Source organism: Anabaenopsis sp. NIES-4685 (assembly GCF_059725405.1).
Genome location: NZ_AP043602.1, coordinates 3,748,451 through 3,806,121, shown reverse-complemented (window position 1 = coordinate 3,806,121; position 57,671 = coordinate 3,748,451). Strand labels below are relative to the sequence as shown.

The following is a 57,671-nucleotide window of genomic DNA, read 5'->3' as shown; positions in this document are numbered from 1 at the left end:
GGCTTTAAAACTTTCTTTTTCTACATCATCACGAAAAACAAAATACACACCTAAGGCTACTGGTACTGCATCTACATTCAGTACCTCATCTATGTAAGTTTTGAGTTCTTGTTGTTCGTAATATTTCTGAAAGGTGTTGCGGCGAGTAACTATACCATCGCTGTAAGCTAGTTGAGTTTTACTCGGGGCGTTAATTAATACTTGTGCAGCGACAATTAGAACTTTTTGGGTAATTTCCCAGGCGCGGATCAGACTTCGGCGGCGTTCCTCTTGGTCTTCAATGACGTTGAGGACATAACCTAAGTTGACTATATCGGCGACGCTAATGGTGTCTTTGGGAAAGTAGTAAGGCCCAACCGGCGCTACTATAGCCTAATTTGGCGACTCGCTGCACATCACCACCGTGGCCACAGCCATAATCAAAAAATGAAGTCTCTTGATTGAGGATTTGCCAGTCTATTGCCAAGCGGACAGGGCGAGATATATCATGACGAGCGATCGCTGCTCTGTGACGCTCGATTTCTAAAGATTCGGCCATATCAGTTAACTGTTAACTGTTGACTGTTAACTAATATCCTTTCAATGTTTGACTGCTAATTCAATTAGGTCTTCAATTTTCTTGATATTTGGGTCTCCTGCTAAGTAACCAATTCCACGATGCAAGTGCAGGCGAAATTGCGTAGCTAGGGTTTCTTTGTCTGTACCATAGCCATCATTATGGCAGCGTTGCTTCAGGGCGAGCAGAAGAATATCGGAGATTTCGCCACCAAATACCCGCCAGGTCATTTCTACGTTGCTATCTTGGGGAATTGGTACCGGTGAGGGAGGGGCAGATTCTGCTAAGGAACGACAAAAAGCCCAACGACATAAAATGTTCCATTGGTCAATTTTAGTGCTACGTTTAAGTTTAAGTAGTTGTTCTTTGGCTGTTTGAGAAAGTTTGATTCTTTCAATGGGAGATTCCATATTTACCAAAAATATTGATTTTCTATGACTGTAGTTTGACGGGTAGAGGAGTTATACTTGAGGAGGTATTCCCGGGCGATCGCTTGATTATTTCTCAGTGTTTCTACTTCATGCTTACCAATTTCTGTATCTGTTGATAACAGTATAACTTGATGGCTAGCAGAGGGGAAATACCTTTCTAGGAGGTTTCCCCGGTGGGATGAGTCTAGTCTACCCAGGGGTGTGTCTATGGCTACGGGTAAGCGACGGCCTGAGACTCGCGCTAATCCCCAGAGAAACGCGATGGCTAGTAGTTGCTTTTCTCCTGCGGAAAGTCTCTGTTTGGATACTGATTTACCATTCAGATCATACAGCGATAGGCTGAATGTGTTGGTGTCGATGGCGACCCGATGCACTAAATCTGATTTGTGTAGCAGGTAGCGAAAGCATTCCGTAACTTCAATTTCTAGTTTATTTAGTTTTCTCAGAGTTAATTTCTCACGGAACAGTTTTAATGTATCTTGAACTTTAGCGGCTGCGTTAATAATATGTTCATTATGTTTGCGGTCAATATTAGTTTCTGTATATTGTTCTAGGCTTTTTTTTGTGTTACGAATCTCACTTTCTAATTGATTTAATTGACTTTTGGCTATTTCACAAGTTGCTTTTGCTTGTGCAACTTCCTTTTGTGTTTGTTGTAAGTTATCCACTAATCTTTGATAGTCTTCTGGAGATGCAGCGGTTTGAATTTGTCTTTCTAGGGTGACGATTTGTTCTTCCTGAAAGCGCAAATCTGTTAACTTATCTTGGGTTACTTTTTTTGTATACAACAGATAATGATGAATAATATTATCTAATTGATTCAGGGTTTCTGAGTCAGTTAATAGCCAGGATTCTTGTATGGTATCTTGCTGAATCTTTTTATTTTCCGCTGAGATAAATTCTGTGATTTTCTCAACTTGCTTGTTGCTAATTTTTAATTGATTAATCAAGTCAATTAAACGCTGATCTCTTTGTAAGAGTAAATCATAGGCTACTTTAGCTTGTTGAGTCCGAAATTCTCTCTCTCCTTGAATATAAGTTTCCTGGAGTAAAGGTTCAATTAAACCTAAAGGTAGGATATCCGCTGCTAATTCACCCATAGCTAAACGTGTCTTTTCTGCGGCGCTATTTATGTCATATTTTTGTTTTTCTAACTGACTGCGATCGCCTGCTATTTTACCACCTTCACCAATGAATTTATCGAAAGCTTCTTGCTGCTTTGTCTCCGCTTCCAATAAAGTCTGATTAAATTCTTGGAATTGCCGCTCAATTTTATGATATTCCTGTAGTTGTACCTTCAGTTTTTGCTCAATTTCTTCTAAATTCACCAAGTCTTGAGTATCAGCGATTTCCTTACGCTTGCGGTTGACTATAATATCTAAATCAACTGATAACCGTTCAGCTAGTTCTAAACCTAAAAGCCCACGAATTGCATCAACCACCATGGGAGGAGGTGTTTCCTGCTCCGCCAGTTCCTTGACTTGTTCACCATCAAATAAAAACAAGTTAGAAATTCCTAATGGTAAGAGATTTTCTATATACTCATCCCAAATATTCACTAAGGCAATATCCAGCCATTCTTGAGCATCTAAAATACCTAATTGGTCTTTACCATCTTTAGGTTCTTTTGTCCAGCGTCGCACCACTCTATATTTGACTGGCTCATCATTTTCAATATGTTCAAAAACCAATTCAATGCGAGTATCTTCCAGTGGTGGAGTGTGGCTATTAACGCATTGGGTCAGAAAGTCGCTATAACTTAGGTTACCACGGGTGGAACATTGGGCGCGATGACCATATAATGCTAGGCGCATTGCATCCATCAGGGTAGTTTTTCCCCCGCCATTCATTCCCCCTAATAGGATAATGGGACAAGCATTTTCTCCATCAATTTTTGGGTTAAGATTGATTACCTGACGACCAGAGTAAGGACCAAAGTTTTGTAATACGAGTTCAAGGAATATCATTGATTTGTGGGTTTCTACAATATGGGGGAATAAGAGATTTTGATTAATTCCCTGTTATCTCTTGCTTTTTAAATTTCATGCTTCCCCAAGATGGCGATTTATCGGGTTCATCCATAGCATTACCTAAAGTCAGCTGCTTAACCTTTTCTATATCACCTGCGTCAACGGCTGTTTTTAAATCACGTTTCAAATGGGCGTTTTTAATTGCTTCTTCAGGGGAGCGGGAACTGGTAGCAAAACATTTTTCTAGGGTGTCATATATTCCTACCCGTCGTCCCTTTTTACGATACTGGCGTTCTGTGTCCAATAACTTCGCCATTAGCTCCAAATGCATAGCATCATCACCACAGATTTCTTCTAGTACCACCCATTCATCACTACCGAGTAAACTATACCCAGCACCGGGACGGGGGTCTTGGAATACCTCACCAGTCACCTCTTGATAAATGCGCGGTAAGGTGTCATCAAACTCATGTCTTTCTTCTAGCCAGATGCGGCGAATTTCACTCAGTTCTTCAGGGGTAATTAAAGTAATATCGCGCATATTTTCTGGTGCTCTAATTCGGAGTTGTTTTTGAACTGTGAGTAACTTTCTGAGCCAATCTTCACGCGCTTCTTTAATATATGGTCCAGGAATAGGCTCAACTGATACTTCACCTTCTAAGTTACGTTCATATAGTTGGACATCCCCACTTCTGCGGCGAAAGTCTCTGCGATCGCGGTTTTCTTCAATATCTAATTCCTTACGGAAATCAAGTAAAGGTTGCATCCACTCTTTTTCTTCATCATTTTGAATCATAGCTGTCAGTGATTTATCCTGACTAACTAATGTACAAACCCAGCAACCAAAACGAGAGCTACCACAACTGGGAGTAGTTGTATCCACTACTAAAGGACATTCATTATCAGCAGATGCACCTCTATAAATGGCGAATAAATCTTTATTGCTATAATTCCAAGGGTTTTCCCATTGCATCAGATAAATCCAAACCTCATCATTTTGCCAATCCTCAATGGGACTGTAAACTAGAGAGTTTGGCAAGTTCATGTTAGGACTGAGGTGAGCACGTACCCGTTTAGCTTCCCATTTTTTCATTCTATTAGCACGCGCTCTGCTTTCAGCTTTGCGAGTACCTAGTACAACAATGGCCTCCCCTTTCGTACGGATGACATCACGAATAAAGCGATTGGAGGGATTTATTTTGAGACGTTCTGTACACCAGCGAAATTTACCTCTTGGCGCTGGATACCCTTTACCAATCAAACCAACCCAAAAAGTCTGCTTAGGTTCTGGCTGTAATAAATGGGTTTCAAATGGTAATTTTTGCCTTTGGGCTTCAGTTTTCATCTGTTTGAGCGAATTACGTACCCACGCAGCTACGATAGGATTTTCTACCAGTGTATCTGTAGTAATTACGTAAATTTTTTTGTGGATTTTTTCCGGTGGTAGTCCAGCGATCGCATTCCATACCAGTTGTAAAGTTGCTGTACTGTCTTTACCACCTGAATATCCCACTACCCAAGGTACATCATCTAAACAATACAATTCTTGAATTTCAGTGGTCAAAGCTTGGATATCAGCCACTAAATTTGCTACAGTAGGCGATTGCTGACCTTTATTTTCTGGTTGTTGTGCTGTACTCATGGTCTTTCTACCTCTGAAAATATCGGCGTGACTATTTCCATCCGTGTGAATGGAAATGGCTAACATACAAAAAAATTTACTTAATATAGGTACGAAAAATTTTTAAAAACCTTACTACTAATACCCAATTTTGCGGATAATTCTACTATCCTACACTATTTAGTTTTTAAAATTTAACATGACCCACTCTGACATCGCTCAGGAATACCTGGAAAGAGAACATAAGGAACAACAGGTACTATCCTTACTACTCAAAAATTTCTTAGCCAAAAAAGACCATATTTTCGTCCAGAAAACTGAGATGGGTGGTACTGAGGCTTATGTTGGTTCTGTCACCCTAGAATGGTTTGCGGGTCGCGTTCACTTCGCCTCTGGTTTACCCTTACTTCAGAAAAAGTACAATCCACAAACTGGTAATGTAGTTGACGCAGACAGCATTGACGAGATTCAGCAACGTCCCCTTGACTGGTCACGACAAGCGCCCCTTGTACAGTACTTAGCAGCGCGGAAAAGTCACAAATTCCCACCTGTTCTCGTGGTGATTAATCAACCCTGGGTGGATAATCCCAAAGCTCCTGAGTGGGATAGTCAGGGAATAGCTTTAAAATCTACCACTGATTTTACCCCTTTGGATCAAGACGGTAAAGTGGGTCTGCTGAATATTTCTGAGGATGATGTGACTATTTATGCTTTAGATGGTCAACACCGCCTGATGGGTGTGCAGGGTTTGATGGAGTTAATCAAAACCAGCAAACTGCAGCGCTATAAGAAGGATAAAACTGCTGATGATAATTCGCTCACAGTCAGTGATTTGATAGAAAAGTACCAAGTAGACCTTGACGAGTTACAAAGTTTACCCAAAGAAAAAATTGGCATTGAGTTCATCTGTGCAGTTGCGTCTGGGGAAACTCGCACCCAGGCGCGGCGCAGAGTGAGATCGATTTTTGTTCATGTTAACTTGATGGCTGCACCTTTAACTAAAGGTCAGTTAGCACAGCTAAATGAGGATGATGGTTTTTCCATTGTGGCCAGAAAAATCGCTGTTACTCATCCGCTTCTCGAACAACGACAAGATCGCAATCCTCGCGTTAATTGGAATAGTGGGACAGTGGCATCTAATTCTACTGTTTTAACCACCCTGCAAGCTCTCCATGATATGTGTGAGCGATATTTGGGGCAAAAGTTCCCTCACTGGAAACCGGCGGAAAAAGGCTTAATTCCTATGCGACCAGAGGATGACGAACTTGAGCAGGGAATTGAGGAATTCCGCCAGCTATTTGATTATTTAGCAACCCTTCCCAGTTATAAGCTGCTGGATGAAGAAGACACCCCCACTTTGCGACGCTTTAGTTTTGAAAAGGATGGAGGTGACGGAAATATGCTTTTCCGTCCTGTAGCTCAAGTGGCCTTAGCTCAAGCTTTGGGAATTTTGGTTTTTCAAAAGGGTTTCTCACTGGAGGATATCTTTAAAAAGCTGCGGAAATTCGACCGACAAGGCGGCTTGAGTGGTATGGAGTATCCACAATCGTTATGGTATGGTGTTTTGTATGACCCCAATAAAAAGCGGGTGCAGGTTTCTGGACGGGAATTAGCAGCCAAGTTACTCATTTATATTTTGGGTGGAGTTCAGGAGCAGATGGAACGAGCTGAACTGCGCAGGGCTTTGGCTGATGCGAGAACTGTAGAAAATAAAACCATAGGCTTTGATGGTAAGTTAGTTGAACCTAAGCAAGTAGGACTACCAATTATTTTATAAGTAGCAGATTTAGCAAGGTTATGGTCATCAAAAAAGAAATTTGCTTAAATCAAATTCCTCTTCTTCTTCCCCGTAATTGCTTCTTTCATAAGTTAAAAATAATAAAATGCGCTCTGAATAATCCACTGCTCCCCTTAACTCTTGTTCTAATATCTCCAGTCCCCCATTAGCATATTCTTCAAAAATATGGTTACGTTGCTTATCATATTCTTCTTCATGGGGAGATAATACTTTAATGTGCTGAGTTTCAGTTACTCCCAATAATTTAATCACTATGTCAGTTCCCACTGAAGCAAAATATTCTAACCTAATAGGTGATGGTTCCCTTTTGGAAATTTCCCCCAAAGGGACACGCTTTTTATGCTTTGCACCCAAAGCTGCTGCAAATACGATGACATCAGCAAAAGTGGAAAACGGTCCTGTTCCGCCCTCTGAAGATGTTAAATCCTTAACTAACTGAGCCTTGTCTTTAGCAACCCTGATTCTACCAGTTTCAACCATTATCCGTAAAATCACTATTTTATACTAAAACAGCTTGCGCTCGCCTTTTTTCTCTTATCCTGCATCATTCACACCACAGTTAATTACGAACTACTTCCATAATTTCGGTATACTCAAAATCGTTGGGACTTTGCCTGATTAAAGAATATCTTTCTTTACCTAACTGAATATAATCTTGCTCACAATCTGGTTTAGAAGAATAATAATTCAGCACATATTCTCTCCCAATCATCTCCGTCATTTCCTCTTCCACCTCACCCCGCCATTGAGTCTTAGTTACTAACACAATTAACTGATTAGCTAATTCAGGAATTTTCGCTGCTATACGTCTACGTGAGGTTTCATCCAAACTACCAAAGGGCGAATCCATGACTATGGGAAAAGTACTACTATCAGGAAGCATCATCATTTTGCGCTTTTGACTCCATTCCCTCACCTTATCCATAATACTAGTAATAAAAGATAAACTGAGAATTTGGTTTTCCCCAGTGGAAGATGCAACTGGTGCTTCTATACCCGCAGTATATTCTACTAAAGTCAATTCATATTTTTCGCTAATTTTGGGAGTATATGGTTTGACTGAAAGCAGATTGAATATCTCTTGTACTCGCTTTTCCAGTTGCAGACGAAATTGTTTTTCTTGCCGATTTTTAACTTCTGTTAAGCGTTCAATAGCATCTTGAGTAGCATGAATGCGGCGCTGTGCTAATATTTGTTTTGCTTCATTTAGTTGCTGTTTAGATATTTGTTTAGCTAAAGCATCAAGTTCTGTTTTTAATTGGATAATTTGCTGCTGATTTGCACCCTGTTCTCTATTTAATTCATCAATATTAAGTTCTATTTCGTCTAAACGTTTTTGCAAGCTGCTAATTTCCTCATTAGTATCTTTTCTGAGTTTATCTTGAATATTATCTAACTCATTCTCCACTTGAGATATTGTGTCCCTTAACTGTTTAATCCTGGCTTGTTCTTTATCAACTTCTTCCCAAAAAGCCGCTGCTTGTTTATCGATTTCATCTACTTGAACAGCCATACGAATTGCTGTTTCTTCCACTACTGAAGAACCTGCTTTAACTAACCAGGTTTGAATATGTTTATGATGAGCAGTACCAATGCTTAAGTCAGCACCACAAATACAGCGTTCAGATTTTAATAAGTCATTCAGAAATTCCCGCGAAATACCCGACTTTAACTCACCTCTCTGCTTTAAATCATCAATAATTTTCCGAAATTGAGATGTAGTATCCGAAAGCATGACTGTATAACCCCGTGCTGAAATTATCTTTTTCAGGGCTTCTTTATTTTTCTTAAATGCTTCCTGGTTTTCTGCTTTCTGTAATTCTAAACTTTTCCATCTGTCTTGCAATTCTTTAGCAGCAACAAGTTCTAGCAAGCGGTTACTTGTCTCTTTCTTCAAAGTGTGTTGATATTCTAATTCTTTTTTAATTTCTGTTTGTCTGTTGGTGATGCGTTCACTCTCTTGTTCTATCTTCTCTTGCTGTCTGAGTAGCTGTTTCGTTTCTGCATTACCAATCGCTTTTAGTTCATTTTCCAAACTTTTTTTAGCTTCTCCTAGGTGTCTAATGGAACGGTTAATCACCTCCACACCCAAGAAAATTTTAGTCGCTTCGGCAATTTCGGCTTTTTTATCACATCGCACTATTTCCTCTATGCGTTCACCGTCAAAGAAAAAATACTGATGTAAACTTGCAGGTAAAATCTGATTAATGATATTATCGGGGTTTTGGTTTGGGATATACCATTGACCATCATCCTCACATACCCACATCCGTAACTCAGTTTTACTCGCTTCAAAGTCAATATCATTTTTATAAACTCGACAGGAACGTTTAACTCGATAGCGTTTACCTTCATGTTCCCAGGCCACTTCTACCCAACATTCCACAGCTTGACCTTTTTGAGCTTCGGTTATTGAGCGTTTATTAACTAGTTGTTCTGTGGAAGCAAAAGCAGCAGTAAATTTTTCATATAACACCCAAGTAAATGCATTGAGTAGACTCGTCTTTCCAGAACCATTATTTCCATGAATAATTGTGGTGTTACGATTATCTCCTACTGCAAGCAGTATTTCTGGTGTTGTGCCATAAAAGGAGCGAAAGTTGCACAGTTTAATTGAAGTCAGCTTCATCGCACCTCTTCCTTCACAATATCCAATATCTCTTCATTTATATGGCTATTGCTTTTCTTATCTAGTCTCCCTTTTTCTAACTTCCATACTCGCTCAATAATTTGTCGCACTTCTGGCGGTGCGCTGGTAATTGGTTCCTGCACATCCTCGATATTTGACTCTGAAAGCATTTGAGATTTTCAATAGGTTTTTTATATTCTATCTACCTGATTATATTTATCTTTTTGTTGTATTGCGAATTGATGGCGGAAAAAGGTTGATTTTCACAATTGTTTCTGCTAAAATTAGGTTAGATTTTCATCATAATGGGGTATTATGAAAATTTTTATTTGCAGTCACACCCGATTATAATTAACCTTATGATCATCTTCCCATATTACGCCCCATTTATTCCCCAACTTATAAAAAAAATTTACAATATACAACTAATTTTAAGTGGGTGAGATGTATCCGTAGCTGCCAAGATATTTTTTATATTACATTTGGTGTATTGTTTGTCTGGCATGGGGAAAAGGAAACCGCAGAATATCCCCCGTCAAGAAGGCACAATTTATGAAATATCTCAAGTCGCGGGAAAAAGGTTGACTTTCACAATTGTTTCTGCTAAAGTTAGGTTAGATTTTCATCATAATGGGGTATTATGAAAATTTTTATTTGCAGTCACACCCGATTATAATTAACCTTATGATCATCTTCCCATATTACGCCCCATTTATTCCCCAACTTATAAAAAAAATTTACATTTTTTTGGTTTTGTATGTAGATGTAAAAAGAAACATAGAAATATTGAGCGCCTGAGTCATGACTAAAATTCGTCAAATATCTAATAAACCATAACGCTTTTGTAAATGCAGTAACTGCATTCTGGCTTCCCCGGCGTTATCAGCTAAATCTGCAAACTCTACTAAGCGGCGTAATTCTTTCTTTAAAAGATTGCGTTCTACTTCTATGGTTTCCCGATCTAAATCAGGTGGTAAAACAATCATATCGAATATAGTGGCGCGTTCCTTGCCAATGTGAGGACGTAAAACTCGCCCCCGACGCTGAATAAACTGACGAGGATTTCCGGAACTGGATAAAATCACGGCGGTTTGAATAGCGGGAATATCAACGCCTTCATCTAAACAACGAATTGCGACTAAACCCTGTAACTCGCCAGTTTCAAATTGACGGCGTAAAACTTCTCTTTCTTTTAAGGAAGTGTGTGCAGTGTAAGTGCTTACTCTATAACCTAACTCTACACCTAGAATTTTAGCAACGGCTTTGAGTTGACGTAAGGATGAACGCTGTCCCGCTTCTTGGGAACCATCGCTACAATAAAAAAGAGTGTGAGTAGTTTCCCTGCGAGTAGTCATTAATTCTCGCAAAGCTGTTAATTTATTTGAAGCTGCACCAATTAACCTGGCGCGTTGCATTAATAATGGCTTTAAATCTTCTTGGTCTTCCAAGTTTTCCCCTTTGCCATTCTCCCGTTCTCTATATAATAGCGATCGCCCGATCTTTTTTGTCAGCTTTAAATAAGCTACGCTTTCCGCGTCAGTTAACTCGACGAGTACGGGATAATACAAATAATGTACCAAAGCTCCCTGGGCGATCGCATCCTTCAAGGTAAATTCTGGCTGAAGAACCGGTCCAAAATAATCAAATAACGATTGTGTACCATAATCGTCAAAATACCTTTCCGGTGTAGCAGATAAAGCCAGACGTAACCCCACGCGGCGGGGTAAATTTTCTTCTAACTTCGGTGCGCCTAAATTATGGGCTTCATCGCCAATAATTAAAGTTTTTGGGGGAAAATACTTGAGTTGAGATTGCAACCCATCACTGATTAATGTGGAGTTGGTAGTAATCACAGTGATAAATTTTTCCGCACCGGAACGCAGATTATACAGTTGCGTAGACAGTTGACTTTGCCAAGCGCGTAAATTCTCGAAAGCTAAAATAGGCTGTAAGTTAAACTTTTCACATTCTCTCCCCCATTGAGTGACAAGATGACGATAAGGACATACCACCAGCAACACTTGTAAATCAATCTGTTGGTATAGTTCATAGGCGATCGCTAATGCTGTAATAGTTTTCCCACTACCAGTAGCCATTTTCAGCGTACCTCTGCCATTGTTGGCAAACCAACTAGTGATAGCCTGGCGTTGATATTGCCGTAATTGCAAAGATACAGGCATGATAGGGTATCCTGGTGATGTTTGACCAGTGTGATAATTCCCCTTAGCTTCGCTAACAGATGGAACTTTTAGCTTGAAACTAGGTAGATGGTCTACTAGATAATTAGCCATTAGTCATTGGTCATTGGTAATTGGGAATCTTTTCTCCACCACCCAGTCCCCACTTAATAAACTCGCCACACCCCAACCAGTGAACCCTGGACTTCTACTTGGGTAGCGAGAACCTCAATAGGTTGATACTTAGGATTAGCAGGTTTGAGGGTAACCAGATCATCCCGGCGATAAAAACGCTTTAAAGTAGTGCCGTATCCATCAACTCTAGCAGCGACGATGATACCATTTTTTAACTGATCTGGTTCTAATACTGGATGCAGAAATACTAAATCCCCATCAGCAATTAAATCCTCAATCATACTATCACCAGCGACCCGTAAACCGTAGGTCTGGGGGGGTAAAGTAAGATGAGAAAAGTCTAAATAATCTATAGCATCAGTAAAAGGTTCTATTAAACCACCAGCAGCAATTGTACCTAAAATAGGGATACCCTGCTTCACGGGATGCAAAATCCGAATCGTCCGCGCCTTCCCCTCGTTCCAATCCAGATATCCTTTGGTACGTAAATGGTCTAAACGACTTTGAATTGGTGCTGGTGATTTCAGCTTCATTGCTGCCATCATTTGCCGAATTGAAGGAGAATACTGGTGAACTCGGATATATTCTACTAACCAGTCATATAATTCTTGTTGAGCTTCTGTGAGACGTTCCATAACCATAAATTTATGGGAAAGTAAATACAAATGTCTTGAGAACATTTGTACTACAAAATATCTGAGATAACAAGGTGTTTCCTTGGTGAGTTCAGAGTTGTTGAAAGGCAAAAGAAAGATGATGCTCTTAACTTTTGCCCTATACATAATTTTTTACTTTGCACCTAAGATACTAGCAAGCAAAGCTTTTTGGGCGTGTAAGCGATTTTCAGCTTGTTCCCACACTCGAGACTGAGAACCTTCAAGAACCGCTTCGGTGATTTCCTCACCACGATGAGCTGGTAAGCAGTGTAAAACAATTGCCTCTGGGTCAGCAAGACTTAATAACTGTTCGGAAATTTGGTAAGGTTGAAAAATAGGCAAGCGTTGATCTGCTTCTGTTTCTTGCCCCATACTTGCCCAAACATCAGTATAAAGTACAGCAGATTCCTTGGCGGCTAATTCCGGGTCATGAGTGATCAGAACTTCGGTTTTACCCCCTGCAATGGCTCTTGCTTGTTCTACAATTCCCAAATCAGGTTCATAGCCTTTAGGTGTAGCAACTCTCACATTCATACCAGCCAAAGCGCAACCCAGTATGAGAGAATTAGCTACGTTATTGCCATCGCCTACATAGGTCAAAGTTAAACCATTAACCTCACCAAAACATTCTTGAATTGTCAGTAAATCCGCTAGTATCTGACAGGGATGTTCTGAATCTGTGAGAGCGTTAATCACAGGAATTTTAGCATAACTAGCGAAAGTTTCCAAATCCTGCTGTGCAAAGGTGCGAATTGCCAAAATATCTAAATATCGATCTAATACTCGTGCGGTATCCTGTAAAGGTTCCCCGCGACTCACTTGAGTGACATTAGGGTTCAGATCAATTACCTGTCCACCTAGTTGGTACATTGCTACAGTAAAACTGACTCGCGTACGAGTTGAAGCTTTAGAGAATAACAAACCTAATACCTGATTACAATGCAACTTCAACTTTTGTGATTTCAGTTGGGTTGCTAGTTGCAGAATTTCTTGAAGTTCCTGGGGACTGAAGTCCGCTAGGTTTAATAAATCTCTTCCTATCAAGGCTGTCATGCTTCCGATTTGTAAAGAACAATAATTGATGTCTGTTCCTTTACCTAGCTGGGTAAAAAAAAGTACAGATTTAAAACTGTACCAAAAATTTTTGCATCCAGCGCAGTATTTGAATTAGTTTTTGCTATGTATATTAATTTATCAACTTTACCAGTCATTCAAATGACTATTTTTTCTAGTTACTGGCGCTGTGGTCACCCACTCCACTCATCTCCTGAGCAACGACATCAAGAAATTTTTTTGCTCTTGACTATAGACAATCTAAATATATATGCTATAATAGGTAATCGGTTGGGAAGTTAAAAACATCCCCATCCTTGCCAGCATAGCACAGCGGTAGTGCATCCGACTTGTAATCGGAAGGTCGCAGGTTCAAATCCAGCTGCTGGCTTTAAAAAAATCCCTGAGTATCAGCGCCATCACTCTTAAAAATACTGCCTAGCTAGAATGCAAGAATAACTTGGCAAGTGATCAAATAATTTAGCAATGTACACCCAGATGACAAAGTTTGACGAAACAGATACTAATAGCTTAAAGCTGAATATGTTTGTTTAAGCGATCGCCTTTTACAAAGATCAAAGCAGCAAAGCCCACCGGCTTTTAGCCCTCGGCTGAATGCGTAGCACCTCTAGACGCATTATACCCTATATGTAAAGTTTCATAACCATATTTTCAACTTTCCCTGACAAATATCCTTAATATTGAGTAATTTAATCCCTAAATCCCCCCCATGGGTGAAGTTGTCTTGCAATTACTTACAGATAATCATTAAAAGTCAAGTCAGTAATTGTTAAGATAGAAATTATTACATGGCTAATACAGATGGAAACCAAGAGCAGCAACTACTACCAGCGCTGATGTCACGGAACTATCGTCTGTTTTTTGCCGGACAAAGCATTTCCTTAATTGGATCATGGATGACACATATTGCTACAATCTGGCTAGTGTATAACTTAACCAACTCCCCAGTTATGTTAGGAGTTGTAGGATTCGCTAGTCAAATTCCCAGCTTTTTTCTAGCGCCTTTTGGTGGAGTCTTTGTAGATCGTTTTTCGCGTTACCATACCCTAATTGGTACACAAATATTTTCCATGGTTCAGTCATTAGCCTTGGCAGTGCTGGCATTAACTGGTACTATTCAAGTATGGCATATCATCGGCTTAAGTTTGTTTCAAGGATTAATCAACTCAGTCGATTCACCAGCAAGACAAGCATTTGCGCCAGAATTACTGGAACATAGAGAACACTTAGCTAACGCGATCGCCATAAATTCAACTATAATTCATGGGGCACAATTAATTGGCCCAGCCCTGGGAGGTTTACTGATAGCAACGATTGGTGCAGCTTATTGTTTCTTAATTGATGGATTCAGCTATATTGCTGTTATCATTGCATTATTGGCAATGGATATAAAACCCAGACAAATTGTAGTGACAATTGGTAATCCCTTCCAACAAGTTGCAGAAGTATTTGTTTATGCTTTTAAATTCCCAGCAATTAGATGCATACTATGGCTATCAGCTTTAGTTAGCTTAATGGGATTACAATATACAATTTTACTGCCAATTTTTGCAGAAAAAATTCTCACTGGTAGTGCCAAAACCTTGGGACTTTTAATGACAGCATCTGGAATAGGAGCTTCAGCAGGTGGTATTTATTTAGCTACCAGGGTAAATATACTATTAATTGGTAAATTAATTGTCTTAGCACCAGGAATTTTAGGAATCAGCTTGATGGCTTTTTCATTATCTCGGTATTTACCACTTTCCTTATTTATCATGTTGTTTGTTGGCTTAGGAACAATGTTACAAATTGCCGCCAGCAACACATTTTTACAGACAATTGTAGAGGATGATAAACGCGGAAGATTAATGAGTTTATATACAATGTCATTTTTAGGAATGCTACCTCTAGGAAACCTACTCGGAGGTTTCTTGGCTAATCGCATCGGCACACCCAATACATTAATGGTGGATGGAATAGTTTGTATTGTAGCTTCTGTTTGGTTTTACCACAAGCTACCACTATTAAAACAATCAATTGTCGCAGTTTATCAGCAAAAAAGAACCATACTCAGGAAACAACCTACCAGATAAATCATGAAAAAGTATGGCTTAGAACCTATTTATAAAGTAAATATAGGGTTAGGGAGGGGTCAAACAATAGTTGATACACTAATCATGACTTTCCAAACATCCTCTAACGCACCAATTAATTGATGCGTTAAGCGTTGCTATAACGCACCCGACAATTTAAGGTTTAGTTGATAAATCATCATTGAGGGGAGAAGAATCTAGTATTGTCACACAGTGAACCTCACCCCCAAGCATTTCGCCCCCTCAATGATGCAGCTAGAGACAAAAGTCCCCAGTCACCAATCTGTCTAAGCGTCTTCCCGCAACTTATCTAAAACACTGCGATCTTCTAAGGTAGAAGTATCACCAGAAACCTCCTGACCAGCTGCGAGACTGCGCAACAAGCGCCGCATAATTTTACCGGAGCGGGTTTTAGGTAAAGCGTCGGTAAAGCGAATTTCCCCCGGACGTGCGATCGCTCCAATTTCCTTGACAACGTGCTGTTTGAGTTCTTTACTCAAATCCTCACTCCCCTGATATGTTCCTTCTAAGGTGACAAAAGCTACAACTTCCTCACCCTTGACTTCATCAGGTTTACCGACTACTGCAGCTTCTGCAACTGCTGGATGAGAAACTAAAGCCGATTCTACTTCCATAGTTCCCAGGCGGTGTCCTGATACATTCAACACATCATCGACACGACCCATAACCCAGAAATAGCCGTTTTCATCTTGTCTAGCCCCATCACCAGCAAAATAGATATAATTACCATCTTTGGGGGGGATATGTTCCCAATAAGTGCGGCGAAAACGTTCTGGATCACCGTAGACTGTCCGCATCATTCCCGGCCAAGGATAACGCACCGCCAGATAACCGCCTTCGTTCTTGGGTACGGTATTACCTTCTAAATCCACTACATCTGCAATAATACCAGGAAAGGGCAGGGTTGCGGAACCGGGTTTAGTGGGAATTGCACCCGGTAGGGGTGTAATCATAATACCACCGGTTTCTGTTTGCCACCAAGTATCCACAATTGGGCAACGCTCACCGCCAATGATTTTATGATACCACATCCAGGCTTCTGGGTTAATGGGTTCCCCCACTGTTCCTAACAACCGCAAAGAAGATAAATTGCGGGTTTTGGGATGGTGTTCACCCATCTTGATAAATGCCCGAATTGCCGTAGGTGCTGTATAAAAAATGTTCACACCATATTTCTCAATTACATCCCAGAAACAACCAGGATTAGAAGCCCGAGGCGCACCTTCATACATTAAAGTAGTTGCACCATTGGAAAGCGGACCATAGACTATGTAGCTGTGACCGGTAATCCAACCCACATCAGCAGTACACCAGTATATATCTGTATCTTGTAGGTCAAATATCCATTTGGTGGTGATGTGGCTATATAAATTATAACCACCAGTTGTATGAACAACACCCTTTGGTTTGCCAGTGCTACCAGAAGTATACAAAACAAAGAGCATATCTTCACTATCCATGGGTTCGGGGGGACAGTCTGCACTGACACCTTGTTGTAAATCATGCCACCAATGGTCGCGCCCTGGTTCCATGTGGATTTGTTGACCTGTGCGTTTAACTACTAACACATCTGTCACCGAGGGAACAGTACCATCTGCTAGGGCTTTGTCTACCTGGACTTTGAGGGGAACAACTGTATCTTTACGCCAACCACCATCAGCAGTAATTACTATTTTGGCTTGTGCATCATTGAGGCGATCGCGCAAGGCCTCCGCACTGAATCCACCAAATACCACGCTGTGGGGTGCGCCAATTCTCGCACAGGCTAACATAGCGATCGCTGCTTCGGGAATCATCGGCATATAAATACCAATGCGATCGCCTTTTTTCGCCCCCAATTGTTTCAAGACATTGGCAAACTGGCACACTTCCCGATGTAATTGAGCATAAGTCAGAGTCCGGGAATCCCCCGGTTCCCCTTCCCAAATCAGCGCCGCCTTATTTTTCCGCCAGGTGGTCAAGTGTCTATCCAGACAATTATAGGAAATGTTAATTTTACCACCCACAAACCATTGCGCAAAAGGCGGCTGCCAATCCAACACTCTATCCCATCCTTGGAACCAGTGCAGCTGTGTGGCTGCTAGTTCTCCCCAAAATTCTTGTGGGTCAGCTTGGGCTTGAGCATACAGCTGCTGATAGTCTGCCAAACTTTTGATATGGGCGTTCTGAGCAAATTCCTTGGCCGGAGAGAATGAGCGCTTCTCTTGCAGGATTGATTCTATGGTCGGCTCAGACATAATTTAAATTTTGTTTCGCTAGTAGATTTATGACTTAAAACTATTGTGTACTCGAATTTATCAAAAATTGCTTTGATTTTGGTGAAGTGATACAATATTTTCACTAAAAGCACTTCTACTCTCCTGGAGTGAAGTACAAACAAAATTTAAAAATTACAAATGTAAACATATCAACACAAATCTTAAAAAATACCTATGCTCAGAGAAAGTTTAGATACTGCTAACGTCACAATTGTTTTCATATCCACAATAGAATAGAATATACAATGTATGTTTGTTGTTTTGGTAAATTAAGTTATTTGTCGATTTTTCACCGAGGGCATTAGTGATTGAAAGTAGGGTATCGTTTGCAAGCACAAGAGATTAAGGAGCAGTTAAAATCCCTTATCGAGCAAGCCTCCTCGATAGACCCTAACTTGTCCAAAAAATTAGATGAAATTAATCGCTGGGTAAAAGATATTAAACCAGGGACCCTCACCGCCAAACCATTTGTTCTCGCCTTTCTCCTAGAAGTAATTACAGATTCTAGGATTTGGCTAATGATTAAATCATCACCTTCGGAAGAGGAACAAAAAGCTAAGTTCGCTCTGATGACACCTAATGAGCGCTATTGGTATAGCTATCTTTTTCCCAAATGGATCAATGCCAATGACTCCAAATTTTACATTTGGAAACAAAAACTCATGGCAGGTGAATTTAATCAGGAAGATGATGATATCATTAAAGCTATAGCCCAAGATATTGTCCAGCGTGAAGGTGCTGTTTGGAAGCGTTATATTGCCGACCTGTCTATGGCCACAGATTTGATTGTTAGTAGTCGTCAGCACAAACCACTGTGTATTCAAATTACCAGTGTGTCAGAAGAGTTTAACAATCAAAAGTACCATTTTTGGCAAAATACACTGCACTCCTGGCAGATAGAAAGAGGAATATTTTTAAGTTACAATCCGAAACAGGCCGATTTCATTAAGCAGTTAGTCAACATAGCACTGTACAACAGTGACTATCTTTCTAGTGGCAAGTATTTAAAATTTGATTGAACCTGTCAAAAATTCAATAATTCTAGGTTTGTGTTCGTCCCCTACCTACTCATCTTATTACAGCTTCTATGGCTCACAAACAAGAAACTCAAAGCTACGAAACTACTGTGGAAGAATTTGCTCAAGCTTTGACAACCGCGAGGAAAATGCAGCACGACTGGTTAACTTATGGGGTAGATTTTGTGAATTTTTATGTTGAAGATGCACAAAGTGATTGGTTGGAAAGTTGGGGAAATGATGAAATTTTAGCCAATAAATTATTAGACGCAATTAAAGAGTTTTTAGTCAGTGATGATAGTGTAGCTATCAGAACCAGAAAACAGTTAGGTGAGCGTTCTCTGTTTGATTTAGCAGTCAATCTAGAAGTATGTTTGAGAATCGCAGCGGTAGATGACCGGTTATCTCTAGTGAGAAATCTGTTAGAGGGTGAGGAGAATAACCTTGACCACAATCATGAAGATTTATTAAACTTGGCAGGTAGTCTGTTGGAAAAATTGGTCAGTATTGGTCAGTAAATAGCTAAACCAGCGATAATTTCTGAACTCAAATAGGATGAGTATTTGACATAATCACCGATCTTGAAGCTCGGTGATTCATGACAGTTCACAGTAACTCGCTGCCGAAGCAGTCTTATAGTCAGTCCCTGTCAATTTAAAGTCGTGCCGATGCCCCATGCCGACTATTGCATTTTAGCTTTTTGTGGTTTTTTAGGCAAGTTTTTTTCCAACAATCAAGAAAAGCCGTCGTAGAACAACGGGGTTTTAAACCCTTTTTTTCGATAATGCTTAATTAACCCTATGGGTAAAGCGATCGCCCGGATAACCGTACCATGCTAATGTAGCAGCAACACGTTAAGCTGGATAAGAGTAGCACTGTGTTGCTCTGTTGAGATAATTTCAATCCTCCCAGCTTGAAAAACCCGGAATGCTAGACCAAATTTTTGATTATCTTCACTTTAATTTCAGCGTTGAAGCTCCCATAGTTCTGCTGATATTGGTGTTTTTAGAGGCGGTACTATCTGCTGACAACGCCATCGCCCTGGCGGCGATCGCCCAAGGACTAGAAGACAAGGAACTAGAACGCAAAGCCCTCAATTTTGGTTTAATTGTTGCCTATGTCCTGAGAATCAGCTTAATTCTCACTGCTACTTGGGTACAGAAATACTGGCAATTTGAATTATTAGGTGCGGCCTATCTACTGTGGTTGGTATTCCAACACTTTACCTCAGAAGAAGACAAGGACGACCATCATCACGGACCACGTTTTAAATCGTTGTTACAAGCGATACCGATAATTGCATTCACAGATTTGGCATTTTCTTTAGATAGTGTCACAACTGCGATCGCAGTTTCTCAAGAAAAGTGGCTAGTGTTGACGGGTGCAACCATTGGAATTATTACATTAAGATTCATGGCGGGATTGTTTATCCGGTGGTTAGATGAATTTAAAAATCTCGAAGATGCAGGCTATATTACCGTGGCATTTGTGGGTTTTCGCCTGTTGTTGAGAGTAGTAAATGATAACTTAGTCCCACCAGAATGGTTAGTAATTTCTGCGATCGCCCTAATTTTAGCCTGGGGATTTTCTGAGCGGAATGTGATTTCAGTTCCGGAAATAGAACCAGAAAAAAGTGAAATATCCTGAGGAAGATGGGGGAGAAAGATTTTGTTAATATCCTAAATTCTCCCCCCCTACCTCTTCTCATTTCCTAGTCTTTAATTTACTCTTTTAACCAAGGTGTTAAATGTGGTTGCCAACTGACTAGTTCTTCATCTTTAAACCATAAGGCTATTTCCCTTTGTGCTGTCTCTAAGGCATCAGAACCGTGGATAAGATTGCGGCCAATGTTAACACCAAAATCTCCCCGAATTGTCCCAGGTTCTGCTGTTAGGGGGTTGGTTGCACCAATAATTTTTCTGGCCGACGAAACAACGCCTTCACCTTCCCAAACCATAGCTACAACCGGTCCAGAAGTGATAAATTCGACCAAACTGGCGAAAAATGGACGTTCCCGGTGAACGTCATAATGCTGTTCTGCCAATTCCCGGCTAACGTTCATAAATTTTAAACCCACAAGGGTAAAACCTTTAGTTTCAAAGCGACCGATGATTTCCGCCACCAGTCCACGCTGTACACCATCAGGTTTAATTGCTAAAAATGTGCGTTCCAAAGCTATCTCCCAAAACTGAATACATGATATTAATCATTTGCCAGGGGTGTTATATTCAGTCATCAAGATTTCATCGATGACTAATTACCCATGACTACTGACCAATCAGAGTGTATCTCAGAAATTATCTGTGAGTGCATATCTGTTGCCAATGTAATGCGCTAAATTGTTAATTCGTGGGTGAAATACAGAGGTCACGGAAAATGGGTGCTGAGTTAACTGCTACATCTCAAGAGGTGGTCATGCCTTCTCATGGACACAAATCAGAGCTTAAAGGTCAAAAACCAAAAAAGCTTCTACCACCTGGAAATTTAGCTCATTCCTGGAAAATTGAGGATAGTGAAGCACTATACCGTATACAGGGTTGGGGAGAACCGTATTTTTCTATTAATGCCGCTGGTCATATTACAGTTTCTCCTAAGGGCGATCGCGGCGGTTCTTTAGATTTGTTTGAATTAGTTAACGCCTTGAAGCAGCGTAACTTGGGACTACCGATGTTAATTCGCTTCTCGGATATTTTGGAAGACCGCATCGAGCGCTTAAATGCTTGTTTTAACAAGGCGATCGCCCGCTATAACTACCCAGGGGTGTATAGGGGGGTGTTTCCGGTCAAGTGTAACCAAGAACGCCATTTAATTGAAGATTTGGTCAAGTTTGGCAAACCGCATCAATTTGGCTTAGAAGCCGGTTCTAAGCCAGAATTGATGATTGCCCTAGCCTTGTTGGATACACCAGGATCATTGCTCATTTGCAACGGGTATAAGGACAGAGAATATATCGAAACGGCCATGTTAGCCCAACGACTAGGTCAGACTTCCATTATTGTCTTAGAACAGGTGGAAGAAGTTGATTTGGTGATTACTGCTCACCGACAATTAGGGATTAAACCAATTGTGGGCGTGCGTGCCAAACTGAGTACCCAAGGGATGGGACGCTGGGGAACTTCCACCGGCGATCGCGCTAAGTTCGGTTTAACAATTCCTGAAATTGTAGCAGCTGTTAACAAACTACGTGCAGCTAATTTGCTGGATTGTTTACAGTTAATGCACTTTCACATTGGCTCACAAATTTCAGCCATTAATGTCATCAAAGATGCCATCCAAGAAGCTAGCCGTATTTACGTAGAGTTAGCCATGTTAGGGGCGGACATGAAATACCTAGATGTTGGGGGCGGATTGGGTGTAGATTACGACGGTTCCCAAACCAACTTCTACGCCTCGAAAAACTACAATATGCAAAACTATGCTAATGATATTGTAGCCGAGTTAAAAGATACTTGTGGCGAACACCAGATACCCGTACCAACACTGATTAGCGAAAGTGGGCGAGCGATCGCATCCCACCAGTCAGTACTAATTTTTGATGTTCTGAGTACTAGCGATGTACCGCTAGAATTACCAGAACCGCCCGAAGAAGAGGAATCACCCGTAATCAAATACTTGTGGGAAACCTACCAATCCATCAACCAAGAGAATTATCAGGAATTTTACCACGATGCCACCCAATTTAAAGAAGAAGCCATCAGCCGTTTCAACTTAGGAATTTTGCGCCTCCAAGAACGAGCCAAAGCCGAGCGACTTTACTGGGCTTGCTGTCAAAAAATTCTGAACATTACTAGACAGCAGGAATACGTACCCGATGAATTGGAAGACCTAGAAAAAATAATGGCTTCCATTTACTACATTAATCTTTCAGTATTTCAATCAGCACCTGATTGTTGGGCAATAGACCAACTATTCCCCATCATGCCAATACACCGCCTAGACGAAGAACCCATCCAAAGAGGAATTTTGGCAGACCTTACCTGTGACAGTGATGGCAAAATAGACCGCTTTATTGACCTACGCGACGTCAAATCAGTATTAGAACTGCATACCTTTAAGCCCGAAAACCCCTACTATCTAGGGATGTTCCTCAACGGAGCATATCAAGAAATCATGGGTAATCTACACAACTTATTTGGAGACACCAATGCCGTTCATATCCAATTGACACCCAAAGGTTACCAAATTCAACACGTTGTCAAAGGTGACACCATGAGCGAAGTGGTCAGCTATGTGCAGTATGACTCTGAAGATATGGTAGAAAATATTCGCCAGCGTTGTGAAAAAGCGTTAGAAGAAAAGCACATTACCCTAGCTGAATCTCAACGACTGCTACAAACCTACGAACAAAGTCTAGGAAGATACACGTATCTGAATAGCTAGGGAGTAAAAACCAGAGGGACAGGGGAAAGGATGGTAACCTTCTAATCATCAACCCCCAACCCCCAGCCCCTAGCCTCTAACTTGCATTAGTCCCCAGTAAATCCTCAATCGCTTGGCGTTCAAAAGGTGTTTCTGATGGTGGTGTTTGACGAGCATCCGTAATTAGCCAATCTAAAGCAGCAGCTTGAACATCTATTGCATTTCCCGTTTTATCTACACAGTAACGTCCAAACACTAACTTATCAACCAGTCTGACTCCCGGACCAATCGCGACCATTCAAAAATTACACTGTTCTCTACCGTTGCACCATTGCATATCCAGCAATTAGGCCCAATCATAGCCGGTCCGACAATTTTAGCACCGTCTTCTATCCTGGTCATACCACCAATGTAAACTGGTCCAGTAATATCCACCTTGTCCCAATTCACCGCCACATTTAAACCAGTGTAAATACCAGGAGCGACTTGATTACCTGGAATTTGCACATTTTTAATATCACCTAACAGTACACCATTAATTGCCCGCCAGTAATCTGGTACTTTACCAATATCTACCCATTCAAAGTCCATGGCAATAGCGTAGAAAGGCGCACCAACTTCTACTAAGTTGGGAAATAACTGGCTACCAATATCATATTCCACCCCAGAAGGTATGTAATTAAACACCTCTGGCTCAAAAATATAAATCCCAGTGTTAATGTTGGTGCTCAGAGCTTCCTCTTGCAAGGGTTTTTCTTGGAAAGCTTTAACACGACTATCATCGTCAGTGACCACCACACCGTAACTAGAAACCTCTTCCATGGGCACAGATTTCGTGATGATTGTAGCAATTGACCCTTTGGATTTATGCCACTTGACAGCCGCAGACAAATCTAGGTCAATCAGAGCATCACCACACAAAACCACAAAGGTATCATCAAAAAAAGGTGAAAAGTCCTGGATACGCCGCATCCCCCCAGCTGAACCAACAGCTTCTCCCACCAGTTTGCCGTCATCATCAATTTTGCCTTCAAAAGAATAAGCGATTTCTACCCCAAACCGTTGACCGTCACGAAAATAGTTTTCAATTTCCTCTGCCAAATGGCTAACATTGACCATAATCTGGTCAAATCCATGTTGGCGCAAAAGTTCCAGTAGGAATTCCATCACTGGCTTTTGCAGGATGGGAATCATCGGTTTGGGAATTGTATAGGTAATGGGACGTACACGAGTACCCTTACCCGCAGCGAGAATCATGGCTTTCATAAAATTTTATTCCTCAAACACAAGCCAGTTTACTTTTATCAAGTGATACTTAATCATCCGAACTTCTGGTGTAAGTAACTCCTCAAAACAGGGATAACAGGAATTTGCCCGTCATTGCAACCTTTTAAGCATAACCACATAACAACTGACAGATGATAATTTTAACTAATTAGCGTAATTCCCCAGTCTTCTAAAAGCCGGGCAATACAGTCATATAGTCCCTTGAGACCAACGATGTTGACAATACTTGATACCTATGAGCAATCGTTTTCTAGACGGGTAACATCAGCGAATTGCCAAATAAATTTGACATGAAAATGCCAAACTCTTTGAAACAGGTAAAGCGCACATATAAAAAGCGAAGTAGCTCAAGTGGATAACTCCTAATTTACAACCCTAGGGGCGAAAATCGTAAATTTTGTACAAATGTGAGAGTCTTAGCACCAGTTTCGTTAAATCTCGCACCAAACGCCCTTGGGCAGTATGTGTAAGAGGATGTTTGTCAAGTCATGATTAGTGTATCGAATATTATTTGACCCCTCCCTAACCCTCCCCTTGTAAGGAGATGGGACTGGATTTTATTGTTTTATTGTTTTGGTGTGTTCGGTGTGTTCCCCCTTCCTCATTCCCTGTTCCCTGTTCCCTGTTCCCTGTTCCCTGTTCCCCCTTCCTCATTCCCTGTTCCCCCTTCCTCATTCCCTGTTCCCTGTTCCCTGTTCCCTAAGATAAAAATTACCTGTTGAAAACTTATCAAACATCCTCTAAGCTTGTGCAGGTATCCACACCCACAGGCTGGGTGCTTGCATTTAGTGCAACTTTTAAGCTAATCAAAGCGATTAAACTAGATTAACTACGGCATCCGTCAATTCTGACTCCTCAGAAAGCATGATTTCATCATGGGTCACGGTGAAGGCAGTTGCTTGCAAAGCACGCAATAAAATATTGCGTGCGCCATTTACATCACGAGAAATCTGTATTCCGCAATGTGGGCATTTAAAAATTTTGTTTCCACCTAATTTATAGTGAACATGACCGCAGTTACCACAGGTTTTTGACGTATATGATTCGTTACAAAGAACGACTATTACACCTTTTCTTTGTGCAGCTTGCTTGAGATGTCGCTCAAATTTGTAATGGGAAAGAGTCAACATTTGCCTTACAGACTTACTGTTTATTCTGCGTTTCTTGCCACTACGTTTTTTAATCACCATTTGACTATAATCAAAGGTTGGTAAGTAAATTACTTTGTAGCAATTAACAAGCAAGTTAACAGCTTTGTTATGCAAATCTTTAATTAAATTCTCAATTCTTTCTCTGACACGATTAGCAGCAATACGCATCTTTCTACGTTTACGGCACGTTGTTTTGGTAGAACGGCTGATGAGATTATCAAGGTGCTGACACAATCTTTGTATGCGTCCGATGTCTCCCGTTCCAATCTCTAAGACATTCTCGCCATCAAAACCAGTTAAGAAAGTACGATTACCGGGGTCTAATGCTATTACCCTATCACTACCAGTAGGTACGGTTTCTTTATGTTGAGGAAAGCAGCCAAACCATTTACCACGACGGTATACAAGCTCTGTGCCATATTCGCATTGCTCAGGAATAGTTTGACCAATTGTGGTAAAGCCTAAACCTTTGGTTGTGCGCGGATACCAGGTAGCATTTTTGAAATTGCCCACCTTGAATTGGATAGCTTGGCTTGTGGCTTTACAGCTTTTAAATTTCGCGCTACCACCTTGAGTGCGAGCCTGTTTAAAGGCATCAAATGCCTCAAAACAAGCTTCTTGACGTTGATGCCCTGGTAAGGTTTTCACCCATGACGGTACATCAATTTTTTGAGCTATTTTATCTAATTCCTCAGCAGATATCTTAACTTCTTTTTCTGTGCTAGTTTTCTGATCAATAATTACCCTGAATTGAGTATCATAATTATTGTGAAGATAACTGATACATTGATTGAAGTAATAACGATAAGCAGCAAGCCAACGCTTCCAAACTCGATGTAATTCTTTACTAGGAAATAGCCTGATTTTCAATACACTGTTCGGTAACTGCTTTGTCGATTCCTGGTGACGCGACTTCTTTTTGTAAGTCTTCTTTGATGATTGACGTGTATTTTCTAAGCCCGTATAACCTGCTAGAGAAACAGTGGATGCTCGACAGCATATCTTGTACGAGTTCCTGCTCTGGACTGAGCTTGCGGTCATTGAGAACCACGAGTTCGCACTCAAATTTTGTGCATAACCACCTAACCAATTCAAATCCGAATCGGACAAGTCGGTCAGGGTGGGGAAAGACAATACGTTGGATATCGCCGTCGATGATTCGTTCCAGAATGGCGAGGAATTTTTTCCGTTTAAAATTGAGTCCCCTTCCAACTTCTGAAATAATTTCAGCCTCTGGATATCTTGTGCGTAAGTGTTCAAGTTGTCGTTTTCCTTGGGAGTGACATGCTGCATCAAAACTTCATTAAATCAACTACTTTTAGTCTAGCGTGATTTAGTAATATTTCCTCGTTTTAAGCAACTAATTTACAATTAGTTACACGTCTCTAGGGGAGACGGATCAAACAAGAATCCCCGTCACCAAGCATACGGGAAGTGTCAATTGGGTCAATCTGTCAGTAGGCGAATTTGAATGTCCTGGTAAAACTCGTCTTGTAATAACTCGACTTTAGATTGAGACGACAGCAGTAGTAAGGCCCAAAAAACGCTAACTAGGGGGCGGTTTTCTGACTCATGGCTAGAAGTATTTTGCCGTCCTTGCTTTGTTTGAGTCCACAAATCTACCAGTTGTTCTAGACTCAAACAATTTTCTCCTAATAATAGCTCTGTTCTAGAAGAATGCAACACTTGCTCTAGTTCTCCAGCTACCTCAGTCAAATTTTCCTGGTGAGCTAACTCTAGGCCTGCCGCATATTTTGGCATCTGGGGTGACGGTGGGGGGAAACACGCTTACTAGATTTCTCAACCAGTTTTAGCTGGTGCGCCATAATTTGCAATTGCTTGATTAACTCTTGCACAGTCACACGACGCTTTGGCGGTGGCATTGCTGAGGGACGGCGCCGCAAGTGCCGCTCTAATTGCAGACGATGAGCATGATGTAATAACCCACCTTCACTGAATAAGATGGCATCATCTGCTATATCATCCTCGACCTCTTCCACTGAAGATAATTGCATCAAAGTGTTGGCCTTAAATAAGACTAGCATCGATGCTGACAAAAAAGCTTGTCCTGATTGCGACAAATCTGACTCATAGCCTTTAGGTGTGTCCTCCGGTGCCATTAATTCTAGGTAACGGTCAATCACCTTAATTACTTCAACATCCCAAGGATCGATGTCGCCTTGTTCAGCCTGCTCAATGAGCTGTGTAATTGTTGCTAATAACTCGGAAGCATCCATAAAATTTACGAAAAACCTTAATCAAAGATTTTCTGGATATATTTAACTTTCCCCTACGTCAAGTAGCAACATCCAAGTAATCTCAAACTTTCTGGATGGGATCGAGGCACAGCCGTTTGTGCCTGTAGTTTTAGGACTTTGGACTAAGACTACAAAGGTAAAACACTAGATTTATTGAGTATTTTATGAACGGTGATCAGTTTTTATGATTTAAATTTCACAAACCAACCGCGATGCCTAGTCTCCAGGCATCGCGGATTTTAGATAAAAATCTAAAATCCCCAATCGATATTAGCGATTCACAGCCGCAGCTTCTCGCGCCGCAGTCGCTTGATCTGGGTGTATACCTAAACGTGTGAGATTAATCCGTCCTTTATTGTCAATTTCTCGCACTTTGACAATTACTTCATCTCCAACGGCCACTTCATCTTCAACTTTGCCAACGCGATAGTCAGCTAGTTGAGAAATGTGAATCATGCCTTCTTTTCCAGGCAGAAATTCTACAAATGCACCAATGGGGATAATCCGAGTCACACGCCCTACATAAACATCACCTTCATTTAACTTACGAGTCATACCTTGAATGATGTTACGGGCTTTCTTGGCGCGGCTTTCATCCACAGCAGAAATGGTGACAGTTCCATCGTCTTCGATGTCAATCTTAGCACCAGTGTCTTCAGTAATAGCCTTAATTGTTTTCCCTCCAGGCCCAATCACCAGACCAATCATGTCTGAATCAATCTTGATAGTCAATAAACGCGGGGCATAGGGTGAGGTTTCAGGACGTGCTTCTTGGATAGTCTCGAGCATTTTCTCCAGAATATGCAACCGGGCTGATTTAGCTTGGTGGATGGCTTGGGCAATAATCTCCAATGACAGACCGGGGATTTTCATATCCATTTGCAAGGCGGTAATACCGGTATCTGTCCCGGCTACCTTAAAGTCCATATCGCCTAAAAAGTCCTCAATGCCCTGAATATCAGTGAGAACTCGCACCTCGTCATCTTCTTTAATCAAACCCATTGCAGCACCGCTCACGGGTTTGATAATTGGTACACCAGCAGCCATCAATGATAGAGTGGAACCACACACCGAGCCCATAGAAGTAGAACCGTTTGAAGAAAGCACTTCCGATACGACACGAATCACGTAAGGGAATTTTTCTTTTGGTGGTAGCACAGGTATCAGCGCCCGCTCTGCTAAAGCACCATGACCAATTTCGCGCCTTCCTGGAAAACGCATAGGTTTAGTTTCCCCCACGGAGAAAGGCGGGAAGTTGTAATGATGCAGGTAGCGTTTACATTGGTCTGATTGCAAGTCGTCGTTGAGACTTTGAGCATCTCCAGGAGTACCAAGGGTGCAAGTGGATAGTACTTGGGTTAATCCCCTGTTAAATAAACCACTACCATGGACTCGTTTGGGTAACACATCAACTTGACAAGAAACAGGACGGACTTCATCGAGTTTGCGACCGTCAACGCGGACGTTATCTTCAATGATTTGACGACGCATCAAGTGCTTGGTTATGTCTTTAAAGTGATTACCTATTCCTTTACCGTTTGCGATCGCAGCAACTCGAACCTCATCTTCTTCTGGTAATTCCTCGATCGCACTAGTAATTTTTTCCTTCACAGCGTCCAACGCTTCATCCCGTTGGGCTTTGCTGTATTCAAACTGAGATAGGATTTTCTTAATCTCATCGCTGGCGCGATCGCGGATAAAATTGCTCACAGTCAGGTCTACCTCTGGTGCTTCTCCTTGCACAACTTGCAGACCCATTTCCGCCAATAAATCTTCCTGAGCTTGGATTAAATCTCTAACTGCTTCGTAACCAAAATCAATTGCTTCGATAATATCTTGCTCTGGCAATTGATTGGCTCCCGCCTCCACCATGATCACACCGTGGGGTGAACCAGCCACTATCAGATCCAAGTCTCCGCTTTGAATTTCTGCATAGGTGGGATTAATAATGAAATCATCACCCACTAAGCCTACCCGTACTGCCGCCATGGGCCCATTAAAGGGAATTTGTGCGATCAGGGTAGCAATGGAAGCCCCAGTAACTGCGAGGACATCTGGTGGTACCAACTCATCCATGGACAGGGTAAAGGCAATAATTTGCAGGTCATCCCGCAACCATGAAGGAAACAAAGGCCTCATGGGGCGGTCTATTAACCGGCTAGTCAGAATTGTTTTCTCTGGTGGACGTCCCTCTCGCCGCATGATCCCTCCGGGAATCCTACCTGCAGCATACAGTCGTTCTTCGTAATCTACTGTCAGGGGAAGAAAATCAATTCCTTCTCTACCCTTTGCTCGCGTAGCGGTTACTAAAACAGATGTGTCCCCCGATTCTATGAGAACTGACCCACCAGCCTGGGGAGCTAGTAAGCCCACTTTTAGTCTAATATCCCTACCATCGAAGGATATTGACTTATCAACTTCTGCCATTCAGTTTTTTTTCCTTCTCTTTCTCTATTCTCTCTCTGTGGCAATCCTAACATTTATGCTCTCAGACTGACTTCTAGTACACACAAAGATAAATAAGTCCTTGAGCACCAAGCACGATATAATATTATCCTCCTATCCTCCCCGCTAACTGCCCAGAGCATAGCTTCACTGTCAGGTTTGCTGCTATCACCAGCATATAGCCTTTTTCAGGCTCATGAAGTACACACCAATTCCCTATTCCCTATTCCCTGTTCCCTGTTCCCTGTTCCCTGTTCCCTCAAACTAAAAAAATGTACCTCACGAGCATGGGAAATGCTATATATTCGCCCAGAAACCTTTCTCAACCCTGACCGCGTAAGCCTGGTTGTACAATAAAACCAGCGTTGCAAATATCCCCCACATACTGGGGAAGTTTGGCTGCATATCAAATACCGCCAAGAGATTTATTAGTTTATTTTACAGGAACTTTAGTAGTTAAAAGATGACAATTTTACACGGAAATTGGTTAGGAAAGCCTGAAAATAGTTGTTTATTTATTTGGGGTGAAACTTGGCGATCATCACGGGTAAACCTCGATTTTAGTGCGTCCACAAATCCACCACTACATCCATTGGCTATCAACCCATTAGAGTTGTGTGAATGGCTGATTGCCCACAACATCACAATTTCCGATTTAGTCCAGCAAAACCAAGTTGCACTGACAACCAGTCGGCAAACTCGTAAAAGTACAACTGCTACTCCACTCAGTCTACCAACCCACTCTCAAATAATTGCCTTACCAACTCATATCCCGGAAAACAATCAGCAAGAAATAGGATTTATTTGCCCCTTACATTCTGGTACCTTGGCATCTGAAATTAACTTACCCCAATATCTCCAACCCTGGAGAGTGGAGGGTTTTTGTCTTCACCCCAGTGCAGCTATAAAATTTCTGGCCACTGTGCCCTTAAATGCTGCTACCGAGGGGGATACTTTATTCGCTGGAGACCTACGTTTCTGGTCACAGGTTGCGCGTTGGAGTTTGGATTTAATTTCCCGGTGTAAGTTTTTGCCCACTATTCAAAGACAGTCTGATGGTTCTACTGTTGCTAAATGGCAAGTCCTCTTAGACAGTGCTATAGACGGAACACGCCTAGAAAAGTTTGCCACCAAGATGCCATTGGCTTGTCGTACTTATCAAACAACTCCTGAGTTAGAAGAAAAATACTTAGCCCTAGACTTCCCCACTCAACCACAGGAATTATTGCTGGGATTCCTTAATAGTATAGTAGATACCCAAGTGCGACAGATATTAGCAGGTCAGCCTCTATTAGAAACCAGAGTAATGGCATCTCTAGCCTCAGCGGTGCGACAGTGGTTGCAAGCTTTAACTAGTACCTCTGACACCTTTAATGCAGATGCGCTGGAAGTAGAAAGACTCGAAGCAGGGCTGAAAGCTTGGACTATGCCATTACAGTACCAATTGTCAGGAACAGCCTTATTTCGCTGCTGTTTCCAGTTGCTTCCCCCGGCATCTGGCGGTACTGATTGGACATTGGCATATTTTCTACAAGCAGCAAATGATCCTGATTTCTTAGTAGATGCAGCAACCATTTGGGATCACCCCGTGGAGCAATTAGTTAATCAAAACCGCACCATTCATCAACCCCAAGAAACATTATTGCGCGGGTTGGGGTTAGCTTCAAGATTGTATCCAGTTATTGCACCCAGTTTAGAAACAGAATATCCCCAATCTTGTCACCTTAACCCATTGCAAGCATACGAATTTATTAAGTCAGTGGCGTGGCGGTTTGAAGATAGTGGTTTAGGGGTAATTTTGCCTCCTAGTTTGGCAAACGGTGGAGGCTGGGCGAATCGTTTGGGGTTAAAAATTACTGCTCAAACCCCAAATAATCAGCAGGGACGGTTAGGTTTACAAAGTCTACTCAATTTCCAATGGCAATTGGCAATTGGTGGGCAGACAATTTCTCAAACAGACTTTAATAAACTTGTAGCTTTAAATAGTCCACTGGTAGAAATTAATGGCGAGTGGGTAGAGTTGCGACCCCAGGATATTAAAACCGCACAGGCATTTTTTGCCGCTCGTAAAGATCAAATGTCACTTTCCTTAGAAGATGCTTTACGTCTGGGTTCTGGAGATACCCAGTCGATTGAAAAGTTACCTGTGGTCAGCTTTGAAGCATCAGGAACATTGCAAGAATTAATTGGAGCGTTAACCAATAACCAGGTCATCGCACCTCTACCAACACCTACTAATTTTCAAGGACAGTTACGACCTTATCAACAAAGGGGTGCAGCTTGGCTAGGGTTCTTAGAACGTTGGGGCTTGGGTGCGTGTCTCGCAGATGATATGGGACTGGGAAAAACCATTCAGTTAATTGCTTTTTTACTGCACCTCCAGGAACAAGACGCACTAGTAAATCCCACCCTGCTGGTGTGTCCAACTTCTATTTTAGGTAACTGGGAGCGAGAAATTAAAAAATTTGCTCCTAACCTCAAAGTTTTGCAGCACCACGGTGATAAACGTCTCAAGGGTAAAGCTTTTGTAGAAGCAGTTAAAAAACACAATGTCATTATTACTAGTTACTCCCTGATTCACCGGGATATTAAAACTTTACAAAGTGTTGATTGGCAGGTAGTTGTATTAGATGAAGCTCAAAATGTCAAAAATCCAGAAGCTAAACAATCCCAGGCTGTCAGGGAGTTAAAAACTACATTTCGCATAGCCCTAACCGGTACACCAGTAGAAAATAAACTCCAAGAACTGTGGTCAATTTTAGATTTTCTCAATCCTGGGTATTTGGGAAATCGGCAATTCTTCCAGAGACGGTTTGCTATACCAATTGAAAAGTATGGTGACACGTCATCTTTAAATCAGTTGCGGGGTTTAGTACAACCGTTTATTTTGCGCCGTCTAAAAACAGACCGTGATATTATTCAAGATTTGCCAGAAAAGCAAGAAATGACGGTTTTTTGTGGTCTGACTGCACAACAAGCGGCACTTTATCAAGAAGTAGTAGAAGCATCTTTGGCAGAGATTGAATCTGCATCAGGGTTGCAACGGCGAGGGATGATTTTAGGCTTACTCCTTAAACTCAAACAAATCTGCAATCATCCAGCCCAATATTTAAAATTAGGGACATTAGAACAATATACTTCTGCCAAACTACTACGACTGGAAGAAATGTTAAGCGTGGCTTTGGAAGAGGGAGATAGGTCTTTAATTTTCACCCAATTTGCTGAATGGGGTAAATTATTGCAAGCTGATTTACAGCAAAAAATGGGTAAAGAGATATTATTTTTATATGGTCGTACTAGTAAACAACAAAGGGAAGAAATGATTGACCGTTTTCAACACGACCCCCAAGGACCGCCGATTATGATTCTTTCTTTAAAAGCCGGTGGTGTAGGATTAAATTTAACCAGGGCTAATCATGTATTTCACTTTGATCGGTGGTGGAATCCTGCGGTTGAAAATCAAGCTACTGATAGAGTATTTCGCATTGGTCAAACTCGTAATGTGCAAGTGCATAAATTCGTATGTACTGGCACATTGGAAGAAAAAATACACGAGATGATTGAAAGTAAAAAACAATTAGCTGAACAGGTAGTTGGCGCGGGTGAGGAGTGGCTCACGGAAATGGATACAGACCAATTACGTAACCTCTTAATACTCGATCGCAGCGCCATAATTGAAGAAGATTAGCAGGAAAAGGCTTTGTCAAAAGGCAATTGAGCTGGCCGTTAGTTTATGTCACAAAAATTAACCCATAAATCAAGTAAAATATAAGTTAATTTTACAGAAAGATTATGAATCATGCAACGTTACAGGCAAGCCGTGAATGGTGGTCACAAAAATGGCTAGAGTTACTGGATTCTTATCGCTTTAAAAAGCGTTTGGAACGGGCGAGAAATTATTCTCGTCAAGGAAATGTTCTCAATATAGAGTTTAAAGGTGCAAAGGTACTAGCTAGAGTCCAAGGTAGTGAAACTGAACCCTATAAGGTTTCTCTGTCTCTCGATCATTTCACCCAGGAAGAGTGGGGTTATGTGATTGAAAGTATGTCCCACAGGGCAATTTTTGCAGCCAAGTTGTTAGCAGGGGAAATGCCGCAAAATATTGAGGAAGTGTTTACAGCCAATGGTTTGTCTTTGTTTCCTTTTACCCTCTCTGATGTGCACAGTAAATGCTCTTGTCCTGATAAAGCAAACCCCTGTAAGCATATTGGTGCTGTATACTATCAGTTAGGCGATCGCTTTAGTGAAGACCCATTTGTGTTGTTTCAACTACGGGGACGCGCTAAAGAGGAAATTATCAATGATTTACGTCAATTACGCCGTGCTAAGGTGAAAGTTGCACCACCTAAAACACCCCAGATTCAACCACCACAGACACACCCCCAATATTCTGTTAACCTGAGTTCATTCTGGCAATACAATGAGCCACTAGATTCTTCATTGGTGGTAATTACCCCCTCTAGTAGCGAGACAGTATTAGATGTATTAGGGGCGATTCCTTTAGGGAAAACAGAAGAAAGTTTAGTTGGTCCGACCTCCGGTGATGTGGTGACCAGATGTTTAGGTACTGTTTATCAACAGGTCAGTCAGCAAGCAATGTTAGCAGCGATGAATATAGGAGGGGGTTGATCTGAAATATTGTTGTAGGTGACAAATTCTTTTAAACTGACTAGATAAGTTGAAAATCCTAATAGTCCCTCGTGATGGAAAACGATTCGGAATACATCAGGCAAACAGAAGCTACTCGTGTACGTGTACTCAGCGAAGCACTACCTTACATTCAACAATTTGTAGGTCGCACTGTTGTTGTTAAATATGGCGGTGCTGCCATGAAAGATAGTAACCTCAAGGACAAGGTTATACGGGATATTGTTTTTTTATCCTGCGTTGGTTTGCGTCCAATTTTGGTACATGGGGGCGGTCCTGAAATTAATAGTTGGTTAAATAAACTGGGCATTGAAGCACAATTTAAAAATGGTTTGCGCGTCACCGATGCTCCCACCATGGATGTGGTGGAAATGGTTTTAGTGGGTCGAGTCAATAAGGAAATTGTTTCGCTGATTAGTCAGGCTGGGGGCTTGGCTGTGGGACTATGTGGTAAAGATGGTAACCTAATTACAGCCCGCCCCCAGGAGCAAGAAGGTATTGGTTTTGTGGGAGAAGTCAGTAGTGTAAATATCAAAGTTTTGGAAATCCTCTCTAGTAGTGGCTATATTCCGGTAGTGTCTAGCGTAGCTACGGACGAGAATGGACAAGCTTATAATATTAATGCTGATACCGTAGCAGGGGAAATTGCAGCCGCACTGGGTGCGGAAAAGTTAATTTTATTGACTGACACCCCCGGTATTCTTAAAGATTATAAAGACCCGTCTACCTTGATTCCTAAAGTGGATATCCGCGAAGCGCGGGAGCTAATTGCTAATGGTATAGTTAGTGGTGGTATGATTCCTAAAGTAACTTGTTGTGTGCGATCGCTCGCTCAAGGTGTAAGTGCAGCACATATTATTGATGGTCGCATTCCCCACGCCCTACTCCTAGAGGTTTTTACTGATGGTGGTATTGGTACTATGATTCTCGGTTCCCAGTTTGCCTCAAAATAATTAACTGCGATCGCCTTGTGGATATTCTGGGTATCGTCAAGTATTAACCCTCATGTGCGATCGCTATTGAGATTTAACCCAGACTGACCAATGTCTAGTTGTTGGTGTATAACAGGTGAGTACAGAAAATTTAGAAATTGCCAGAAGTCTTTACCAGACAGGAAAACTTAACATTGAAAATGGGCAATATCGAGAAGCTGTGGAAAATTTGCAACAAGCCAGCGCCCTATTATCTCGCAATTCTCGCCTGGGGGGTGAAGTAGAAATTTGGCTGGTCACAGCTTATGAAGCAGCTGGACGGAATCAAGAAGCCATTGATCTTTGTCAAGAACTGCAACGTCACCCCTTCCCAGAGACTAGCAAACAGGCAAAGCGGTTACTTTATATTTTAAAAGCTCCAAAACTCCAGCGCCCCAGTGAGTGGATGACGGAAATACCCGATTTAGGTAAATTATCGGATAATGATCAGAAAATTCGTGCTACTGGTAATCCTGTTAAATCTACCCGTCAAGTAGCTATTGAACCGGAAATAATAGACCTTAACCAGGTGAATACAAAAGATAATCGGTTTATTTGGGTGGCACTAGTTGTTATTGTGTTAACACTCTCATACTTGGCCTGGTTAAGTGTTTAGAATTTTTACTCTCAGGTTTGACACTCCTCATGCCTAAGTCGGTGAGCGAAGTCGAACCGTCAACCGTCAACCGTCAACCGTCAACCGTCAACCGTCAACCAATAAAACTATAATGATGATAAATATTAGGTAGTGTTTATGGTGACAACAACCCGCACTAGTGAAACCGCATCACCTCCAGGAATGGTTATCACCTGGGAACCGTTACCGCCTGATTTTGATCTACAAGAGGATGAACCGGTGGATAATACAGGGCAACCACTATTAGCAGGAGCATTAAGGGAAAGTTTAGAAATCACCGGTTGGATTCAGCCACAAATGTTAATTGCTACCAATTTTGGCTTATGTGCCACCGTAGAGGGGCAGTTTATTGCTAAAGCCCCTGATTGGTTATATGTACCCGCAGTTAAAGAGATATTACCAGATAGAAAAAGTTACACACCCCATTTAGAGGGAGATATCCCCGCCATAGTCATGGAATTTCTCTCAGATAAAGAAGGGGGAGAATATTCAATCAAGCCTACCTACCCACCGGGAAAATGGTTTTTTTATCAGCACATATTACAAGTACCCGTGTATGTAATTTTTGAACCAGAGGGAGGATTAATAGAATATTATCAGTTAGAAAATGGCCAGTATGAATTAAAACAGCCAGATGAAAATGGGCGTCACTGGGTAGAGAGTATGGGGCTGTTTTTGGGAACTTGGAGAGGAGAAAAGGGGGGACGCAGTGGCTATTGGTTGAGATGGTGGGATCAGGAGGGGAATGTATTACCCTGGGCGGTGGAGAAGATTGAGCAGGAACGCCAGCGCGCTGAAGCAGAAAGGCAAGCCAAGGAAAAACTCAGAGCCTATTTACAATCCCAGGGCATTGACCCCGATAATTTACCCTAGATTGCTCAATAGGAAATTTTAGCATCTGGTCTGAGGAGCGATCGCCCTTCCGTCAACAGTCACCCGTCAACAGTCACCCGTCACCCGTCACCCGTCAACAGTCACCCGTCAAGCGTCAACAGTCACCCGTCAAGCGTCAAGCGTCACCCGTCACCCGTCACCCGTCACCCGTCAAGCGTCAACAAGACAGCGATCGCACTATATCTGCTACACTAAGCAGCCGGGTAATAAATTACGCGTCTGATAGCGAAAGTCCACTATAAGTGGACTATTAGGTTAAATAGGGTAGTCTAGGCAATGGTTATTAATGGAATTTATAATGTTATATTTAACACTCAGTCGGATTAATCCGACTTGAGCTTTTAGACGGGGGTTTCTAACCCCCGGCTCCCTATTGTCGAGCTTCATGGCGATCGCATGACCATAGGCGATCGCCCTTCCGTCACCCGTGGTCGGTGAGCGGAGTCGAACCGCCAACAGTCAACAGTCAACAGTCAACCGTCAACCAATAAAACTATAATAATGATAAATATTAGGTAGTGTTTATGGTGACAACGACTCGCACTAGTGAAACCGCATCACCTCCAGGAATGGTTATCACCTGGGAACCGTTACCGCCTGATTTTGACCTAAAAGAGGATGAACCGGTGGATAATACAGGGCAACCACTATTAGCAGGAGCATTAAGGGAAAGTTTAGAAATCACCGGTTGGATTCAGCCACAAATGTTAATTGCTACCAATTTTGGCTTATGTGCCACCGTAGAGGGGCAGTTTATTGCTAAAGCCCCTGATTGGTTATATGTACCCGCAGTTAAAGAGATATTACCAGATAGAAAAAGTTACACACCCCATTTAGAGGGAGATATCCCCGCCATAGTCATGGAATTTCTCTCAGATAAAGAAGGGGGAGAATATTCAATCAAGCCTACCTACCCACCGGGAAAATGGTTTTTTTATCAGCACATATTACAAGTACCCGTGTATGTAATTTTTGAACCAGAGGGAGGATTAATAGAATATTATCAGTTAGAAAATGGCCAGTATGAATTAAAACAGCCAGATGAAAATGGGCGTCACTGGGTAGAGAGTATGGGGCTGTTTTTGGGAACTTGGAGAGGAGAAAAGGGGGGACGCAGTGGCTATTGGTTGAGATGGTGGGATCAGGAGGGGAATGTATTACCCTGGGCGGTGGAGAAGATTGAACAAGAACGCCAACGCGCTGAAACAGAAGCCCAAAAAGCTCAACAAGAACGCCAACGCGCTGAAGCGGAAAGGCAGGCTAAGGAAAAACTCAGAGCCTATTTACAATCCCAGGGCATTGACCCCGATAATTTACCCTAGACTACTCAATAGGACATCTTAGCATCGGGTCTGAAGGGCGATCGCCCTTCCGTCAACAGTCAACAGTCAACAGTCAACAGTCAACCGCCAACCGTCAACCGTCAACCGTCAACCGTTAACCTTTATATGAATCATCCTATTTTGAACAAGATTTTCGTGAGATTGACTAGAGCATTAAGTTTTGTCTTAGTAAAAATGGCTTTGGTGGTCAAGCTGATAGGTAGGAATCTCATCCATCGGATATTTGCCATTAAAAATCCTATCTTGTGGCTGGTTGTGTTGACATCACTACTGTTGACTGGGTGTGTAGAGTACGATGCGGGAGTGAATTTTAATCACTCCAACAGTGGCGAAATAGTACAGCATATTAAACTGGGAGAACGACTCACTAGCTTTAGTCCCGATTCTGTATCTGAATGGTTACATAGCATAGAACGTCGCGCCCGTCAACTAGATGGTAAAAGCCAACGAATTTCCGCCTCCGAAATTATTGTGAAAATTCCCTTCAGTAATGGTCAAGAGTTGCAAGAGAAATTTAATGATTTTTTTAACTCTCGTGGAAATGAAAAAGCTGAGGGTGTACAGCAATCATGGGAGTCAGCACCACCGAAAATTGAATCAAATTTATTCATAGATCAAAACAATTTTCTCTTGTTAGTCAGGAATCGATTAATTTATGATTTGGACTTGCGATCGCTCTCCTTAATTGCCGGTAGAGGTAACGTGTTATCGGATACTGAATCAATTCTAGAACTCAATTTTAGTTTAAATACCCCTTGGGGAGCCAGAAATATTGAACAAAACGAAACTGCTATCCCACCCCAGAAAAAAGGCAGGGAATTAGTATGGCAGATCCCACCAGGTCAGGTAACCCATATAGAAGTAGTTTTCTGGTTACCTAATCCCCTGGGTATTGGTGGTTTGTTAATTATCCTGTTCATCTGGGGAGGAATTTATGTGAGATATAGTTTCATGCCAGATCCCAGAGTTCAGTTTACATCTAGTACTAAAGTACCAGTTACAGAATAAACAAAAAAACTGGGAAAATCTAATTCCCAGTCTCCACTCTTCAAGGTGACAAGCGCTCAATTTTCCAACTGCTATTATCCCAGCAGCGAGTATAGAGCAATCGGTCATGCAGGCGACTGGGGCGACCTTGCCAAAACTCAATTTCTGTGGGAATGACTCGGTAGCCTCCCCAATGAGGTGGTCTAGGAACTTCCTGATTTTGATATTGGCGCTGGAATTCTTGGAGTTGTTGCTCTAAAACTTCCCTACCAACAATTACCTGACTTTGATTAGAAGCCCATGCACCCAAACGACTACTAGGGGGGCGCATCTCAAAATAGCTATCAGACTGTTCTGGGGAAATTTTCTCTACAGTCCCCACAATTCTGACTTGGCGTTCCAATTCTGCCCACCAAAATACTAAAGCTGCTTGGGGATTTGCTGCTAGTTCTTGTCCTTTGTGACTATTGTAGTTAGTGAATAAAACAAAGCCTTGGTCATCAAAGTCTTTGAGTAGTACCATTCGTGCTGAAGGCTTACCGTCTGGTGTAGCTGTGGCCAGAGTCATAGCATTGGGTTCAGGAAGTTGGGCTGCTAGTGCTTGTTCAAACCATGTTTGAAATTGAATCACAGGATTGGGGTTAATTTCGGTTTCGCTCAAATCTTGCAAGGTGTAATCCTTGCGAAGATCAGCTACGGTCTTGTCCATGTGAGTTTGTATATTTTAGATAAGTTTGCTAAATAAAAGAAGTAGCCTATTAATTAGGCTTTAATTCCACCAGTAACACAAAGCATTGTGAATGCCAAACGTCTTCCAGAAACTACAGCCCATGTCAGAATTATCCGTCAATCGTGGCAACTCGGCTTTCTTGAGGGTGAAGTAAGTGCGGGTAACTTCGAGTGGTATTTCCAATGGCATTTTCGCCGAGGAGAACTTTCTGTTAAGCCTTCCCAAGGTCGGGCTTTGATTAAAGAACCTCTTGGTCGTTTTTTAGAACAACAGGATTATCAGTTAGAGCCGGGAGGGGATTATGCTTTTACTATTAGGGCTGAACTTTAGTTCAAACAGTAAGAAGCCTCTAGTCTTACCGCGAACCGGAAGTGATGAGATGAATTGCAAGTGAGTAATGTAATTCAACGCTTAATCAACATTAGTGGTTAGGCGATTTAAGTACCGTTCAATCAAGAGCAGAGCCACAATATCATCTATGGGTCGTGGTGGCTGTCTCATACCCTGGGGGACGAGTTTTGTTAGCCCTTTGGGGGGGTACATCTGCCAATAGCGATCGCGTGCTTCTAGGGTGCTGTAGCGCTCATCGACTAAAATTATACTTAGCTGCTCTACCAGTGCTTCGCGCAATTGCTGTTTCCATTGTTTAGCAGTGGTTTGGTTTCCCATGACCATTAAGGAAACCGGAAACTGTTGACGTAGGGTTTCAATGGTAGGGATGGCCTTTTGTGCAGTTACAACTTGGTGATAGTACAATTGTCTATCTAGTCCCATGACTGCTAGACCACACTTATCTTTACCGGGGTCGAAGCCTAGGATGACTGGTTGTGTGGGTGAAAATTCACTAAAAGTCATAATCAATACGCTGAAATTTCATCAATGGCTTGATTTAATTATTTTTTTAGGTGTTAAAAATTACTTTTCCGTTTAGTATTCCTAAAAGCCTGATTCTTAAAGGACCTGCTGTATAAGTGTCCTCCAGAGCGATCGCTTTAATTTCCAAAGGTTGATCATATAGTCTCAATTGTAAGAAAAAGCGTAAATGAGTACCTTCTCTTAACAAACCCTCCACAATTCCAGCATTACGGGCCGAAATTCCGAAGCGGAAATCAGCAAATCTAGTCTTTGGGACAGCTGATAGGATGTCATCTTTTTAGGGTCAGCAGTAGTGGTGGCTAGTACCTCGCCTTCGGAAAACACTAGTTGATTTCGGGCTGCATCTGCAAAAAATTCTATTTGGTTTTCTCCGCGAACGTAATTACCCGCAGAGAAAATTCGCACAACGTACTCTCGACCATCGCTAATCTGCTGGCTCAGTTGTTCTACCCTCTGTGGGTAACCTCGATCAGCTGTTTATTTGTAGGATTTTCCCCGGGTTCAGTTAATTGAATGTTGGCATTGTGGTTAGCTGCTTGCAACAGTTGTATTACCAGTTCACGGGCTGCACTAGGTTGGTTAACGCGAACCACCTTCGCCGCCAGGACTTGATTGCGAACTAGTGCGAGTTTGCCCAGACGTAGGTCACGGTATGATTGATAATACTTTTCTAGCCTTGCGACTTCTTGTTCTAAAAAATTCTGTTGTTTTTCTAATTCTTTGAGGAGGGCTTCCCTTGTGGCGATTACTTGCTCTCGTGCAGCAATTTCTTGATTACGTTTTTTGATCAGTGCATCAAGTTGGGTAATTTTGCGATCGCGCCCTTCTATTGCTGTTTTAGCTTCGGCATAAAGTCGTTGTCGTTCTCCCCTTAGTTGTGCAATAGCCCGCTGCAATGTTTGTCTTTGATCGTAAACCCTTTGCAGTTCAGTTAAAGCTTTTTGATACTGACTTACTACTTCACCTAGCTGGGTTTGGGTACGTTGAAGTTGAGTTTGTGTTGCTTTTTGTTTAGCGTTAGCTGCTTGTAAGGACTTATTAATTACCTGCAACTGTCGCTCCGCCTTAGTTTGTTCAATTCTAGCTGTGCTTAACTCAACCTCTACCTGGCTTTTCTCCGATTCGGCAATTTTGAGCTGTTCCCGCTTGTTTCTCAGGTCTTTTTGAATATCTTCTAGCTCAAATACCCCTTGCCGCAATCCTTCATCAGCCGCAAATAAGATCCCTAATGTTGAAGCGGAAATTAAGCCGCCAGTAAATATAGTTACTAGTACAGCCGTTTTTTTCGGACGCAGGTTAAATAGTGAGAGGCGTGCCTTGCCAACTCGTGTGCCAATGCGATCGCCCACGGTGGCAATTACGCCCCCCAAAATTAAAATTGCCGCGATCAGGATGTACCCGGTGGTCATCTTCAGCTACCGTTCACGTAGTGTGCCGGATGCATAATGCTTCCAGATACAGCCTACTACTTTCAAGGATGATCTTGTAGGGGAAGACAGATAGGCAATAGCTGAAACTACTGAGAATTTTCGATTTATCCCCAATGGGTGTAATTTTGAAGAACACAACCCTTGCCACTCCACCTCCCCCGATTGATTTTAAGTGAACTGCTTACTTAAGGTAACAGGTTTATGCACCGTAATCTTCTTTTTGTGGATAGAAATCATTTGTTTCTCACGCAGGTCCCCTAATAACCTAGTGACCGTTACCCGAGTTGAACCAATTGCCTCAGCGATCGCCTGGTGAGATAACTTCAGATCAATCGTAATCCCATCAGCACAAGGAACACCAAAATCACGACAAAGAATTAACAGAAAACTCACCAATCTCGAACCCATATCCCGGTGAGCCAAGGTTTCAATCATCATCTCTGTCTGTAAAATCCGCGAAGATAGGCCTCGCAGCATCAACATTGATAATTCTGGATTTTCCTTAAGGGCTTGTTCCACCTGTTCAATGGGGGCTGACAGTAACTCTACAGGCGTAAATGCGACTGCATGGTAAAATCTATCAGACTTATTTCCCGTCAGTAATGACAACACACCAAAAACACTATTTTCCCGCAGCAGTGCTACCGTTATTTCCTCTCCTCCTCATATACCCTGGAAAGTTTCACAGCACCCTTCAAAAGAAAATAAACTCGTTCAGCAGGATCGCCGGGAAAAAATATTGTTTTGTTGCGTTCAAATGTTTCTACAACTGGAGGAAATGCTCCGGTCGCCATCTGACGAAATACATTTGCTAGGGCTTTATCTTGTGTCACGATCATCTCCCTTCCCCTACCCAATGCCGGAAAAACAAAAACTGATTACCTAAGAATACACCTGAAAAATCAATAAAGCACCGTCAACCTTTCTGTACATTCCTATACTCAAACCCATAACTTCATGGTTATTTGTTCATAATGATACATAATTTTTCATGTTTTTAGCTAGTAGTTGTTATAAGTACTTACACAGTTAAGGTCATCAGGTTTTTCGCCCAAAAATTCACGATATCTTGAGAATATATTCAGGATTATCTAGACAAAGTTTTGAGAAAACAGTCCCCTAAATGATCATTTCTGCAAATGATGTGCCAAACCAAGACCAACTCGGCGCAGATTCTAGTATGCTCCTAATGATTGATCTCATTCACAATTTCTATGCTGAATCTGACTGGAAAAAACGCCTTAGTTACAGGGATTGCCAATAACCGTTCCATTGCCTGGGGGATTGCTCAACAACTGCATAAAGCCGGAGCTAACTTGGGTATTACCTACCTGCCAGATGAGCGAGGCAAGATGGAGAAAAAGGTGGCCGAACTGGTAGAACCTCTCAACCCCAGCTTATTTGTTCCCTGTAATGTGCAAGATGACGAGCAGGTGAAATCTACCTTTGAAGCAGTTCAGAATCAGTGGGGAAGATTGGACATTCTCATCCACTGTCTGGCCTTCGCTAACAGAGAGGATTTGACCGGTGGATTTAGCCAAACCTCACGTTCTGGGTTCAAAACAGCGTTAGAAATCAGCACCTACTCACTAGTGCAGTTAAGCGGTGCGGCTAAACCGCTGATGACCGAAGGGGGTAGTATCATCACCCTCACATATCTGGGTGGTGTCAGGGCAATTCCTAACTACAACGTCATGGGAGTAGCTAAAGCCGGCTTAGAAGCTAGTGTACGTTATTTGGCGGCTGAACTCGGACCTGACAACATTCGGGTGAATGCTATTTCCGCCGGGCCGATACGGACATTAGCATCTTCGGCAGTAGGCGGAATTTTAGATATGATTCACCATGTAGAAGAAGTAGCTCCCCTGCGACGCACTGTTACTCAGCAAGAAGTGGGCAATACTGCTGCTTTCTTGTCTAGCGATTTAGCCAGTGGCATTACAGGACAAGTTTTGTATGTAGATGCAGGATATGAAATCATGGGAATGTAATAATTAATCATTGTTAAGGTTAACGGTTGACGGTTGACGGTTGGCGGTTAACCGACAAAATACAGTCACCAAGCATCACTCATCAGTCATGCGCCCTCCATAGGGTCTGTGATTTCCCCATTCCCCATTCCTGATTCTCCACCTATGCAAACAAGCGATACCTTCGGTAAGGACTCACTCCAAGGCCAAATTAATTCGACTCACACTGCTCGCATAGCCTCGATTCATCGCACCACTGGCGAAACTGATATAAAAGTTACTATTAACTTGGATGGTACGGGCATCTGCACAGCAGCAACTGGGATTCCATTTTTAGATCATATGTTGCATCAAATTTCCTCCCATGGGCTGATTGACTTAAATGTCCAAGCTCAGGGAGACTGGGAAATTGATGATCACCACACGAATGAAGATGTGGGTATCACTTTAGGGCAAGCTTTCAGTCAAGCCCTAGGTAACAGGAAAGGTATTATTCGTTTTGGTAATTTTCTGGCACCATTGGATGAAGCTTTAGTGCAAGTGGTGCTGGACTTTTCTGGCAGACCTCATCTGAGTTATGGCTTGGAAATTCCCACCCAGCGAGTGGGAACCTACGATACTCAGCTAGTACGGGAATTCTTTGTAGCATTGGTTAACCATAGCCAAATGACATTACACATTCGTCAACTGGATGGCATTAACTCCCATCATATTATTGAGGCAACATTTAAAGCTTTTGCCAGAGCAACCCGAATGGCGGTGGAAATTGACCCCCGTCGGGCTGGTAACATTCCCAGTTCTAAGGGTATTCTGTAGGAGTTAACTAGCAGATAAAATGTAGTTTTGCGACCATTTCTGTACGAGTTGAAACACCAAGCTTACGAAACATCCGTTTTAAAGCTTGCTTGACAGAATTCTGTGTGATCCAGAGTTGTTCACCAATTTCGGCATTGGTTAACCCCTGTGCTACCAACTCGGCAATTTCTAACTCACGCACGGTTAAGGGACTGACTAACAGTGAATTGGATATTTTTGCTTCTTTGGCTCTGAGAGTGGCAAGTTTTGCTGATAAATGAATGCACAAAGCGCTTAAGTCAGCTAAGTCATCGCCATTAAAGGGATCAGTCCCTTGATCGCGAGCTAAGTTTAATGTCCCCACTAGACGACCATCGCAAACAATTGGCCCAGTCATCACGTGTTCATGGTCATGACGGGGACAGAAATGTTTCCAATCTCCTGGTGATAGTATTAATTGTTCATGGGCGGGAGCGTGTCGTTCCACTACATAACGACCAACTGGATTGTTTTCCATACATACGGCGGGAATGGCCTGAACATTAACCGCATTTGGCTGTTCATTGATGAGATAGATCCCGCAATGTTGGACGCCAAAATACTCACCAATTTTATCCATGAGCGCCACTCGTAGTTCCTGCTCGTTGCTGACATTTGCGATCGCTTGAAATATAAGGGAAAGAGAATTAGGCATAAGTGTACCCACTTGGGGACTATGCGAAGCTTCATATTTACTTCTATGCTAATACCAGCCAAGATAAAACGCTAATATAGCTAGTCACTCTGGGAGAAGTAGATGACAATTACAAAACTTTCCGCTCAGGAACTTTTCCGGGCTGCTTATGAAAATCGCTACACTTGGGACAAGAGTTTTCCCGGTTATAGCGCAGATATTACTTATAAATATGATGACCAACTATTTACAGGTCAAGTTGTCATCGATGCTAACCTCAAGGCGGAAGTGTTGGGGGTAGAAGATGAGCAAGCAAAGAAAGCCATTCACGGACAGGCGTGGGAAATTGCCATTCACCGCGTCCGTCGCAGCTTTGAGGACACTCACAGTGAGAATAAATTCAGCTATGGAGACACTGACGAGACTGGTGCAACTGAAATTTTAGTGGGTGGTAAATCTGAAGGCGATAAATATAAGGTTCGCAATAATGAGGTTTGCCACGTCCACCGTTTAATTCACGGTACTTTTGTGACAATTAACACTTTTAGCAGCCATGACACTGGGGCGGGTTATTTGTCCCATACCTATGATTCTGTATACCACGATCCCAAAACAGGGCAACAAAAAGGTGGGAGAAGTGAGTTTACCGATGAATATGAAAAAGTTGGCGCATATTTTGTTTTAAATCGTCGGGAGATTCGCACTCAAACAGATGGAAAAATTTCCACTCAAGAGTTTGTCTTCTCCAACATTCAACTTTTGTCACCTGTTACGGTTTAAGCTGAAGTTTTCAAGGGAAATAAGAAGCGATCGCTTCTTATTTCCATTCAGGGGGGGGTGAGGAGAACTTATTATACCATTCCCTGAGATGTTTTGTGCCGATCCAACTTCAGCATCAACACACCCAACGGTGGTAGACATAAATCGAGGGAATAAGGACGACTATGTAAAGACCAATTATCAGTCCATTTACCACCTAAGTTACCCATATTACTGCCGCCATAGGGACGGGCATCACTGTTAAACAACTCGGTATAAAATCCTTCCTCTGGTACACCAATGCGGTAGTGAGAGTGTGGTTGGGGAGTGAAGTTGCAAATCACCACAATGAAATCATCAGAATCCTTGTCATGACGGATAAAAGAAACCACACTATGACGGTTATCGCTACAATCAATCCACTCAAAGCCATCTTGGGCGAAATCCTGAGTATATAAAGCTGGTTCAGAACGGTAGAGAAGGTTTAGATCCTGGAAAAACTGCTTTAATTGTTGGTGGTCTTGATATTGTAATAATTGCCACTCCAAATCTGCCCAGACATTCCACTCACTCCATTGGCCGAACTCCATGCTCATAAACATTGTTTTCTTGCCTGGGTGAGCAAACATATAGCTAAATAAACAACGCACATTCCCTAACTTCTGCCATGTATCACCGGGCATTTTGCCGATGATATTGCTCTTACCATGTACCACTTCATCATGGGACAAAGCCAGCATGAAGTTCTCACTGTGGTTGTACCACATACTAAAGGTAATATTATTTTGATGGAACTGGCGGAACCACGGATCCATACTGAAGTAGTCCAGCATATCGTGCATCCAGCCCATATTCCACTTTAAATTAAACCCTAGTCCGCCTGTGTAGGTAGGCCAGGACACCATAGGCCAGGAAGTGGATTCTTCTGCAATGGAAAGAATACCTGGGAAATAGCTAAAGATAATGTGATTAACTTGACGCATAAAATCTGCGGCTTCTAAGTTCTCTCTACCCCCGTATTCGTTAGGTAGCCATTCTCCTGCTTTGCGGCAATAGTCTAGGTAAAGCATGGAAGCCACAGCATCAACGCGAATACCATCAATATGGTATTTATCAAACCAAAAGAGGGCATTAGCTACTAGAAAGTTTCTAACTTCGTGGCGATTGTAGTTGAAAACTAAAGTACCCCATTCTTTGTGTTCTCCTTTGCGCGGGTCGGAGTGCTCATAAAGGTGAGTACCATCGAAGAAAGCTAAACCATGACCATCTTTAGGAAAGTGACCGGGAACCCAATCGACAATTACACCAATATCGTTTTGGTGGCATTTGTCAACAAAATACATGAAATCTTCGGGGCTGCCAAAACGTGAAGTGGGGGCATAATATCCAGTTACTTGATAACCCCAAGACCCATCAAAGGGATGCTCCGCAATGGGTAGCAGTTCTAAATGGGTGTACCCCAATTCTTTGACATAGGGTATCAGTCGGTCTGCTAGTTCTCTATAGGTGAGGAAGCGTGCGCCTGGTTTGAGTTCTGAAACTATAACTACGGGTTCTGTCTCACCATTGGGTAATTTAGCTGGTTCTGAACTAGAAGCGTGTAACCAAGAGCCTAAATGCACTTCGTAGACGGAGACTGGTTGGGTCAGGGGGTCGGTGTGACGACGCTTTTCCATCCAGTCTTGGTCACTCCAAGTGTAAGTATTTAAATTAGTGACAATGGAGGCAGTTTTGGGACGGGGTTCCTGTTGGAAAGCATAGGGATCTGATTTTTCGTAAATATGCCCTTCAAAATTTTTAATTTCATACTTGTAATGCTCTCCTACGCCGATTTCAGGAATGAATAATTCCCAAACGCCGGTGGAGCCTTTGCGCATCTGGTGTTTACGCCCGTCCCACAGATTGAAGTCTCCTAGCAAGGAAACATTACGAGCATTGGGAGCCCAAACGGCAAAATAAACACCTTTAACACCGTTGATCTCTGTGGGATGGGCTCCCATTTTTTCGTATATTCGGTGATGATTGCCTTCGGCAAACAAATGTAAGTCAAAGTCTGTTAGTTTCGCAGACCGGAAGGCGTAGGGGTCATAGGTGACACGCTCATGCTCACCTTCTTTAATCCGTAACTGGTAGTTTGTCAGTTCCGCTGTTTCAATTATGCATTCAAAAAAATGTGGATTATGTACTGTCTCCATTGGGTATTCCTGACGCTCCTCAGGAAGAATTACCGATGCTGCAGTCGCATTTGGTAGGTAGGTTCGCACAGCCCAGACTTTTTTGCCATTTTGTTCTATGCAATGAGAACCTAGTATTTCAAAGGGATCGTGATGCTGATTCCCAACTATACGGTTAACCTGTTCTGGGATAATTGTGGTCATAGAGATGAAGCTACCTAGATTTGAATACAGTAATTGAGTGAGTTACTCCCATTGCTGACCCTAGAGAGTAGATCTGGGTTTTCCCCAGAAAGAACTAAATTTATGGTTCTAAATTTATGGTTCTAAATTTATTTGTAATTTTGTCGTCACCGTTATCGTACATCAGAATGGTCACTGGAGATTGGGGTTTAACGACTGTCACTCAAAATCTGCTCAAATTTACCTAAAGTTAGTAATAAGTGAGAAAAGTGTGCCTTGATCCCCACTATTTAAATACGGGGCTATGCGCCTGGTTATCAAGGTTTTTCGGCATTTTCGTTATAATTCCTTCAAATATCTAAGAAGGGGAAAATTTGCAGTAAGGCCTTACGTAACCTTATCAGGTAAATGGTTTGTCGTAAATCGGCATTCAGTTTGGGTGGAGGACTTAGTTGTAGCTGTTCTTGTAGTTCTGCGTATTCGGCAGCATTCAGGGGTTTACCGTCCACTGGCGATCGCGCGTCTAGAATAATTTCCCTCCGCAATATTTCTTCTGGTATATCTTCGGGTGGGGGTAATGCGATCGCATTTGTTCCCCAATGGCCACTCCAGCCCAAAAAAAGGGTAGTACTAATACCCACAACCCAAAATACTATTTTTTTTCTCCCGATTACCTTCATCCTAACCCTCACTCAACCCTGGTGCTAATGGTTCATGACACAGTTGGTGGACTTGCACAATGCGCTCAAATAACCAGGGATATCCTTGACGATACTCAGGAATCAGTGCTAAAGGACTCAGCAAGGCAGCTGCGCTAATGTCTGCCACACTTAGCTGATTACCTACTAAGTAGTCATTTTTTTGCCAGCGAATAGATAACTCTGAAAAGGCAATAGCAAGTCTCTTTTTAGCCAATTCCACAGTAGTCTGGTTGATACCATATTGTTGGCGGACTACTGAAATTACCATCTGACTAACCAGTGAAGGGTCAATTTCCTTGCCTTCCCCAGCCCGGAACTGATAGTATACAAACCTGGTGGCTGTACCAATGCTTTCATCCAACCAATCCTCTAACATCCACGCTTCTGTCTGCTGTTCATGGTCAGGCAAGAAGTAGGACGGTTGTGGTTGATAAGTTTCCAGAAATTTTAAGATTTCGGTAGAGTCAGCGATCGCATTGGGTTGACCCTCAAGTGGTAACAACACAGGTAAAGTCTTCAAACCTGTTAGCGGCCTAACTCGCAGGATATGCCACCCAGGAGTCAGATTTTCAGTTTTATAATTAATTTGCTTATAGCCGAGCGCCAGACGAGCTTTGCGACAGTAATGGGATGTACTAAATTGTAGTAGCAACATAAAGCTACTTTGCCCCGCCATGAGGATTAATTTTATGCCTTTAGATATGCAACTTGCCAAGAAAGTATGTTGATTTCCGCACTATAGCAGGAGTATGACTTACGTAAATTACCACCTAAATAAGTTGCATAAATAACTGATTAATAGACCTGATAATTTTTCCGTAAGCCACCAGCATAAAACTTGGTTACAGTTGCAATTATATTAACCAGTGCCCTTTACCTGCTAATTTAACTAAAGTTTTCAGTCTATTTGACAAAAAGATGTTGTATAACCGCCCCAAAAAAATTAAGTTTATTTAGTCATAAATTATACTATTTTTTAATTTTCTTGGGGTGATTTACTGAGTCAAAATTTATTGGGGATTGGTACCGGGTGCGGGGGCTGGAGTAGCACCGTCAGTGGGTTCACCAGGAGTGGGAGTCGCTGGTGGAGTTTCAGGCTCAGTCCCAGGCTCACAGGCTCCAAGAACCGCAGCCAACCCTAACATTAGAACAAAACCAAAGATTTTTGTTTTCAACATAAACTCCTCTTTCACCAGAAAATGGCAATAAAAAAAATAGCCTGTTGTATAACATAACCTATTTGTTGCTAATTTTTGAAATGTCTTGTGCTGATATTTTCAAAAGCAATACTTTCGGCTGATTTTTTGAGGCTGATTGATTATGCAGGAGGGTGATTAATTTCTCTGCTTCAGGACTCCAGTCAGCAGATAGCCAAAATCAACTTGGCGGACAAACAATACATCAGATGAAAATTCTTTATTTTACAAGGCTCTTGTGCCTTGCTGCCTTGTGTTGCCATACTGGAAATGGGACATTGCTGCCTACCAGTGACAGGTATTACAATACCCAGCTAATGCCATCATTAGTGCAGTGAAGTATCACACGAGGATTGTCGCCTGAGGACAAACAGGCTAAAGGTTTAAAACACTGTATTTTCCATCTAAAAACATATATGGCTGTTGTGCGTAAATCGGCTGTTCCCAAAACAGGTCTTTGGTTCCGAATCAATCCTACCCCATCCAACGGGGATGGGCCTCCCATCCCTCTAGGATCAACCTCTGGGAGTACATCTACACTTGTAGATGAACCTTTGCCAAGATCCTCAAAAAGACAACGGCGTGCTGTCAAGAAGTTGCCGGTTTCTACGACTCATCCATTACCTGAAGTCGCTAAACAACGAGTTTCACGGGTGGAAAGTCAATCAAATAGAACAACCCAGAAAAATCAGAAGCTAGGGGAAGGTAGCTTACCCGTGATGCCTAATTATGGCTCTGGACCTTTTTGGTTACTGCGCTTGTACACATCACATCGTTATTCCTCCGTAGTCACGTTTTTCTTGGTAGCAGCAACTTTATTTGTGTATGGTTGGATAGTATATTCTCAACAACTGTGGAGTCAGGAATATAACAGGCTACAAAACCTGAAACTTTATGAACGGCAGTTAACCACAACTAACGCTACCCTCAAGAACAAAATGGCTGAAGAAGCACAAGACGAAGCCACTGCGCTAGTGTCACCAACACCAGCCAGAACAATTTTTTTGCCCGCAGCATCTCCATCTTCTAGTTCTGATGCTACACCCCCTGGCACAGCACTAAATATGGAAAAGCCGCAAAACACTCCCTTACCACTAGGATATTAGAGTTATCAAAGCGGGAGTACAGGATTTCAACCCTGAATGATGCACTTAGGGGAATCCGGCTGTTCCTAATAACCGATAACTAATACTGAGCAGGTAAATACAGAAGTCACCCGGTAAACTAAAATTGAGAAATTTTCAAAATTCAGCATTTAGAAGGCGAGGAAAGTCTTCTATCCTAGCATTTATGCAGAGGTTTAGGTTCACCTCTAATCCTCAAGACCAGATATCCAATACCAGACCCCGGCTGTTCGTGGTTTGGGGCATATTAATGACCGCAGGTTTGGGTTTGGCTATTAATTTATATCAGTTGCAGATTATCCAGGGAGCAAAGTTAACCGAGAAGGCGCGTAACCAGCAAATGGTGAATTTACGGCCTTTCGTTCCCCGTCGCCTAGTGGTAGATCGCACTAATAGTGTATTAGCTGTTGACCGACCTGTATATACCTTATATGCCCATCCTAAGCTGTTTGCTCAGTCTAATAAACAAATGGCAGAACAACTCGCTCCCATACTCGACAAACCCCCGGCTGAATTGGTGAAAACTTTTGAAAGTCGCAGGAGTGGGATTACACTTGCTTCCGGCTTACCCGAAGTCAGTGCTGGGCGTGTGAGATCATTGCGCTTAAATGGCTTAGAATTGATTCAACAATACTCCCGATATTACCCGCAAAAGAATGTGGTTGCGGACGTGGTGGGCTACGTCAATCTTGACCGTAAGGGTCAGGCTGGTGTGGAATACAGTCAAGAGAATTTATTAGAACGTTCCCCGCAGACAGCGCGGCTGAGTAGGGCTGGTAATGGTAGACTTCTACCAATTCATGCACCGGAAGGATTTTTAAATTTCGATGACCTGCGACTGCAATTAACTATTGATAGCCGTTTGCAAAGGGTCGCCGGTACTGCTCTAGAAAAACAGATAGAGAAGTTTCAGGCTAAACGTGGGGCGGTAATTGTTATGGATGCTTCAGACGGTTCTTTACTAGCTCTGACTTCCTATCCTACCTATAACCCCAATGAATACTCTAGTGCTGATATTTCCCTATTTAGAAACTGGACAGTAGCTGATCTTTATGAGCCGGGATCGACTTTTAAGCCTTTGAATGTGGCGATCGCCCTAGAGAATGGCGTAATTAAAGCAGATGATGTGTTTAATGATCCCGGTTCTATTCAAATAGGTAAGCACACGATTAGAAATGCAGGTCACAAGAGTTATGGCAATATTAACATTGCACAGATATTACAAACTTCTAGCAATATTGGCATGGTGCGGATCATTGAACGCATACAACCACAAGTTTATTACAATTGGCTAGAACGTTTGGGGCTAGGGGAAACAGTCGATACAGATTTGCCTTTTGAAGTGGGGGGACGGCTCAAAGGTTCAAGACAGTTTCTCAGTTCACCCATTGAACCAGCAACTACATCCTTTGGGCAAGGTTTTGCTTTAACACCGTTACAGTTGGTGCAAATGCATGGCGTTTTAGCGAATGGGGGTAAATTAGTCACACCCCATGTAGTGCGAGGGTTGGTGGACAGTAAAGGCCAGATGCATTATGCGCCTGATCTGCCCACAACACGCCAAATTTTCTCAGCAACCACAACTCAAAAGGTAGTGGAAATGATGGAAACTGTAGTATCAGAAGGTACTGGTAGTAATGCTAAAATTCCGGGTTATCGCATTGGTGGTAAAACCGGTACATCTCAAAAAGCGAGTCCAAATGGTGGCTATCTCCCAAATGCGCGGATAACTAGCTTCGTAAGTATTTTACCGGTAGAATCTCCGCGGTATGTAGTTTTTGCGGTAGTGGATGAGCCACAAGGCACAAATGCTTATGGTTCTACTGTGGCCGCACCAATCGTCAAAACTGTAATTGAGGGGTTGATTACCATTGAAGGTATCCCACCCAGTCAGTCAACCAATACAAATTCCTAAATAAAAGACTAAATTATCTAAGGGCAATTCTATGAATTGCCCCTAAAGGTGAGGTTATTCATTTGTCCTACTCTCTATGCTAGGGTGGGCGTAGGTATTTTGCAGTGCTTGTTCAATTGAACCGACACTTTGGTAAGCCGCTATTAGTTCATGGGATTTAGTTTTGCGCTTTGCTAGTATATCTTTTAATGGTGTTAATAACTGAACATCTGAATCATCCCTCAAGGAAACCTCAGCTACTTGTAAAAGCTGTGTAGCATTAGCACAAATATCTGGATAATCAAAGCCTTTTTTTGCAGAGATTTGGTGTAAAGTCGCGTTAGGCCTAATTGCTCTACCTGGTAAACTTTTATCCAAGATCAAACCTTTCAATAATGCCAACAACCCCCCATAGATAGAAAAGTCATCACAACTATCAAAAGCTTTAAATTCAATGCGTCCCACTTCAGCAGGAATACGGGCGATTTTTGTCAATGATGGCACGCTATTAATGAGTTGTTCTTTCTTCTCGACAAACACCAGTGCTGCCGATCTTTTTCCCGTTCTGACAAAAGTTCTGACTGACAAACCATCCCATAATCCCCCATTATAAAAAGGGGAACTATAACTAAAAGGAACGATATAGGGACTATAATAGGTTAACTTCTTGCCAATATCAATCACATTTTCAATTGGTAAATCTGGCACTGAGATATTTAAATCTGGACCATAAGTTACCATGTAAATATTGGCGGTTTGTTCATCAGGATAAGTCTGTAACTGTTGGAGTTCATAATCATTTAAAGGTGGTTGAGGTTCAAATACAGTCTTATAGGGGTTGAAACTAGTTAAAACAGGTGAAAAACCATAGCCAGCAGCCACTTCACGCAGTAATTGAAAACTTTCGGATAATTCAGTCAAAGCACCTGAAATATCAGAGTGGATAGTGGTTCTGATTTCGATACCTTTGGGTATACAGTCTATCACCTTTTCAGAATTAGCAAATCTTTCAAAACCCTCAATATACCATCTCTTTTGCCGAATACCAGCATCGCCAACGCGCAATTGTGAATAATCGTTGGGGTATGTGGGCAGTTTTTCGACAATTTGATTAAAGTCAGCGAATTTAGTTTGGGAAAAATCAGCAAATTTTCCTTCGTGGTTGAGGAAAGCGACTTCATGCTCAATGCCAAAATAAACTTTCATGTATACTTGATTACAGTTAGTTGGGCTGTCTAGTTAGGTTACGGCTACTTGTATCCTATGTAGTAATCTGTCCGAGATACTTTTCCATTAATTAATTTATCAAATTTGTAGTAAATTGTACTAGAAATTTATGTTAATTTGGAGTCTTGGAATTTGCTAGTTTAGTCAAGTGGGAGGTTTCTAAAATTACGGGTTGATCAATTGTCTGGAAAATGGTTAATGCTTGGCAGCCATTGGACCAAGATACACTAGGTAAATAAATAATTCGTTGAGCAGATAACATTGGTGGGAATATAGCAGAAGGTTTATGAACAGGAAGTTATCAAAGAAATAGTCTTTTCGTCAAAATAGCTAGGGTGCCTTTGTAAAAAAATCAGCACTGGGTCATAGCAGCATATAATCGTAACCTGTTAAGAAAGGAAAAAGTAGATGTATTAAAGCTAACAACCAATCAACTAGAACTCTTAACGGATACCTGAAATCAATTGGTAACGTTCCAGAGGACTAATGACCAATGACGAATGATAAATAACTAAATTATGCAATTTATTGACCAAGCGGTAATCGAAGTTGAAGCGGGTAAAGGTGGGGATGGTATCGTCGCCTTCCGACGTGAGAAATACGTACCAGCAGGGGGTCCATCTGGTGGAAACGGGGGACGAGGCGGTTCGGTGATTTTTGTTGTGGATACTAACCTACAAACTTTGCTGGACTTTCGATACAAGCATCTTTTTAAAGCTGATAATGGTGGACGTGGTGGTCCAAATAACTGTACCGGGGCTAATGGTAAGGATTTAATCATCGAAGTTCCCTGTGGTACTTCTGTATATGATGCCAGTACAGGGGCTTTGCTATGTGATTTAATTGAGCCTGGACAAAGTTTTCGGGTTGCTGAAGGCGGAAAAGGTGGACTAGGAAATCAGCATTTTTTGAGTAACCGTAACCGCGCCCCAGAATATGCTTTACCTGGACTCACAGGAGAAATGAAGGTAATACGCCTAGAGTTAAAACTTTTAGCGGAAGTAGGAATTATTGGCTTACCCAATGCTGGTAAATCTACGCTAATTTCATCTCTATCAGCAGCACGTCCCAAAATTGCTGACTATCCTTTTACAACTCTCATCCCTAATTTGGGTGTAGTCAGAAAACCTACTGGTGATGGTACTGTTTTTGCCGATATTCCCGGTTTAATTGCAGGTGCTTCTCAGGGTGCGGGTTTGGGATACGATTTTTTGCGCCACATTGAACGCACAAAGGTTCTGCTACACCTCATTGATGCAACTAGCGAAGATGTGATTAGTGAATACAAGATAATTAAGGAAGAGTTGGAAGCCTATGGACGAGGTTTAGCAAAGCGTCCCCAAATTTTAGCGCTGAATAAAATTGATGCGGTGGACAGGGACACAGTGGATTTAGAAGCCGTAGCGGCTCAACTTCATCACCTTTCCCTTTCTCCTGTGTTCTTAATCTCCGCAGTTACCCGCGCTGGGTTAGAACCAATGTTACAGCAAGTTTGGGGAGTCCTTGACCAGATAAATGTGGCTGAAGAGGTAGAGATTTTGCGGTAAAGGCCAGTGTTTAAGCTCAATACAAAGATGTAAAGAACAGTCATGGGTAAGGGACGCAAAATATAAGAGTTTGTAGTAACCATCTGGGGTGGGTTAGGCATAAAATTAAACATATAAAATATGTATTTGCCACTACGCCGTAACCCACCATGTAAACTTAACGACTAGCGATACTATTCGGCTTTCAAAAACTCTAAATATCCTGTACTGAGTTCTGTCACCGCCAAATCATAAAACTGCTGACCGTGTTCTGGTGTTGCTAAAGCCGGATTTGAACCCATGCGTCCATCTGGATAGCGTCTGCGGAAGTCAGTTGCACCATAAATTTTATGTCCAAGAGCAACTTCTGGTGTCAGGGATGCTTTTTTAATAGATTGTGGATAAATATACTGGGTAACGGCTACTTCGCTGGGGGTAGCATGGGCACCTTCTTGATCGCCATATAATTCTTTGGCAAGTTTATATACAGAACTGCACATAAACCAGTTAGCAAGTTGACATTGGGCGTTGCTAATCTGCAAATTTTCCAAGTGCGCATAGGTTTCTGAGAATGCAGCTTTCAGGGTGGCAATGTTACCACCGTGTCCATTGATAAAATAGAACTTAGTAAAACCAGTTTTAGCTAAACAAGTAATATAGTCTGTGACTACCTGAATCAATGTACTTGGACGTAGGCTTATTGTACCGGGAAAAGCGGTATGATGTAATGCCATGCCCACATTGATTGTAGGGCTAACCATTGCTTGAGTTGCTTCACCCACGCCACCAGCGATCGCCTCTGCACAAATAGCATCAGTACCAATTAAGCCTGTGGGTCCATGTTGTTCTGTGGATCCAATGGGGATAATAATACCCTGAGATTCTTGTAAATAGGTTTCAACTTCTTGCCAGGTGCTTAAATGTAGTAACATTGTGTGAGATAATTTAGTTTGGGAATATCCAATTTCTAGCATTTTAGAAAATTCCTCTACTACTGGATGAGAATTTATATCAGAT

At 42.0% G+C, this 57,671-nt stretch carries 43 protein-coding genes, 1 tRNA gene and 6 pseudogenes (1 of these 50 cut by a window edge); 21 read left to right on the top strand and 29 right to left on the bottom strand.

The window, feature by feature from the left end; all coding sequences use genetic code 11:
- From AC6IZ0_RS16330 to dndC, 4 genes and pseudogenes are all read right to left on the bottom strand, one after another.
- A pseudogene (locus tag AC6IZ0_RS16330) lies at positions 1-538 on the bottom strand (DNA phosphorothioation-associated putative methyltransferase) (it extends 918 nt beyond the left edge of the window).
- Positions 539-579: 41 nt separating this feature from the next.
- On the bottom strand, positions 580-966 hold the full coding sequence (gene dndE / locus AC6IZ0_RS16325; protein WP_271733746.1) for a DNA sulfur modification protein DndE: 387 nt from the start codon (positions 964-966) through the stop codon (positions 580-582).
- Positions 967-968: 2 nt separating this feature from the next.
- Positions 969-2,954 carry a DNA sulfur modification protein DndD gene (gene dndD, locus AC6IZ0_RS16320; protein ID WP_497723879.1) on the bottom strand — a complete coding sequence of 662 codons (1,986 nt, stop codon included), beginning with the start codon at positions 2,952-2,954 and terminating at the stop codon, positions 969-971.
- Between the two features lie 43 nt (positions 2,955-2,997).
- Positions 2,998-4,599, bottom strand: coding sequence for a DNA phosphorothioation system sulfurtransferase DndC (dndC, locus tag AC6IZ0_RS16315; protein WP_497723877.1), 1,602 nt, complete (start codon positions 4,597-4,599; stop codon positions 2,998-3,000).
- A gap of 178 nt (positions 4,600-4,777) precedes the next feature.
- On the opposite strand from dndC, the gene AC6IZ0_RS16310 reads away from it, so the two are divergent.
- Positions 4,778-6,355 (top strand): DGQHR domain-containing protein, encoded by a 1,578-nt coding sequence (locus AC6IZ0_RS16310; protein ID WP_497723876.1) that lies wholly within the window; start codon positions 4,778-4,780, stop codon positions 6,353-6,355.
- Between the two features lie 27 nt (positions 6,356-6,382).
- On the opposite strand, the gene AC6IZ0_RS16305 is transcribed toward AC6IZ0_RS16310, so the two are convergent.
- The 6 genes from AC6IZ0_RS16305 to argF all read right to left on the bottom strand — a co-directional run bounded on the left by AC6IZ0_RS16305 (position 6,383) and on the right by argF (position 13,026).
- Entirely contained in the window at positions 6,383-6,856 is a 474-nt protein-coding gene (locus AC6IZ0_RS16305) for a DNA phosphorothioation-associated protein 4 (protein WP_271760145.1), read from the bottom strand.
- Between the two features lie 79 nt (positions 6,857-6,935).
- Complete coding sequence (locus AC6IZ0_RS16300; protein WP_497723875.1) at positions 6,936-9,005, bottom strand: AAA family ATPase; 2,070 nt, start codon at positions 9,003-9,005, stop codon at positions 6,936-6,938.
- Positions 9,002-9,175 (bottom strand): hypothetical protein, encoded by a 174-nt coding sequence (locus tag AC6IZ0_RS16295; RefSeq protein WP_497723873.1) that lies wholly within the window; start codon positions 9,173-9,175, stop codon positions 9,002-9,004. Before AC6IZ0_RS16295 ends, AC6IZ0_RS16300 begins: the two co-directional genes overlap by 4 nt.
- Positions 9,176-9,820: 645 nt before the next feature.
- Positions 9,821-11,296: a DNA phosphorothioation system restriction enzyme gene (locus tag AC6IZ0_RS16290; RefSeq protein WP_271730475.1), complete on the bottom strand. Its 1,476-nt coding sequence runs from the start codon at positions 11,294-11,296 to the stop codon at positions 9,821-9,823.
- A gap of 53 nt (positions 11,297-11,349) precedes the next feature.
- Positions 11,350-11,952, bottom strand: coding sequence for a transcriptional repressor LexA (lexA, locus tag AC6IZ0_RS16285; protein WP_280792174.1), 603 nt, complete (start codon positions 11,950-11,952; stop codon positions 11,350-11,352).
- A gap of 153 nt (positions 11,953-12,105) precedes the next feature.
- The gene (argF, locus tag AC6IZ0_RS16280; RefSeq protein ID WP_497723870.1) at positions 12,106-13,026 is read right to left on the bottom strand and encodes an ornithine carbamoyltransferase; all 921 of its coding nucleotides are present in this window, start codon (positions 13,024-13,026) and stop codon (positions 12,106-12,108) included.
- 319 nt (positions 13,027-13,345) lie between these two features.
- Here argF and AC6IZ0_RS16275 point away from each other — a divergent pair.
- Together AC6IZ0_RS16275 and AC6IZ0_RS16270 are read left to right on the top strand one after the other, a co-directional pair.
- A tRNA-Thr gene (locus AC6IZ0_RS16275) sits at positions 13,346-13,417 on the top strand.
- Positions 13,418-13,835: 418 nt separating this feature from the next.
- The gene (locus AC6IZ0_RS16270; protein WP_497723869.1) at positions 13,836-15,122 is read left to right on the top strand and encodes an MFS transporter; all 1,287 of its coding nucleotides are present in this window, start codon (positions 13,836-13,838) and stop codon (positions 15,120-15,122) included.
- A 287-nt stretch (positions 15,123-15,409) separates the two neighbouring features.
- On the opposite strand, the gene acs is transcribed toward AC6IZ0_RS16270, so the two are convergent.
- Positions 15,410-17,380, bottom strand: a complete 1,971-nt coding sequence (acs, locus tag AC6IZ0_RS16265; protein ID WP_497723867.1) for an acetate--CoA ligase — start codon at positions 17,378-17,380, stop codon at positions 15,410-15,412.
- A 347-nt stretch (positions 17,381-17,727) separates the two neighbouring features.
- Here acs and AC6IZ0_RS16260 point away from each other — a divergent pair, with 347 nt between their 5' ends.
- The 3 genes from AC6IZ0_RS16260 to AC6IZ0_RS16250 all read left to right on the top strand — a co-directional run bounded on the left by AC6IZ0_RS16260 (position 17,728) and on the right by AC6IZ0_RS16250 (position 20,064).
- Entirely contained in the window at positions 17,728-18,420 is a 693-nt protein-coding gene (locus AC6IZ0_RS16260) for a hypothetical protein (protein ID WP_497726083.1), read from the top strand.
- Between the two features lie 68 nt (positions 18,421-18,488).
- Positions 18,489-18,935: a hypothetical protein gene (locus AC6IZ0_RS16255; protein WP_497723866.1), complete on the top strand. Its 447-nt coding sequence runs from the start codon at positions 18,489-18,491 to the stop codon at positions 18,933-18,935.
- Positions 18,936-19,344: 409 nt separating this feature from the next.
- On the top strand, positions 19,345-20,064 hold the full coding sequence (locus tag AC6IZ0_RS16250) for a TerC family protein (protein ID WP_497723865.1): 720 nt from the start codon (positions 19,345-19,347) through the stop codon (positions 20,062-20,064).
- Between the two features lie 76 nt (positions 20,065-20,140).
- Here the strand turns inward: AC6IZ0_RS16250 and ndk are convergent, their stop codons facing one another.
- Positions 20,141-20,590 carry a nucleoside-diphosphate kinase gene (gene ndk / locus AC6IZ0_RS16245; protein WP_497723864.1) on the bottom strand — a complete coding sequence of 150 codons (450 nt, stop codon included), beginning with the start codon at positions 20,588-20,590 and terminating at the stop codon, positions 20,141-20,143.
- Positions 20,591-20,793: 203 nt separating this feature from the next.
- Here ndk and speA point away from each other — a divergent pair, with 203 nt between their 5' ends.
- Positions 20,794-22,797: a biosynthetic arginine decarboxylase gene (gene speA / locus AC6IZ0_RS16240; protein WP_271730463.1), complete on the top strand. Its 2,004-nt coding sequence runs from the start codon at positions 20,794-20,796 to the stop codon at positions 22,795-22,797.
- 76 nt (positions 22,798-22,873) lie between these two features.
- Here speA and AC6IZ0_RS16235 read toward each other — a convergent pair.
- The 5 genes and pseudogenes from AC6IZ0_RS16235 to AC6IZ0_RS16215 all read right to left on the bottom strand — a co-directional run bounded on the left by AC6IZ0_RS16235 (position 22,874) and on the right by AC6IZ0_RS16215 (position 29,899).
- Positions 22,874-24,042 (bottom strand): annotated as a pseudogene (locus AC6IZ0_RS16235) (nucleotidyltransferase family protein).
- Positions 24,043-24,878: 836 nt separating this feature from the next.
- A complete protein-coding gene (locus AC6IZ0_RS16230; RefSeq protein ID WP_497723863.1) occupies positions 24,879-26,084 on the bottom strand; it encodes an RNA-guided endonuclease InsQ/TnpB family protein in 1,206 nt (401 codons plus the stop codon).
- Positions 26,062-26,472, bottom strand: a pseudogene (locus tag AC6IZ0_RS16225) (IS607 family transposase); the annotation flags it as partial. The gene AC6IZ0_RS16230 and the pseudogene AC6IZ0_RS16225, both read right to left, overlap by 23 nt.
- Positions 26,473-26,660: 188 nt before the next feature.
- A pseudogene (locus tag AC6IZ0_RS16220) lies at positions 26,661-27,451 on the bottom strand (segregation/condensation protein A).
- Between the two features lie 291 nt (positions 27,452-27,742).
- The gene (locus tag AC6IZ0_RS16215) at positions 27,743-29,899 is read right to left on the bottom strand and encodes a polyribonucleotide nucleotidyltransferase (protein WP_271731602.1); all 2,157 of its coding nucleotides are present in this window, start codon (positions 29,897-29,899) and stop codon (positions 27,743-27,745) included.
- 481 nt (positions 29,900-30,380) lie between these two features.
- Here AC6IZ0_RS16215 and AC6IZ0_RS16210 point away from each other — a divergent pair, with 481 nt between their 5' ends.
- The 5 genes from AC6IZ0_RS16210 to AC6IZ0_RS16190 all read left to right on the top strand — a co-directional run bounded on the left by AC6IZ0_RS16210 (position 30,381) and on the right by AC6IZ0_RS16190 (position 37,045).
- Positions 30,381-33,605 carry a sll1366 family intein-prone helicase gene (locus tag AC6IZ0_RS16210; protein ID WP_497723861.1) on the top strand — a complete coding sequence of 1,075 codons (3,225 nt, stop codon included), beginning with the start codon at positions 30,381-30,383 and terminating at the stop codon, positions 33,603-33,605.
- A gap of 104 nt (positions 33,606-33,709) precedes the next feature.
- Positions 33,710-34,546 carry an SWIM zinc finger family protein gene (locus tag AC6IZ0_RS16205; protein ID WP_497723859.1) on the top strand — a complete coding sequence of 279 codons (837 nt, stop codon included), beginning with the start codon at positions 33,710-33,712 and terminating at the stop codon, positions 34,544-34,546.
- A gap of 71 nt (positions 34,547-34,617) precedes the next feature.
- Positions 34,618-35,517, top strand: a complete 900-nt coding sequence (gene argB, locus AC6IZ0_RS16200; RefSeq protein WP_497723857.1) for an acetylglutamate kinase — start codon at positions 34,618-34,620, stop codon at positions 35,515-35,517.
- A gap of 115 nt (positions 35,518-35,632) precedes the next feature.
- On the top strand, positions 35,633-36,151 hold the full coding sequence (locus AC6IZ0_RS16195; protein WP_271731608.1) for a tetratricopeptide repeat protein: 519 nt from the start codon (positions 35,633-35,635) through the stop codon (positions 36,149-36,151).
- Positions 36,152-36,289: 138 nt separating this feature from the next.
- Entirely contained in the window at positions 36,290-37,045 is a 756-nt protein-coding gene (locus AC6IZ0_RS16190; protein ID WP_497723855.1) for a Uma2 family endonuclease, read from the top strand.
- A 276-nt stretch (positions 37,046-37,321) separates the two neighbouring features.
- Here AC6IZ0_RS16190 and AC6IZ0_RS16185 read toward each other — a convergent pair whose 3' ends face one another.
- Entirely contained in the window at positions 37,322-37,522 is a 201-nt protein-coding gene (locus AC6IZ0_RS16185; RefSeq protein ID WP_497723853.1) for a hypothetical protein, read from the bottom strand.
- A 68-nt stretch (positions 37,523-37,590) separates the two neighbouring features.
- Here AC6IZ0_RS16185 and AC6IZ0_RS16180 point away from each other — a divergent pair, with 68 nt between their 5' ends.
- Positions 37,591-38,388, top strand: a complete 798-nt coding sequence (locus AC6IZ0_RS16180) for a Uma2 family endonuclease (RefSeq protein WP_497723851.1) — start codon at positions 37,591-37,593, stop codon at positions 38,386-38,388.
- A 126-nt stretch (positions 38,389-38,514) separates the two neighbouring features.
- Positions 38,515-39,417 carry a DUF3153 domain-containing protein gene (locus tag AC6IZ0_RS16175; protein ID WP_497723850.1) on the top strand — a complete coding sequence of 301 codons (903 nt, stop codon included), beginning with the start codon at positions 38,515-38,517 and terminating at the stop codon, positions 39,415-39,417.
- 40 nt (positions 39,418-39,457) lie between these two features.
- Here the strand turns inward: AC6IZ0_RS16175 and pdxH are convergent, their stop codons facing one another.
- Positions 39,458-40,105: a pyridoxamine 5'-phosphate oxidase gene (gene pdxH / locus AC6IZ0_RS16170; RefSeq protein WP_497723849.1), complete on the bottom strand. Its 648-nt coding sequence runs from the start codon at positions 40,103-40,105 to the stop codon at positions 39,458-39,460.
- A gap of 87 nt (positions 40,106-40,192) precedes the next feature.
- Here pdxH and AC6IZ0_RS16165 point away from each other — a divergent pair, with 87 nt between their 5' ends.
- Positions 40,193-40,456, top strand: coding sequence for a DUF3146 family protein (locus AC6IZ0_RS16165; protein WP_271733968.1), 264 nt, complete (start codon positions 40,193-40,195; stop codon positions 40,454-40,456).
- 81 nt (positions 40,457-40,537) lie between these two features.
- Here AC6IZ0_RS16165 and AC6IZ0_RS16160 read toward each other — a convergent pair whose 3' ends face one another.
- From AC6IZ0_RS16160 to ntcA, 3 genes and pseudogenes are all read right to left on the bottom strand, one after another.
- Positions 40,538-40,981, bottom strand: a complete 444-nt coding sequence (locus tag AC6IZ0_RS16160; protein WP_271733967.1) for a pre-16S rRNA-processing nuclease YqgF — start codon at positions 40,979-40,981, stop codon at positions 40,538-40,540.
- Positions 40,982-41,027: 46 nt separating this feature from the next.
- Positions 41,028-42,411: pseudogene (locus AC6IZ0_RS16155) on the bottom strand (DUF3084 family protein).
- 189 nt (positions 42,412-42,600) lie between these two features.
- Positions 42,601-43,271, bottom strand: a pseudogene (gene ntcA / locus AC6IZ0_RS16150) (global nitrogen regulator NtcA).
- Positions 43,272-43,646: 375 nt separating this feature from the next.
- Here ntcA and fabI point away from each other — a divergent pair.
- Both fabI and hisB read left to right on the top strand, forming a co-directional pair.
- Complete coding sequence (gene fabI, locus AC6IZ0_RS16145; RefSeq protein ID WP_271733964.1) at positions 43,647-44,423, top strand: enoyl-ACP reductase FabI; 777 nt, start codon at positions 43,647-43,649, stop codon at positions 44,421-44,423.
- A gap of 144 nt (positions 44,424-44,567) precedes the next feature.
- Complete coding sequence (gene hisB / locus AC6IZ0_RS16140; RefSeq protein ID WP_271733963.1) at positions 44,568-45,218, top strand: imidazoleglycerol-phosphate dehydratase HisB; 651 nt, start codon at positions 44,568-44,570, stop codon at positions 45,216-45,218.
- A gap of 7 nt (positions 45,219-45,225) precedes the next feature.
- On the opposite strand, the gene AC6IZ0_RS16135 is transcribed toward hisB, so the two are convergent.
- On the bottom strand, positions 45,226-45,891 hold the full coding sequence (locus AC6IZ0_RS16135; protein ID WP_497723847.1) for a LuxR C-terminal-related transcriptional regulator: 666 nt from the start codon (positions 45,889-45,891) through the stop codon (positions 45,226-45,228).
- A 102-nt stretch (positions 45,892-45,993) separates the two neighbouring features.
- On the opposite strand from AC6IZ0_RS16135, the gene AC6IZ0_RS16130 reads away from it, so the two are divergent.
- Positions 45,994-46,650 carry a DUF3386 domain-containing protein gene (locus AC6IZ0_RS16130; RefSeq protein ID WP_271733960.1) on the top strand — a complete coding sequence of 219 codons (657 nt, stop codon included), beginning with the start codon at positions 45,994-45,996 and terminating at the stop codon, positions 46,648-46,650.
- 71 nt (positions 46,651-46,721) lie between these two features.
- Here AC6IZ0_RS16130 and glgB read toward each other — a convergent pair whose 3' ends face one another.
- The 4 genes from glgB to AC6IZ0_RS16110 all read right to left on the bottom strand — a co-directional run bounded on the left by glgB (position 46,722) and on the right by AC6IZ0_RS16110 (position 50,865).
- The gene (glgB, locus tag AC6IZ0_RS16125; protein WP_497726082.1) at positions 46,722-49,013 is read right to left on the bottom strand and encodes a 1,4-alpha-glucan branching enzyme; all 2,292 of its coding nucleotides are present in this window, start codon (positions 49,011-49,013) and stop codon (positions 46,722-46,724) included.
- A 323-nt stretch (positions 49,014-49,336) separates the two neighbouring features.
- The gene (locus AC6IZ0_RS16120; RefSeq protein WP_497723846.1) at positions 49,337-49,666 is read right to left on the bottom strand and encodes a hypothetical protein; all 330 of its coding nucleotides are present in this window, start codon (positions 49,664-49,666) and stop codon (positions 49,337-49,339) included.
- A gap of 1 nt (position 49,667) precedes the next feature.
- Positions 49,668-50,342: a glutathione S-transferase family protein gene (locus AC6IZ0_RS16115; RefSeq protein WP_271733958.1), complete on the bottom strand. Its 675-nt coding sequence runs from the start codon at positions 50,340-50,342 to the stop codon at positions 49,668-49,670.
- A gap of 355 nt (positions 50,343-50,697) precedes the next feature.
- On the bottom strand, positions 50,698-50,865 hold the full coding sequence (locus tag AC6IZ0_RS16110; RefSeq protein WP_271733974.1) for a hypothetical protein: 168 nt from the start codon (positions 50,863-50,865) through the stop codon (positions 50,698-50,700).
- A gap of 434 nt (positions 50,866-51,299) precedes the next feature.
- On the opposite strand from AC6IZ0_RS16110, the gene AC6IZ0_RS16105 reads away from it, so the two are divergent.
- Positions 51,300-51,989 carry a hypothetical protein gene (locus tag AC6IZ0_RS16105; protein ID WP_497723844.1) on the top strand — a complete coding sequence of 230 codons (690 nt, stop codon included), beginning with the start codon at positions 51,300-51,302 and terminating at the stop codon, positions 51,987-51,989.
- 97 nt (positions 51,990-52,086) lie between these two features.
- Positions 52,087-53,922 carry a peptidoglycan D,D-transpeptidase FtsI family protein gene (locus tag AC6IZ0_RS16100; protein ID WP_497726081.1) on the top strand — a complete coding sequence of 612 codons (1,836 nt, stop codon included), beginning with the start codon at positions 52,087-52,089 and terminating at the stop codon, positions 53,920-53,922.
- A 54-nt stretch (positions 53,923-53,976) separates the two neighbouring features.
- Here AC6IZ0_RS16100 and AC6IZ0_RS16095 read toward each other — a convergent pair whose 3' ends face one another.
- Positions 53,977-55,107 carry a glutamate-cysteine ligase family protein gene (locus tag AC6IZ0_RS16095; protein WP_497723843.1) on the bottom strand — a complete coding sequence of 377 codons (1,131 nt, stop codon included), beginning with the start codon at positions 55,105-55,107 and terminating at the stop codon, positions 53,977-53,979.
- 539 nt (positions 55,108-55,646) lie between these two features.
- On the opposite strand from AC6IZ0_RS16095, the gene obgE reads away from it, so the two are divergent.
- Positions 55,647-56,675, top strand: coding sequence for a GTPase ObgE (obgE, locus tag AC6IZ0_RS16090; RefSeq protein WP_497723842.1), 1,029 nt, complete (start codon positions 55,647-55,649; stop codon positions 56,673-56,675).
- 173 nt (positions 56,676-56,848) lie between these two features.
- On the opposite strand, the gene AC6IZ0_RS16085 is transcribed toward obgE, so the two are convergent.
- Entirely contained in the window at positions 56,849-57,586 is a 738-nt protein-coding gene (locus tag AC6IZ0_RS16085; RefSeq protein WP_271733954.1) for a creatininase family protein, read from the bottom strand.
- Positions 57,587-57,671 lie beyond the last annotated feature (85 nt).

Excerpts from the sequence above, each read along its gene's own strand:
- dndE (WP_271733746.1), bottom strand. The coding sequence starts at position 966 with ATGGAATCTCCCATTGAAAGAATCAAACTTTCTCAAACAGCCAAAGAA.
- dndD (WP_497723879.1), bottom strand. The coding sequence starts at position 2,954 with ATGATATTCCTTGAACTCGTATTACAAAACTTTGGTCCTTACTCTGGT.
- dndC (WP_497723877.1), bottom strand. The coding sequence starts at position 4,599 with ATGAGTACAGCACAACAACCAGAAAATAAAGGTCAGCAATCGCCTACT.
- AC6IZ0_RS16310 (WP_497723876.1), top strand. The coding sequence starts at position 4,778 with ATGACCCACTCTGACATCGCTCAGGAATACCTGGAAAGAGAACATAAG.
- AC6IZ0_RS16305 (WP_271760145.1), bottom strand. The coding sequence starts at position 6,856 with ATGGTTGAAACTGGTAGAATCAGGGTTGCTAAAGACAAGGCTCAGTTA.
- AC6IZ0_RS16300 (WP_497723875.1), bottom strand. The coding sequence starts at position 9,005 with ATGAAGCTGACTTCAATTAAACTGTGCAACTTTCGCTCCTTTTATGGC.
- AC6IZ0_RS16295 (WP_497723873.1), bottom strand. The coding sequence starts at position 9,175 with ATGCTTTCAGAGTCAAATATCGAGGATGTGCAGGAACCAATTACCAGC.
- AC6IZ0_RS16290 (WP_271730475.1), bottom strand. The coding sequence starts at position 11,296 with ATGGCTAATTATCTAGTAGACCATCTACCTAGTTTCAAGCTAAAAGTT.
- lexA (WP_280792174.1), bottom strand. The coding sequence starts at position 11,952 with ATGGAACGTCTCACAGAAGCTCAACAAGAATTATATGACTGGTTAGTA.
- argF (WP_497723870.1), bottom strand. The coding sequence starts at position 13,026 with ATGACAGCCTTGATAGGAAGAGATTTATTAAACCTAGCGGACTTCAGT.
- AC6IZ0_RS16270 (WP_497723869.1), top strand. The coding sequence starts at position 13,836 with ATGGCTAATACAGATGGAAACCAAGAGCAGCAACTACTACCAGCGCTG.
- acs (WP_497723867.1), bottom strand. The coding sequence starts at position 17,380 with ATGTCTGAGCCGACCATAGAATCAATCCTGCAAGAGAAGCGCTCATTC.
- AC6IZ0_RS16255 (WP_497723866.1), top strand. The coding sequence starts at position 18,489 with ATGGCTCACAAACAAGAAACTCAAAGCTACGAAACTACTGTGGAAGAA.
- AC6IZ0_RS16250 (WP_497723865.1), top strand. The coding sequence starts at position 19,345 with ATGCTAGACCAAATTTTTGATTATCTTCACTTTAATTTCAGCGTTGAA.
- speA (WP_271730463.1), top strand. The coding sequence starts at position 20,794 with ATGGGTGCTGAGTTAACTGCTACATCTCAAGAGGTGGTCATGCCTTCT.
- AC6IZ0_RS16215 (WP_271731602.1), bottom strand. The coding sequence starts at position 29,899 with ATGGCAGAAGTTGATAAGTCAATATCCTTCGATGGTAGGGATATTAGA.
- AC6IZ0_RS16210 (WP_497723861.1), top strand. The coding sequence starts at position 30,381 with ATGACAATTTTACACGGAAATTGGTTAGGAAAGCCTGAAAATAGTTGT.
- AC6IZ0_RS16205 (WP_497723859.1), top strand. The coding sequence starts at position 33,710 with ATGAATCATGCAACGTTACAGGCAAGCCGTGAATGGTGGTCACAAAAA.
- AC6IZ0_RS16190 (WP_497723855.1), top strand. The coding sequence starts at position 36,290 with ATGGTGACAACAACCCGCACTAGTGAAACCGCATCACCTCCAGGAATG.
- AC6IZ0_RS16180 (WP_497723851.1), top strand. The coding sequence starts at position 37,591 with ATGGTGACAACGACTCGCACTAGTGAAACCGCATCACCTCCAGGAATG.
- AC6IZ0_RS16175 (WP_497723850.1), top strand. The coding sequence starts at position 38,515 with ATGAATCATCCTATTTTGAACAAGATTTTCGTGAGATTGACTAGAGCA.
- pdxH (WP_497723849.1), bottom strand. The coding sequence starts at position 40,105 with ATGGACAAGACCGTAGCTGATCTTCGCAAGGATTACACCTTGCAAGAT.
- AC6IZ0_RS16160 (WP_271733967.1), bottom strand. The coding sequence starts at position 40,981 with ATGACTTTTAGTGAATTTTCACCCACACAACCAGTCATCCTAGGCTTC.
- fabI (WP_271733964.1), top strand. The coding sequence starts at position 43,647 with ATGCTGAATCTGACTGGAAAAAACGCCTTAGTTACAGGGATTGCCAAT.
- hisB (WP_271733963.1), top strand. The coding sequence starts at position 44,568 with ATGCAAACAAGCGATACCTTCGGTAAGGACTCACTCCAAGGCCAAATT.
- AC6IZ0_RS16135 (WP_497723847.1), bottom strand. The coding sequence starts at position 45,891 with ATGCCTAATTCTCTTTCCCTTATATTTCAAGCGATCGCAAATGTCAGC.
- AC6IZ0_RS16130 (WP_271733960.1), top strand. The coding sequence starts at position 45,994 with ATGACAATTACAAAACTTTCCGCTCAGGAACTTTTCCGGGCTGCTTAT.
- AC6IZ0_RS16120 (WP_497723846.1), bottom strand. The coding sequence starts at position 49,666 with ATGAAGGTAATCGGGAGAAAAAAAATAGTATTTTGGGTTGTGGGTATT.
- AC6IZ0_RS16115 (WP_271733958.1), bottom strand. The coding sequence starts at position 50,342 with ATGTTGCTACTACAATTTAGTACATCCCATTACTGTCGCAAAGCTCGT.
- AC6IZ0_RS16110 (WP_271733974.1), bottom strand. The coding sequence starts at position 50,865 with ATGTTGAAAACAAAAATCTTTGGTTTTGTTCTAATGTTAGGGTTGGCT.
- AC6IZ0_RS16105 (WP_497723844.1), top strand. The coding sequence starts at position 51,300 with ATGGCTGTTGTGCGTAAATCGGCTGTTCCCAAAACAGGTCTTTGGTTC.
- AC6IZ0_RS16095 (WP_497723843.1), bottom strand. The coding sequence starts at position 55,107 with ATGAAAGTTTATTTTGGCATTGAGCATGAAGTCGCTTTCCTCAACCAC.
- obgE (WP_497723842.1), top strand. The coding sequence starts at position 55,647 with ATGCAATTTATTGACCAAGCGGTAATCGAAGTTGAAGCGGGTAAAGGT.
- AC6IZ0_RS16085 (WP_271733954.1), bottom strand. The coding sequence starts at position 57,586 with ATGTTACTACATTTAAGCACCTGGCAAGAAGTTGAAACCTATTTACAA.